Annotated in this window: 44 protein-coding genes, 1 tRNA gene and 3 pseudogenes (1 of these 48 only partly in view); 24 read left to right on the plus strand and 24 right to left on the minus strand. The window is 63.4% G+C overall.

The annotated features are described in order from the left end of the window. Positions 1-149: 149 nt before the first annotated feature. Complete coding sequence (locus AC0L2C_RS15525) at positions 150-1,259, minus strand: hypothetical protein (protein ID WP_473523753.1); 1,110 nt, start codon at positions 1,257-1,259, stop codon at positions 150-152. Positions 1,260-1,742: 483 nt separating this feature from the next. On the opposite strand from AC0L2C_RS15525, the gene AC0L2C_RS15530 reads away from it, so the two are divergent. Further along, positions 1,743-2,630 (plus strand): D-alanyl-D-alanine carboxypeptidase family protein, encoded by an 888-nt coding sequence (locus tag AC0L2C_RS15530; protein WP_473523754.1) that lies wholly within the window; start codon positions 1,743-1,745, stop codon positions 2,628-2,630. Positions 2,631-2,851: 221 nt separating this feature from the next. Next, positions 2,852-2,928 (plus strand) — tRNA-Arg (locus tag AC0L2C_RS15535). A gap of 7 nt (positions 2,929-2,935) precedes the next feature. Here the strand turns inward: AC0L2C_RS15535 and AC0L2C_RS15540 are convergent. Beyond that, the gene (locus AC0L2C_RS15540; protein WP_473523755.1) at positions 2,936-3,574 is read right to left on the minus strand and encodes a tRNA-dihydrouridine synthase; all 639 of its coding nucleotides are present in this window, start codon (positions 3,572-3,574) and stop codon (positions 2,936-2,938) included. A gap of 2 nt (positions 3,575-3,576) precedes the next feature. On the opposite strand from AC0L2C_RS15540, the pseudogene AC0L2C_RS15545 reads away from it, so the two are divergent. The 13 genes and pseudogenes from AC0L2C_RS15545 to AC0L2C_RS15605 form a co-directional block, all read left to right on the plus strand. After that, a pseudogene (locus tag AC0L2C_RS15545) lies at positions 3,577-3,762 on the plus strand (tyrosine-type recombinase/integrase); the annotation flags it as partial. Positions 3,763-3,910: 148 nt separating this feature from the next. Next, a complete protein-coding gene (gene dgt, locus AC0L2C_RS15550) occupies positions 3,911-5,344 on the plus strand; it encodes a dGTP triphosphohydrolase (RefSeq protein WP_473523756.1) in 1,434 nt (477 codons plus the stop codon). Continuing rightward, on the plus strand, positions 5,344-6,141 hold the full coding sequence (locus tag AC0L2C_RS15555; RefSeq protein ID WP_473523757.1) for a hypothetical protein: 798 nt from the start codon (positions 5,344-5,346) through the stop codon (positions 6,139-6,141). The genes dgt and AC0L2C_RS15555 overlap by 1 nt, the downstream gene beginning before the upstream one ends. Before the next feature lie 606 nt (positions 6,142-6,747). After that, on the plus strand, positions 6,748-7,227 hold the full coding sequence (locus tag AC0L2C_RS15560; protein WP_473523758.1) for a hypothetical protein: 480 nt from the start codon (positions 6,748-6,750) through the stop codon (positions 7,225-7,227). Further along, positions 7,218-8,474 carry a DGQHR domain-containing protein gene (locus tag AC0L2C_RS15565; RefSeq protein ID WP_473523759.1) on the plus strand — a complete coding sequence of 419 codons (1,257 nt, stop codon included), beginning with the start codon at positions 7,218-7,220 and terminating at the stop codon, positions 8,472-8,474. Before AC0L2C_RS15560 ends, AC0L2C_RS15565 begins: the two co-directional genes overlap by 10 nt. Positions 8,475-8,488: 14 nt before the next feature. Then, complete coding sequence (locus tag AC0L2C_RS15570; protein WP_473523760.1) at positions 8,489-9,709, plus strand: HNH endonuclease domain-containing protein; 1,221 nt, start codon at positions 8,489-8,491, stop codon at positions 9,707-9,709. Further along, a complete protein-coding gene (locus AC0L2C_RS15575) occupies positions 9,706-10,656 on the plus strand; it encodes a DUF4007 family protein (RefSeq protein WP_473523761.1) in 951 nt (316 codons plus the stop codon). The genes AC0L2C_RS15570 and AC0L2C_RS15575 overlap by 4 nt, the downstream gene beginning before the upstream one ends. Beyond that, positions 10,649-14,113 (plus strand): hypothetical protein, encoded by a 3,465-nt coding sequence (locus tag AC0L2C_RS15580; RefSeq protein WP_473523762.1) that lies wholly within the window; start codon positions 10,649-10,651, stop codon positions 14,111-14,113. The genes AC0L2C_RS15575 and AC0L2C_RS15580 overlap by 8 nt, the downstream gene beginning before the upstream one ends. Further along, complete coding sequence (locus AC0L2C_RS15585) at positions 14,110-14,928, plus strand: phosphoadenosine phosphosulfate reductase domain-containing protein (RefSeq protein ID WP_473523763.1); 819 nt, start codon at positions 14,110-14,112, stop codon at positions 14,926-14,928. The genes AC0L2C_RS15580 and AC0L2C_RS15585 overlap by 4 nt, the downstream gene beginning before the upstream one ends. Further along, on the plus strand, positions 14,925-16,784 hold the full coding sequence (locus AC0L2C_RS15590; RefSeq protein WP_473523764.1) for a hypothetical protein: 1,860 nt from the start codon (positions 14,925-14,927) through the stop codon (positions 16,782-16,784). The genes AC0L2C_RS15585 and AC0L2C_RS15590 overlap by 4 nt, the downstream gene beginning before the upstream one ends. A 71-nt stretch (positions 16,785-16,855) precedes the next feature. After that, the gene (locus AC0L2C_RS15595) at positions 16,856-18,349 is read left to right on the plus strand and encodes a hypothetical protein (RefSeq protein ID WP_473523765.1); all 1,494 of its coding nucleotides are present in this window, start codon (positions 16,856-16,858) and stop codon (positions 18,347-18,349) included. Between the two features lies 1 nt (position 18,350). Beyond that, a complete protein-coding gene (locus AC0L2C_RS15600) occupies positions 18,351-23,588 on the plus strand; it encodes an FtsK/SpoIIIE domain-containing protein (RefSeq protein WP_473523766.1) in 5,238 nt (1,745 codons plus the stop codon). Between the two features lie 5 nt (positions 23,589-23,593). Then, positions 23,594-24,766, plus strand: coding sequence for a cysteine desulfurase family protein (locus tag AC0L2C_RS15605; RefSeq protein WP_473523767.1), 1,173 nt, complete (start codon positions 23,594-23,596; stop codon positions 24,764-24,766). Positions 24,767-24,790: 24 nt separating this feature from the next. Here AC0L2C_RS15605 and AC0L2C_RS15610 read toward each other — a convergent pair whose 3' ends face one another. Together AC0L2C_RS15610 and AC0L2C_RS15615 are read right to left on the minus strand one after the other, a co-directional pair. Continuing rightward, positions 24,791-25,216, minus strand: coding sequence for a hypothetical protein (locus AC0L2C_RS15610; RefSeq protein WP_473523768.1), 426 nt, complete (start codon positions 25,214-25,216; stop codon positions 24,791-24,793). An 11-nt stretch (positions 25,217-25,227) separates the two neighbouring features. Beyond that, positions 25,228-26,262: an AAA family ATPase gene (locus AC0L2C_RS15615; protein WP_473523769.1), complete on the minus strand. Its 1,035-nt coding sequence runs from the start codon at positions 26,260-26,262 to the stop codon at positions 25,228-25,230. Positions 26,263-26,350: 88 nt separating this feature from the next. Here AC0L2C_RS15615 and ligD point away from each other — a divergent pair. Further along, a pseudogene (gene ligD / locus AC0L2C_RS15620) lies at positions 26,351-26,560 on the plus strand (non-homologous end-joining DNA ligase LigD); the annotation flags it as partial. A gap of 203 nt (positions 26,561-26,763) precedes the next feature. Here ligD and AC0L2C_RS15625 read toward each other — a convergent pair. Then, positions 26,764-27,035, minus strand: a pseudogene (locus AC0L2C_RS15625) (GIY-YIG nuclease family protein). Positions 27,036-27,141: 106 nt separating this feature from the next. On the opposite strand from AC0L2C_RS15625, the gene AC0L2C_RS15630 reads away from it, so the two are divergent. Beyond that, positions 27,142-27,375, plus strand: a complete 234-nt coding sequence (locus AC0L2C_RS15630; protein ID WP_473523770.1) for a hypothetical protein — start codon at positions 27,142-27,144, stop codon at positions 27,373-27,375. 77 nt (positions 27,376-27,452) lie between these two features. On the opposite strand, the gene AC0L2C_RS15635 is transcribed toward AC0L2C_RS15630, so the two are convergent. Both AC0L2C_RS15635 and AC0L2C_RS15640 read right to left on the minus strand, forming a co-directional pair. After that, a complete protein-coding gene (locus AC0L2C_RS15635) occupies positions 27,453-27,755 on the minus strand; it encodes a hypothetical protein (RefSeq protein WP_473523771.1) in 303 nt (100 codons plus the stop codon). Positions 27,756-27,968: 213 nt separating this feature from the next. Next, entirely contained in the window at positions 27,969-28,472 is a 504-nt protein-coding gene (locus AC0L2C_RS15640) for a MarR family winged helix-turn-helix transcriptional regulator (RefSeq protein WP_473523772.1), read from the minus strand. Positions 28,473-28,602: 130 nt separating this feature from the next. Between AC0L2C_RS15640 and AC0L2C_RS15645 the strand changes: the two genes are divergently transcribed. Next, positions 28,603-29,091: a methyltransferase family protein gene (locus AC0L2C_RS15645; protein ID WP_473523773.1), complete on the plus strand. Its 489-nt coding sequence runs from the start codon at positions 28,603-28,605 to the stop codon at positions 29,089-29,091. Between the two features lie 30 nt (positions 29,092-29,121). On the opposite strand, the gene AC0L2C_RS15650 is transcribed toward AC0L2C_RS15645, so the two are convergent. The 11 genes from AC0L2C_RS15650 to AC0L2C_RS15700 all read right to left on the minus strand — a co-directional run bounded on the left by AC0L2C_RS15650 (position 29,122) and on the right by AC0L2C_RS15700 (position 42,881). Continuing rightward, entirely contained in the window at positions 29,122-30,954 is a 1,833-nt protein-coding gene (locus AC0L2C_RS15650; RefSeq protein ID WP_473523774.1) for an ABC transporter ATP-binding protein, read from the minus strand. Continuing rightward, positions 30,951-31,895, minus strand: a complete 945-nt coding sequence (locus AC0L2C_RS15655; protein ID WP_473475883.1) for an acetamidase/formamidase family protein — start codon at positions 31,893-31,895, stop codon at positions 30,951-30,953. Before AC0L2C_RS15655 ends, AC0L2C_RS15650 begins: the two co-directional genes overlap by 4 nt. Further along, positions 31,885-33,480 (minus strand): ABC transporter substrate-binding protein, encoded by a 1,596-nt coding sequence (locus tag AC0L2C_RS15660; protein ID WP_473523836.1) that lies wholly within the window; start codon positions 33,478-33,480, stop codon positions 31,885-31,887. Before AC0L2C_RS15660 ends, AC0L2C_RS15655 begins: the two co-directional genes overlap by 11 nt. Before the next feature lie 90 nt (positions 33,481-33,570). Next, positions 33,571-34,491, minus strand: a complete 921-nt coding sequence (locus AC0L2C_RS15665; RefSeq protein ID WP_473523775.1) for an ABC transporter permease — start codon at positions 34,489-34,491, stop codon at positions 33,571-33,573. Then, positions 34,488-35,396 carry an ABC transporter permease gene (locus AC0L2C_RS15670; protein WP_473523776.1) on the minus strand — a complete coding sequence of 303 codons (909 nt, stop codon included), beginning with the start codon at positions 35,394-35,396 and terminating at the stop codon, positions 34,488-34,490. Before AC0L2C_RS15670 ends, AC0L2C_RS15665 begins: the two co-directional genes overlap by 4 nt. Continuing rightward, positions 35,374-35,973: an ANTAR domain-containing response regulator gene (locus AC0L2C_RS15675; RefSeq protein WP_473523777.1), complete on the minus strand. Its 600-nt coding sequence runs from the start codon at positions 35,971-35,973 to the stop codon at positions 35,374-35,376. Before AC0L2C_RS15675 ends, AC0L2C_RS15670 begins: the two co-directional genes overlap by 23 nt. Further along, positions 35,970-37,097: a transporter substrate-binding protein gene (locus tag AC0L2C_RS15680; RefSeq protein ID WP_473523778.1), complete on the minus strand. Its 1,128-nt coding sequence runs from the start codon at positions 37,095-37,097 to the stop codon at positions 35,970-35,972. Before AC0L2C_RS15680 ends, AC0L2C_RS15675 begins: the two co-directional genes overlap by 4 nt. A gap of 302 nt (positions 37,098-37,399) precedes the next feature. Continuing rightward, positions 37,400-37,750 (minus strand): glycine cleavage T C-terminal barrel domain-containing protein, encoded by a 351-nt coding sequence (locus AC0L2C_RS15685; RefSeq protein ID WP_473523837.1) that lies wholly within the window; start codon positions 37,748-37,750, stop codon positions 37,400-37,402. 411 nt (positions 37,751-38,161) lie between these two features. Next, positions 38,162-38,929 carry an ABC transporter substrate-binding protein gene (locus AC0L2C_RS15690; RefSeq protein WP_473523779.1) on the minus strand — a complete coding sequence of 256 codons (768 nt, stop codon included), beginning with the start codon at positions 38,927-38,929 and terminating at the stop codon, positions 38,162-38,164. 117 nt (positions 38,930-39,046) lie between these two features. Next, positions 39,047-40,792, minus strand: coding sequence for a hydantoinase B/oxoprolinase family protein (locus AC0L2C_RS15695; protein ID WP_473523780.1), 1,746 nt, complete (start codon positions 40,790-40,792; stop codon positions 39,047-39,049). Position 40,793: 1 nt separating this feature from the next. Next, a complete protein-coding gene (locus AC0L2C_RS15700) occupies positions 40,794-42,881 on the minus strand; it encodes a hydantoinase/oxoprolinase family protein (RefSeq protein WP_473523781.1) in 2,088 nt (695 codons plus the stop codon). 220 nt (positions 42,882-43,101) lie between these two features. On the opposite strand from AC0L2C_RS15700, the gene AC0L2C_RS15705 reads away from it, so the two are divergent. From AC0L2C_RS15705 to AC0L2C_RS15725, 5 genes are all read left to right on the plus strand, one after another. Then, a complete protein-coding gene (locus AC0L2C_RS15705) occupies positions 43,102-43,929 on the plus strand; it encodes a ferredoxin--NADP reductase (protein WP_023801477.1) in 828 nt (275 codons plus the stop codon). A 544-nt stretch (positions 43,930-44,473) separates the two neighbouring features. Continuing rightward, the gene (gene deoC / locus AC0L2C_RS15710) at positions 44,474-45,523 is read left to right on the plus strand and encodes a deoxyribose-phosphate aldolase (protein ID WP_287376364.1); all 1,050 of its coding nucleotides are present in this window, start codon (positions 44,474-44,476) and stop codon (positions 45,521-45,523) included. 230 nt (positions 45,524-45,753) lie between these two features. After that, the gene (locus AC0L2C_RS15715; protein ID WP_473523782.1) at positions 45,754-48,123 is read left to right on the plus strand and encodes an aldehyde dehydrogenase family protein; all 2,370 of its coding nucleotides are present in this window, start codon (positions 45,754-45,756) and stop codon (positions 48,121-48,123) included. A 196-nt stretch (positions 48,124-48,319) separates the two neighbouring features. Further along, positions 48,320-49,051, plus strand: coding sequence for an SDR family oxidoreductase (locus AC0L2C_RS15720; RefSeq protein ID WP_287065112.1), 732 nt, complete (start codon positions 48,320-48,322; stop codon positions 49,049-49,051). A gap of 31 nt (positions 49,052-49,082) precedes the next feature. Continuing rightward, the gene (locus AC0L2C_RS15725; RefSeq protein ID WP_473523783.1) at positions 49,083-49,928 is read left to right on the plus strand and encodes a fumarylacetoacetate hydrolase family protein; all 846 of its coding nucleotides are present in this window, start codon (positions 49,083-49,085) and stop codon (positions 49,926-49,928) included. A gap of 203 nt (positions 49,929-50,131) precedes the next feature. Here the strand turns inward: AC0L2C_RS15725 and AC0L2C_RS15730 are convergent, their stop codons facing one another. The 6 genes from AC0L2C_RS15730 to AC0L2C_RS15755 all read right to left on the minus strand — a co-directional run bounded on the left by AC0L2C_RS15730 (position 50,132) and on the right by AC0L2C_RS15755 (position 56,636). Beyond that, complete coding sequence (locus tag AC0L2C_RS15730; RefSeq protein ID WP_023801470.1) at positions 50,132-51,130, minus strand: ABC transporter ATP-binding protein; 999 nt, start codon at positions 51,128-51,130, stop codon at positions 50,132-50,134. A 226-nt stretch (positions 51,131-51,356) separates the two neighbouring features. Next, positions 51,357-52,418, minus strand: a complete 1,062-nt coding sequence (locus tag AC0L2C_RS15735) for a Gfo/Idh/MocA family protein (protein ID WP_473523784.1) — start codon at positions 52,416-52,418, stop codon at positions 51,357-51,359. Continuing rightward, the gene (locus tag AC0L2C_RS15740) at positions 52,415-53,254 is read right to left on the minus strand and encodes a carbohydrate ABC transporter permease (protein WP_023801468.1); all 840 of its coding nucleotides are present in this window, start codon (positions 53,252-53,254) and stop codon (positions 52,415-52,417) included. Before AC0L2C_RS15740 ends, AC0L2C_RS15735 begins: the two co-directional genes overlap by 4 nt. Before the next feature lie 8 nt (positions 53,255-53,262). Then, positions 53,263-54,186: a carbohydrate ABC transporter permease gene (locus AC0L2C_RS15745; RefSeq protein WP_023801467.1), complete on the minus strand. Its 924-nt coding sequence runs from the start codon at positions 54,184-54,186 to the stop codon at positions 53,263-53,265. Between the two features lie 231 nt (positions 54,187-54,417). Next, a complete protein-coding gene (locus AC0L2C_RS15750) occupies positions 54,418-55,677 on the minus strand; it encodes an ABC transporter substrate-binding protein (RefSeq protein ID WP_473523785.1) in 1,260 nt (419 codons plus the stop codon). A gap of 2 nt (positions 55,678-55,679) precedes the next feature. Further along, positions 55,680-56,636, minus strand: coding sequence for an N-acetylmuramic acid 6-phosphate etherase (locus tag AC0L2C_RS15755; RefSeq protein WP_473523786.1), 957 nt, complete (start codon positions 56,634-56,636; stop codon positions 55,680-55,682). A 200-nt stretch (positions 56,637-56,836) separates the two neighbouring features. Here AC0L2C_RS15755 and AC0L2C_RS15760 point away from each other — a divergent pair, with 200 nt between their 5' ends. Then, positions 56,837-57,671, plus strand: the 5' portion of a protein-coding gene (locus tag AC0L2C_RS15760) for a glucosamine kinase nucleotide-binding domain-containing protein (RefSeq protein ID WP_473523787.1). It continues 47 nt past the right edge of the window; the window shows 835 of its 882 coding nt (coding positions 1-835); it begins with the start codon at positions 56,837-56,839; its stop codon lies off the right edge, out of view.

A 57,671-nucleotide genomic window follows, 5' to 3' on the forward strand; every position in this document is an offset into this window, starting at 1 on the left:
CCCCGCACGCCCCCCCCCGGGTGTTCGTGTTCGTCCCCCCTACTAAGCCTTTTTTATTTGGGGGGGGGGGGGGGGGGGGGCCCCCCGCGCCAACGCTCGCAATAGGAGGGCTAACTCCAACCGGAAGCGCCGCCCACGACACAGCCCAATCAGGAGGGCACGGATCGGCCGATGCGCAGGAAATCGCCGTCGAAAGGCACTTGCCGCGTCGTACCGTCTGCCGCCGCAAGGCGCATGTGCCCCTGAGCGGTTATGATGTCGCGCGGCGGCTCGCCGCCGGTTTCTTGAGGCAAGGCGCCGATGACGTGGCGGAACGAGACGTTGCCGCCTTCGCCAAGGGCAAAGGCGGTTGCCACCCCTTCCCGCTTCAGCCAGTTGTCACCCAGCGACTCGGCGTGGCCGAGCGCGGTGCGGCCGTCCTCGATGCCGAGCACGCCGCGGTGGCGGCCGCTCCACGGCGCGTAGTCGCGCCCGCCATTGCTGATCCACAGCATGGTGACCGGCAGTTCGGCCGGGTTCTTCAGCACCACAACCAGATCGGCTTCCGCTTTTCGCGCCAGCGCGGTCCAGCCCGGCCCGCCATGGTCGGCCTCGACCAGCGTGACGAAATCCTCTCGGCTGTGGTCGATGCGATAGTCGGTCAGGTCGAGCCTGCCGCCATCGGCGGCGGGAAAATGCGTTAGGTCTGCAGAGCGCGCCGGATAAGCGAGCAGAAAACGGCCGCGGGCCGGATCGGGCTCGAGCGGGTCGTCCGGCGTCGCCGCAAACCGCTTCGGCGAAAAGGCCAGCCTGCCGCCGTCCGTCATCACCGTCATCGGATGATGGGCGACGGAGATGCCGCCGGAACCGCCGGAAAAGACATGCTCCTGGTAGAGAAACGGATGGCCGTCGCGCAGGGTCAGGATCTTGTCGAACGTGGCGCCCATGACCTTGTGCCGCAACCTGAAAAAGGCGCGCCAGCCATCGCCAGTCGCCGCGGAGGCGACGACATCCCAGCGGCTGTTGGCCGGCCAGCCGTGCAAGGGCGCCTCCTCGACATCGCTGCGCGAAAACGGCGCGCATAAAAAATCGCCGGACAGGCGAACAGTGCCCTCGGGCAGGTCTGGCGGCAGCATCTGTCGCGGCTCGTCGATCCACGGCGCGCGATGCAGCGGTTTTAGCCGGCGGCCGTCGCTATCGACCGTCATGTCGGCGAGATGGCCGACGGTGAGATCGACCGTTACCGAAATGCCCTTTGCCTTGATCGTCAGCGTATCCATGGAGCACCTGCTGATTCTGCCGGCGCCAGCAAACCCGCTCGGTGGCGGTTGCGCAAGCTGGGTGGAGGGCTTTGCATGTCAGAGACGCATTTGCCCGGTGATGTACCCCTAGCCTCGAGGCTTTCGCGCTACGATGTACCCCCACCCCTAACCCCTCCCCACAAGGGGGAGGGAGACTTCCGTTGGCGCTGACCTCGGCAAATTGCCTGCCTTCCGGCGCGCCCAAGGGAAAGTAAAGGCGCGCGGCAGCATTCCCTCCCCCTTGTGGGGGGTTAGGGTGGGGGTCCATCGTAAGGAAAGCCTCGGCCCCTCTCCCCGTCACTATACGGGGAGAGGATGCCGGCAGGCAGGTGAGGGGCGGCGCCAACGCCGGGGTGAATTCAAACCCGAAGCGATTGCCGTGAACACCGGCATTAACCAAATGGACGGCGCCATTGGGTTAGGCTAGTTTCCCACTCGTTTCAGCAACAGCTTACCTTCAGAATGTCCAAACCGCGCCTCTTTCCGCTCCTCCAAAGATTTGTCGCGGCGTTTGCGCTGCTGGTGCTCGTTGCCGGCTGCGCGACGACGCCGACGGAGACCATGCTGGCGGTGCCGGCGCCGGCGCAGAAATATGCGGCTGTTGTCATCGACGGCAGCAGCGGCAGGACGCTGTTCGAGGCCAACTCGACGGCGCCGCGCTATCCGGCGTCGCTGACCAAGATGATGACGCTCTACCTGCTGTTCGAGGCGCTGGATCAGGGCCGCGTCAGCAAGACGACGCTGATCCCGGTCTCGGCCAACGCCGCCAGGCAGCCGCCGACCAAGCTGCGCTTCCGGCGCGGCGAGACGATCGACGTCGATTCGGCGATCCGGGCGATCACCGTCAAATCGGCCAATGACGTGGCGGTCGCCGTCGCCGAATATCTCGGCGGCAGCGAAGACGCGTTCGCCGCGATGATGACCGCCAAAGCGCGCCAGATCGGCATGCGCAGCACCGTCTTCCGCAACGCCTCGGGCCTGCCGGACGGCGGCCAGCAGACGACGGCGCGCGACATGGCGGTGCTCGGCATGGCGCTGCGCGCCCGCTTCCCGCAGCATTTCCACTATTTTTCGGAAAGCGACTTCATGTTCCGGGGCAGGCTGGTGCGCGGCCACAACGACATGCTCGGCCGCGTCCGCGGCGTCAACGGCATCAAGACAGGCTACATCAGAGCCTCCGGCTTCAACATCGTCACCTCCTACGATGCCGACGGCCGCCGGCTCATCCTGGTGGTGATGGGCGCCGACAGCGCGCGCCAGCGCAACGACCACGTCGAAGCGCTGATCCAGCGCAACCTGTCGCCGGCGTCGAACACGACGACAAGGTTGTTGTATGCCGGGGAGCAGTGAGGGGCGGGCGAGAAAAGGCCTGGCTGTTCGAATGATGCACGCCGTGAGCCTGCGAGGCCGCGCAGCGCCCGGATACGGCACGGACCCCATATGAGATAGCCCGGAGGCGCCGGGACAACTTTACGGCGCCTTGCCCGTTGAAGCCTGCGCCTGCTTCCGCTAAGAAGCCGTGGCTGGCCGGTTCACCGGCTGCTTCGTTTTCCGGATCGTCGATCCTGAAAGCACCCGTAGCTCAGCTGGATAGAGCGCTGCCCTCCGAAGGCAGAGGTCACAGGTTCGAATCCTGTCGGGTGCGCCACTTAAACTCAAAGACATGGCTGGATCCAAACGACTCCGTAGGGTAAAAAAAACTCACCAGAACTTGGAGGGCTGCCTCGTGTTTTTGCGGGTTTTTGGCGCGGTCCACATTCTCTAGTCAAATACCTTTGAGTCAAATACCTTTGCCAGATCCGCTCACTGGCCGCTCGGTCGCAGCCTTCATCGCCCCGACGCTGGCAGCGATCAGTTCGGGCCCCGCGCATCAGGCAGACGCCAACGGTTTCCGATAGTGCTCGGTTTGTGGGACAGCCTACATTCAGGTTTACCTCGTCATAGCCGAACGCGCCCCGGCCGCGCGTCCTCTGCGAGCTTCGCAGGCTCCGACCCGCCGAGCTGCAGTCCAACGGGGTGCCGAGCGAGAATCTCATAAGCCGCCCGCGATCGCCATGGACACCGCGTCCGCTGCCACCAGTTCGGCCTAGAGCAGCGCCCGGCGCGTCAGCAGCCGATGGATAGCAGTATTGCCGATCCGTCCAGTCAATCATTGGCGCAACGGCAATTATATGTGCTTGATATTTAACGCTTTTTCTCGTATTTTCAAGACCCTTGGACGTGCACACGTTTTCGCGTTTTGTACCGCTCAGTGCACAGCGTGCACAAAAAAGCGACCACCCATTGGCATCCATAGTCAGCGGGGACAGCGTTCTGACGCGCGTGCCAAGAACTGGACATCGAGGATCTGCACTTCCATGACCTGCGTCACGAAGGCACGAGCCGCCTGTTCGAGGCCGGCTTCACCATCGAGCAGGTGGCAATGGTCCCCGGACACAAGGACTGGAAGATGCTCCGTCGCTATACGCATTTGAGACCGGAACAATACGATCGCACTCTGCTAGCGCGGAGCGCCGCCGAGCTCTGTAGGCCTTACCTTAACCAGCGCCGTGCTTTGATGTTCCGTGCTGCTCTGGTTGCCGAATCGGCATGTTTGTGCAAGAACGAAACGTAAACAGAGAGGATTGGCAGTGGTTAAACTGCAGTGGGAGAACCTGCTCAACTCCGAACGCCGGAAAGATCGTGCCAAGGGGCAGCCGCCAACGAGCTCCCAGCACGTCAAGACCGTCGAGCATCGGACCGAATTGGAACGCGACCACGACCGGATTCTGTTCTCGACGCCGGTGCGCCGTATGCAGGATAAGACCCAAGTTTTCCCGCTTGAAGCTCATGATAGCGTTCGGACGCGCCTGACCCATAGTCATGAGGTCGCCAATATGGCGCGGAGCTTCGGCACCGCACTCGTCTACGCCTACCCAGAAAAGATTCGGCTTCCAGAGGAATTGAAGGCTCCCCGAAACATCCCGGCGCTACTAGAGGCAATCGGATTGGCCCATGATCTCGGCAACCCACCTTTCGGTCACCAGGGCGAAGCAGCAATCCGGTCTTGGATGAGTAACAAGAGTGAGAAGGACCCCGAATTCTTCGCTGGCCTGAGCGCGGCACAGAAAGCGGACTTTCTTGAGTTCGAAGGCAACGCCCAGGCCTTCCGGCTGCTCACTCGCCTTCAGATTGTCAACGACGATTTCGGGCTTAACATGACCTACGCGTTTCTCGCGGCGCTAATGAAGTACCCAAGCCCGTCAGACCAAATTAACGAGAAGGTGCAGGCCCGCAAGAAATTCAACTTCTTTCAGTCCGAGGCGGAAATCGCCCGCGAAGTCTGGTCTGTCACCGGTCTCGCAGAGGGCGTTCGCCACCCGCTCACCTACATCATGGAAGCGTGCGACGATATCGCCTACTCGGTGGTCGACATCGAAGACGCCGCCAAAAAGGGCTTGGTCAATTTCGATAGCCTAATCAGCTATCTGGAGCACGCCGGTGCCGACAACAGGGTTGTCGCTGACGTGGTCGCGAAGGCAAAAGACCGGCACGAGGAGTTCCGGAAAGAGTCGCTCTCCGCGGCCGAACTCGACGACATCACCTTGCAAATGTGGCGCGTAACGACGATTGGTGTGATGGTGCCCTCTGCTACGGACGCATTCGTGGACAATTACGATGCGATCATGAGCGGGACATTCAAGGGCGAGCTGATGGGTGCGTCCAAGGCGGTGGACCTGTGGAAGTGCCTCAAAAAGTTCGCCAGGACCTACATCTACAACCATCGTAAGGTTCTGGAGGTGGAGCTGAAGGGGCACCAGACCATTCACAGCCTTATGGATATTTTCTGGAACGCGATTCAGGATCGCAGGGATGCAGATTCGATCGGCTCCAAGCGGCCGCCGCTTTCGAGCTACGTATACTCGCGGATCTCGGAGAACTATCGCCGTGTTGCCACCAACGATCGGAACAAGATGCCGCTTCGTTACCGTGAGTTGCAGCTGGCGACCGACATGATCTCCGGTATGACGGACACATTCGCCGTTTCCCTGCTCGGAGATCTTCGCAAGCGGGGAGCGGGCTGATGCACGCAGACGCCCACCTGCGGGACCTCGAACTTAGCTCAGGCATCGCCCGCTTCATCCGGGGACAGGATGGAGCCGATATCGGCCGTCTGGTTGACCTGCTGGGATCTGTGGGCGAGGTTGGGATCTTCGGCGGCATGCCACGTGATTTCGCTCGGGCCGGTGACAGCGCAGCCTTCAACTCCGATGTCGATGTTGTGGTGGACGGCCCGGCGGACGCACTCGATGACTTACTGCGGCCCATGGAGGCGGAGCTCAATCGATTTGGCGGCTATCGGCTGCGCTGCGGACGATTCGACTTCGACATCTGGGCCCTTGAGAAGACCTGGGCCGTGAGTACCGGCCATGTGGCTGTTCAGTCGCTAACCGACTTGGTCCAAACGACCTTCTTCGACTGCGATGCCGTCGTCTATCACTGCCGCACTGCTACCATCAGTCGGTCCAGCACGTTTTGGTCGAACCTCCATCGCGGCGTCGTCGACATAAACCTAGAGGCCAATCCGCATCAGGTCGGCGTGCTCGTCCGAACGCTTCGGGTGCTGTTCGAGTGGCAGCAGGATCTTTCGCCCAAGCTCGCGGAGTACCTGGTTGCTGGCTTGGCCGAGCACGGTGCTGCCGTCGTGCAACATGCCCTCGCCCAAGGTGGGCATTACCGCTTCACGCGCGAGATCGATCTAGAGGTCGCTTTGGGCGATCTACACTGCTGTGAGACTTCTCACGGGCTGCAGTTCAAGCATGTGATCAACCGGAAGCCACACAAGGTGACGCGAGACCGGTATTGTGGGCGAGAGGGGTAAACTCCCGTCGGAGGATGGCTAGTCCTCGTATCGTTCCTTCTCTTATCGCACAACAGTTCCCGTCCGCGAGTTGAGCGAGATGATGTTCATGTCTGGCTAGATCGAGAACACCTTGGATTGGTCGTCCACCGCCAACCCTCTTTGAAGCCGCCCGCTAAGCCTCCTGCTCTGCCGATCGGCGGCAACGTTGCTTCCTAAAGGACGACATGTCCGGCCGGAAAACGTCACCGACTGCACTACAAAGGATCGCTATCGAAAGTGTTTCGATCAAGTTCTTCAAACGTAAGCACTCCTTGGACAAGACCCCGAAGGAAGGCATGCCTTCGAACGCTGATTACTTTGCATTCATAAAGCCGACGGTCGAATAATATATTTGCTTTAGCAACAAGAGCGACTGGTGGACTTGCAGGTTTAAAGCGCATTGCTGTTGGCGTGGCAGAGAAACGGCGTCTTGCCGGTCGAGGACAAGGTAATGATCGTCGGACCGAAACGGTTCACCGCGCGACCTTTCATGATGCACCAGTCGCGATTCTAATCGCTCTTGCGCAAGCGTAGAACATCCTATTAACACATCACCGGCGGGCGTACGGTAGAGGGGGCGAATCGTTGGACGCATTTTTGGAGGAAATCGCGGCCGGTGAGCTGCGGATCATCCGGTGCGCGGTTTATCCCGGCCGTTGGGCGCAATTTTCGCAGGACCATGGGCTCAACTGGCAGGTGGTCCCGTTTCGCGCGGGCGGCGCAACAGGCGTGCCCGAGAGTTCAGGGCTCTACTGCTTCATCGTTGGCAACAGTCTGGGCGGCCTGCCGCAAGTCCTGTTTCCGCTATATGCCGGCGAGACCGAAAATCTGCGCAGCCGCTACATGCAATATTTGACCGAACGTACCAGCGAGCGCGGCCGCAAGCAGGTTCGAAAATTCCTGAACGTATTCTGGGGCGAAGCCGAGTTCTGCTTCGCCGAGCATGAGGCCGACAAGCCGCGATTGCGAGAGATCGAACGTGCGCTTAACGACAGTCTCCTACCTCCCTATTCGCTGCGCGATTTCAGCGCTGAAGTGAAAGCAAGCCGAAATGCATGGCAATGAGTAGCGCACTCTACCTTCCCGCCATCCAGGGCCAGTTCGGCAGCTGGTTTTATTATGCAGCGCTGATGCGGCTCGCCGATCTTCAGAAGCGGGTGCGCTATGCCCGTGAGATCCACAACAATCCCAAGCTGAGCGAGATGATCCAGCGCAGCCTCGACGACAAGACGCGCGCCCAGGACATTTCGGACTATCTGATCAAGACCCAGGACCGGTTCTTCAACTCACTCGTGGTGGGTGTCCATGGCGGCCACCCCCAATGGCACCCCTTCGACGTGGAGGTGCGCAATGACGCGCATCGCCTGTCAGATATCGACGACAAGGATCGCGAAGCGCTGGGCTATCTCGAGTTCAACGGAAAGGAAAATCTCTTCGCGCTGGACGGCCAGCACCGGCTGGCGGGCATCAGGCGCGCGCTCGAGAAGAACGCCGAGATCGGCGATGATCGCGTGTCGGTCCTGTTCGTGGCGCACCAGACCGATGCCAAGGGGCTGCGGCGAACCCGCAGTCTGTTCGTGGCGATCAACAAGAAAGCGGTCCCGGTATCGAAGCGCGACATCATAGCGCTCGACGAGGTCGATCTGGCCGCAATCCTCACCCGGCGGTTCGTAGATGAGCAGGTACTCTTCAATCGAGGTCAAATCGACATCGACCGTTTCACGCCGAGCATTCCCGCCCAGGCGCCCGCGCTGACCACGATCGGTCACTTTTACGATCTCATTAAGCTGGCGCTCGGCGACATCGGCGCAAGACGTGGCAACGACGAACTGAAGCGCGCCACGCGCGTCCGCCTGCCCGACCGCATAATCAACCGCTATGCGGACGAAGTCCTCGATTATCTCGAGCGGCTGATCGCGCTCGACCCCGAGCTCAACTCCGCGATGCGCAGCAAGACATTCGGGGAGCTGATACCGGTGGGACGCGCCGCGCCGAAGCATCGGCTGATGTTTCGCCCGGTTGGCCTCACGATCATGATGCGACTGGTCGCCTCTCTGCAGAAAGAGCATACGCTCGCCGCTGCCTTCAAGCTCGTCAAGAAGGTTCCGCTTGAGCTGACCAAAGCGCCGTTCAAGGGCGTGATCTGGGACGATCGCCGCAACCGGATGAATACCGCCAACACCTCACTCGCCCTCGCACTTCTCCAATATATGCTCGGGGAGCGAATGGCCGATACGAAGCTGCGCGAGCGCCTCGCCGTGGCGCAAGGCGTACCCGGCGGCAGCGTCCGCTTGCCTACGCGGTTCAACTGATGAGAGAGGCAACGGTGGACCTGATCGTCGCCGAAATCCCACTATCCAGCCCGCTCTCCGCTCCCAGGCTACGAGCGCGTGAGCTCGGGGCCGTGTTTAGCGACACAATCTCCTCGTACAAATTCTTCTGGCTGCTCGCGATCGTCGATCTGCTGCCGGAATTCGATCGGCCATTGCCTGCGGCCCGGCTGGTGCAGGCAATGGTCATCCGCGCGTGGGCGGCGGTGGCACTCTTCCGCCTATCGCTCGGCAAGGTCGATCGCCTGCAGGACTGCGTGCGCGCTCTCCAGGCAAGCTCGGACTTGCCGGCGCGAACCTCGGCCGCGAGGCTATCCCGGGCGCTCGACGCTTGGCCGGCGCTCCCCGACTGGGTCGATGAGCTTGCCCGCTTCGTGCCCGGCCGCTTCCTCGGCAGCTGGTTTCCCCAGGCGGCCCGCGCGACTCCATACGACCGGCGCGGCTCGCGCGAGCTCGTGGCAGTGTCGGATTGTGCCTTTGGCCAAGCCGATAGCGGTCCCTATCGGCTGATCGAAACGCGCGATGCGGTGCTGGTGGAACTCGCGCCGGGCTGGCGCGATTGGCTCGGGGCGAACCGCGCGCTCGTGCTTGGCTTCGCCGAGCAGCAACTCACCCGGTACCTTCAGGCGCGCAACCCCAATGTTCCTGGCATCGTCAACAAGCTCGAGCTGCCACGCCGTCGCTCGCTTGGCCTGGCCCGGGCGTGGTGGGCCGAGATCATCGCTCAGGCTGGCGAGCCGGCAATAGCGGACATCTTCAACGGCGAGACGCTCGATGAGCGATTCGAAGTCGATCATTTCCTGCCCTGGTCGTTCGTGGTTCATGACGAATTCTGGAATCTGGCCCCAATCGTGCCGGCCGTGAACCGCAACAAGTCCGATCATCTCCCGGCGCTTGACCTGTATCTACCGCGGCTCGCCGCGCTACATGCCGGCGTTCTCCGCCGCCCCGGCGTTCCACGCGGCCTAGCCCAGGCCTATGCCGAATTTCTCGGCGTCGATCCGTCGCAACTGATCGGGCTTACCCCGCAATGGATCGAGGATCGCTATCACCAGCTGGTCCGCCCCCTAGCACAAATCGCCGCGAATCAAGGGTTTCCGACAGACTGGCGCAGTGTTGCCGAGACCGGTGATGCACAGGAATTTGCTACCGAGGGTGGTGGTCAGGCTATAGGCCTGCTAGGGTCACCGGGGCGTGAGGTGAAGGGTAAAAGGTGAACAAGGTTCCAGCGGACTCGCAGACGTACCGGTTTGGCGGGCACCAAAGCTTCGCGCTCCGGACCGCTTGGCTGCCCAAGGCCGCGCAAGCCATCCAGGAGGGCGACGATGTCTTCAGTGATCCGTTGCGCGGCGTAGTTCGGCTTGGCCTCGGCAAGAACATGGTCGAATCGCTGCGGATCTGGGTCGAGGCTTATGGCATTGCCGCCCGAAAGGACGGCAAGTGGGCGCTCACACCGCTCGGCGAGGCGTTGCTCGGCGCCGGCGGCTATGACCGGTTCCTCGAGGACGAGCAGACGCTATGGCTGCTCCACTGGAACATCGCCACGCTACGCGAAAATCCGTTCTTCGCCTGGGAGTTACTGATCAACCGCTGGAGCGAGCGGTTCTTCACCACGTCTGAGGTCATGACCGCGTTCGCGCGCGAAGCCGAGCGAGCTGTCCGCCCGCTGTCAAGTGTCAGCGCTCGGCAGCATTTCGACGTTTGGCTGCACACCTATTTGCGCGGTCGCAACGGCCGCGGCGAGGAAGGGATTGATAGTCCCTTGTCGTCGCTCGGGCTGGTGGCGCGCGCTGGCGATCGCGAGACCGCGCAGGGTCGCCGCGAACCGGTCTTCGCCTTCGATCTCGATCCCAAGCCAATGATCAGCGACGCCCTGTTCGCCTATTGTCTGCACGCCTGGTGGAGCAATGCCTTCGAATTCGAAGAGACCGTTTCGCTTTCCTCAATCGCTTTTGGCCATGGCGCACCGGGTCGCGTTTTCCGCATGCCCGAAGATGAGGTGCTGGCGCGCGTGATGCGGCTTGCCGCTGGCCGCGGCGCCCGAATCGAGCTCATTGAGAGCTTCAACCAATTTATGTTGCGCCGCCCCGCGTGCCCGGCCGCGACGCAACTGCTTCGCGATCTGTTCCGCCAGCAGCCCGCTGCGGAGTTGATCGATGCTTGATGCCGGGAACCGCACGCCGAATCCTCGCTTCGACGCCCTGCTGCAGGTGCGCCCGCACCATCTGCGCTCGGTGCAAATCGAGCGCGATTTCGCCGACCCTCACGCCAGCCTCTATTACGTGGTAACACCGTTCATCCGCGCCACCGCGCAGCGGCTGGCTGCCGGTTTTCGCAGTGGCTCGACGGAACGCGCCTGGCGTCTGACCGGCGACTATGGCTCGGGCAAATCGAGCTTCGCGCTGGCGCTCGCGCGGCTTGGGCTCGCCGAGAAGAAGCTCCTGCCCCAAGAATTGCAGGAGTATAGCGCCAAGAGGCGGCTCGAGCCTGTGCTCGTGGTGGGCGAGCGCGAGCCGGTAGGCCAAAGCGTCCTGCGCGCTTTGCGTACCACGGCCAAGCGGTGCTTTGCGCGCATCCCGCGCGCGCTTGACACCACGCTCAATATGACACCCGAGCCGCCGCACGTGGTGGCGGCGCTGGACGCGTTGCGCGCGGCGCTTATCGCGGACGACAAGGCGGCTGGCCTGCTCGTTATCCTCGATGAACTTGGCAAGAATCTGGAATTCGCCGCGACCCAGAATGAGGCCGACGATATCTATCTCCTGCAGCATCTGGCCGAACTCGCGGCGCGCAGCGGCGATCAGCCGGTGATGGTGGTGGCGATCGTACACCAGGCGATCGCAGGCTATGCGAGTCAGCTTACCAGCGCGCATCGCCGCGAATGGGAGAAGGTGGCGGGCCGCTACGAGGAAGTCGTGTTCTCGCCGCCGCTCGAGCAGGCCGCAACGTTGATCGCCGCCGCGCTCGACGTGGATGTCAACGCCTGCTCTGCGCCGCTGGTGCGTGCCGCCGAGCGCACAATGGCGAGTGCGCTCGACCAGAATTGGTATGGCAGCGGCGTCAGCCGGGCCGCGATGGTCGACCTCGCGCCGGCATTGCTTCCGCTCGATGCGACCGTACTCCCCGTGATCAGCCGCGCAATGCGCCGCTTCGGCCAGAATGAGCGGTCTCTGTTCAGCTTTCTCTCCTCCACTGAACCCTTCGGACTGATGGCGCATGCCCAGCGGCCGGTAGACGGGTTCAGACCGTATCGGCTGCACGACTTCTTCGACTATCTCACCGCCAATTTCGCCGGCCTGCTCGGCTCGGGCGCCCATGCCACGCGCTGGAACCAGATCCGGGAGATATTCCGCTCGGCCGAGACGCGAGCAGCGGACGAGGAGGCCGTGCTCAAGACGGTGGCACTCCTCAACCTCATCGACGACCCCTCGCTCCCGCCCACGCGCGAGGCCGTGCTCCTCGCCGTGGCCGGGGTGGACAAGCGTGCGAACGACCGCGCCAAGGCGGCGATCACACGGCTCTCGCACGAAGCCCGCATCCTCTATGACCGCGGTGCCGCCGGCGCTTTGTGCCTATGGCCGCACACCAGTGTTGATCTCGACCAGGCCTTCGCTGCAGCCGAGCGGGCGATCGGTCCGATCGACAAGACGTTCGACCATTTAAAGCGACTTGTGCGCACCGACCCGATCGTCGCGCGGCGCCATTATGTCGAGCGGGGCGTGCTTCGGCATTTCGAGCTCATCTGCCTCGACAGCGGTCGCTTCGAGCAGGAGGTCCAAACCGCAATCGAACCGGACACTCATGCTCCGGACGGGCGGGTTGTGCTGCTGCTCTCCACCACCGAGCAGGCGCGCGAGGACGCCTGGAACCGGCTTGCGCATTGCACGCTTCCCGAGACGACCGTCGTAGGTCTGCCGCGCCCCACCGCAGGTCTCGACCCGCTGCTGCGCGATGTGCTCGCCTGGCGCTGGGTGCGCGATCATGTCCCGGCGCTGGCCGGCGACCGCATCGCACGCACTGAGGTCTCGCGGCAGCTGGCACTTGCCGAGGAACGTCTCACCCGCACGCTCGGCGGCCTGCTCGATGTGCGCGGCAGTGCTGCGGTCGGCATTCGCTGGCGCGATCGCGATGGTGAGCGTCAGTTCGCCTCGTCGCGTAGCTTTGTCTCGTATCTCTCCGATCTGTGCGATCGCGCCTTTTCGCTGTGCCCACGGGTCAGCAATGAGCTCATCAATCGCCGGACCTTGAGCACGGCTGCTGCGCGCGCGCGCAGCCTGCTCATCGAAGCGCTCGCCACCAACGCCGATCAGCCCGGCCTCGGCCTATCGAGTCAGAACACCCCACCCGAGCGCGCGATCTATCTGTCCGTGCTGCAGAAGGGCGGCATCCATGTGCAGCGCCAAGGCCGGTGGGAAGTCCGCATCCCGGAAGGGGGTGAGGACCGGCTGAATTTCGCGCCGGCGCTCAACGCGATCGCGCGTATTCTCAAGGCCGTGGACAAGCCGGTGGGCTATGAAGTGCTGGCAACCCGCCTGCGCGGCGCGGATTTCGGTATGCGCGACGGGCTTATCCCGCTGGTGATCGCGATCTATCTGCGCGCGAGCTGGCACGAGACCGCGGTCTATGAGGACGGCACATATCTCGAGCAGGTGGGCGGCCCCGAATTTACCCGCATCACCAAAGAGCCCGAGCATTTCGAGTTTCAGCATTGTGCTATCGAAGGGGTGCGGGCCGAGCTTTATGTCCAGCTGGGCGCAGCGCTCGAGACCCGGCTGAGCGAACGCCCAGCGTTACTCGACATCGTTCGGCCGCTGATGACCTTTGTCGGCAAACAGCTCCCTGACCATTCGCGCCGGACCCGCCGTTTGTCTCCCGCTACGCTTGCTGCGCGCGGCGCGCTGCTCAGCGGACGCGACCCCAGCGCCCTACTGTTCACTGACCTTCCCAAGGCGTTCGATATCGAGGCGATTGGCCCGGAGACGCTTCCTGGAAGCGAAGCGGTGGCCCGCTATGTGAAAGCGATGGCCGGGGCGATCCGCGAGCTGCGCGACGCCTATCCACGCCTTCTCAATCGCCTCGCCGCGGCGATCGGCGCGGCGCTTGAGACCGACGAGGACCTTCCAAAACTGCGCCCGCCGGTCCTCTTGCGCGGGCGCGCGCTCGTTCCCGCGCTGGTGGAGCCTGAATTGCGCGCATTCGTGCTGCGGCTCGCCGATGAAAAGCTCGACGACACCGCTTGGCTCGAGTCGATCGCCAGCTTTGTGGCTCGTAAGCCGGCCGAACGCTGGACCGACAGCGACGAAGAGGAGTTTCACCAGCGGCTCGCCTTCTTCACCCGGCGCTTCCGTCAGGTGGAGACGATTCACTTCCCGGGACAGGGCGATGACGACAGCGCCTATCGGATCGCGGTGACGTGCGCTGATGGCCGTCAGATCGAGCGGATCTTCCGCACCACTGCCGAGCAGGAAGCCGCCATCAAGCGCGCCGAGACTGAGCTCGCGCCGCTGCTGGAGCGCACCGGCAGGATCGGACGGATTGCGGCCGCGCGATTGCTTCTGGCCGCCGCTGACGACGAAGACGCCGACGTAGAGACTTCATCAAAGGCAGGATCGACATCGTGATCAATTGGAACGACCCCTCAGTTCGCCATATCCTGAGCCTTTCGGGCGGCAAGGACAGCACTGCGCTCGCCATCCACCTGCGCGACCGCGTGCCGAACATGGAATATATTTTCCATGATACGGGCAAGGAACTGCCCGACACGGTCGCCTATATTGAGCGGCTCGAATCCTATCTCGGGCAGCGTGTGATCCGCACCACCACGCGTCAGGGATTCGACGACATTCTGCGCACCAAGGGGGGCGTGCTTCCCTCCGGGCGGCGGCGCTGGTGCACCGACTACCTCAAGCTCAAGCCGTTCGAAGCCTATATCGGCGACGAACCCTGCATCAACTATGTCGGCATTCGCGCCGACGAGGAACGGGTAGGCTATATCAGCCACAAGCCCAATATCCGCGCGGTTTTTCCGTTCCGCGACGACGGGATCGACTATGCTGGCGTTGTGCGCATCCTGACCAATTCCGGGCTTGGCATGCCGCCCTATACCGAGTGGGGTCGGACCCGCTCGGGCTGCTTCTTCTGCTTTTATCAGCAGAAGATCGAATGGGTGCGCCTGAAGCAGCATTATCCTGAGCTGTTCGAAGAGGCCAAGGCCTATGAGAAGCCCAACCGCGTGAACGGCCAGGTCTTCTATTGGACCGACGAGCCGCTCGATCAGCTCGAGCGCCCCGAGCGCATGGCGGCGATCGAAGAGAATTGGGAACGGAGCCAGGAGCGCAAGCGCGCGCGGCGCACCCAGCGACCACTTGTCGACGTGCTCGGTGGCCTGGAAACCGAGGCCACGCCGCGTGACGGCTGCATGATTTGCCAGCTGTGAGCGGTTCACCGCAGGGGCATGCCACGCCGGGTGAGCGCTGGATCTCGTTTCTGCGCAGCTATGGTCCGATCAACAAGATCGACGGCATGTATGCCGAAACCGTAGCGCGGCAGGCGCAGGCGCATGGCGTAGCCCCGCTCGCCTTCGAGCATCCCGAGGCGGAGGCGCTCGCAAAAGCGATCGCACCGGCAGAGGGGCGGCTCACCAACATCATCCTGACCGGAACCGCGGGCGATGGAAAAACAAGCCTGTGTAGCGAGCTGTGGCACCGGCTGACCGGCGACGAGAGCCGTAAGGCCGGGCGGGATCGCAGCAATTACGGCAAGGTTGCGCTCGAGACGCCGGATGGCGAGCGTACGCTTCACTTCATCTTTGAGTTTAGCGGCTTCACGCCTGAACAGCGCCGGCCCTGGATGCCCGAGCAGATTGACTTACTCAACCGCTTCGCGCGGTCGGTGTTCGATCCTGAACCGCGCGAATACTTCGTTCTCGCCGCTAATGACGGCAAACTCGTCCAGGCGTTCGATTCGCTGCCGGATAGCGCCGACACGCGGGTCAAGCCGCTCATCGAGACGCTGCTAACACGCGACCACCGCAGCCAGGCGGGCGCGGAGTTGCTGTTTCTCAACCTGAGCCGCATGTCGACGCGCGAGCTGTTGGAGCGCGCACTCGATTGCCTACTCGGCCGCGCGGAATGGGCGTGCTTCGACGACGAGGCCAGCGATCCCGCGTTTAGCCCGGCTTCGCCCCTCACTAGGAACTTTCAGCTACTCCATGAGCCGCGCATTCGCGAACGGCTGCAGGCGCTTGGCGAGTTGTGCGACAGCAATGGCTTTCACGTCTCCATCCGCGAGGTCCTGCTGCTCCTTGTCAACGGCTTGCTTGGCTATAAAGGCGGCGACGGGGTGGCACGCCCCGATGCGCTTCGCGACATGGTGCGCGACGGCCGGCACCATGATGCGTGTCTCTACGACAACCTGCTCGGCGCCAATCTGACCGAAGCGAGGCGCGAGCGCTTCGCGGTCTTTCGCTTCCTCACCGGGTTTCGCATCGGACTTGAGACCAGTAATGCACTCGATGCGCTTCTGGTTTTCGGACAGAATGACACCGACCTCCAGCCGCATCACCAACGACTGCTTGCCGACGACGCGCAATATGGCGTGAACCCGGGGTTCGAGCGGCTGCGCGAAGCCTATCTCGAAGCCGATGAGGATCGCGGCGCGGCCGATGAGTTCCATGCCGGGCTGATCGCAGAGCGCCGGCGGCTGTTCTTCCGACTGACCGAGGAGGATCCGAGTTTCGATCCCTGGCAGTTGAGTGTCTTCCATTCGGCCGGCGCCTATCGCAGCCAGCTTCTCGCTCCCTTGCGCGCGAGCCGTGCAGTCAATCCGGCGCTGCTCGCGCGGCTCGTTCAGGGGCTGAACCGTGTCTGGACCGGCATGCTCGCCGGCTCACTCGACAAGCTCTATCTCACCACCGGCCTCGACTTCACCACCGCGCGGGTGAGCGATCTCTATCTCAACGCCGTTCCGATCGAACTCGACTTCAACGGCTCGGGACTCAGCTTGGGCTTCGATCCGGATCGCCACGTCCCGGTGCTACACGTCCATCTGCGCCAGGATCACGACGCGACGCTGCCGCTCACGCTGATGCGATTCGAATTTCTGATGCGCGTGGCACACGGCGCCCTGCCCTCGAGCTTCTCGAAAGAATGCTATGAGGACATCATCTCCTTCAAGACCCGCGTCCTTACCGACTTCTACCGGATCAACCAGGGTCGTTCGGTGCTGTTGTCGATCCTGAGTACCGGCGCAGATGGCGCGTTCGCGACGCGGCAGCTTGGGATACGGCTATGAATTTCCTGGCGCAAGGCAATCGGGCCGAAGTTGCCACTGCATCGGGCGCGCCTGGACAAAGTACCGTCTGGGTGGAGGAAGCGCTGTTCGGCCATCGCTTGTGGCCTCGCCAGACGCCCTGGCTGCTGTTTCTCGAATTTTTGAACGTGGCGGAGGCCTTTCATCGCATGGACGCGGACGCCGCCTTTTCGCCGCGCGCGCCCGACACGCTCCACCCCTACAAGATGCGTTTCCGCTTGGGCTTGCGCGCCATCCTCTTCAGCAATGACGAGATGGAGCGGATCGCAGCGGCATCGGACGACAGCGACAGCCAGTGGCGCGAATGGCTCGAAACGATGCAGGGCCTTAGCGCGGGTACCGACTTCGGCTACCTTCGCGACCGCTTCAGCAGCTTTCGCGATTTCGCCGAACTAGTGGGTCTAGTGCGTCAGACCACGCTCGAGAACGAATCGAACCGCCGCAGCTCGTCGCGCTTCATCTTCCCGTTCGGCGTGGACGCGCTCTTCAGTGACGCCACCTACAATGAGAAGACCGGCGCGATCACAGCCGACTTCAACAATTTTGGCCGCACCGGCGAAATCCTTTACATGATGGCGAGCCGCGCCGAGCGCGGTGCCGAGCTCCGCGCGCCGTTCGCCGCGCTGTTCGATCTGGAGCAGCCCAAGAACCGGCTGATCGCCCGGCTTTCCGCACCCGGCGATGGTGATCCCAACCGCGACCAGAAAGGCGAGACCTATCTCCCCTACCGGCAACATCCCGCGTTCAATCGGTTGGCGGATGACTGGCTGGCGATCTTCGCGCTCGGCCTTCCCGCGCAGGACGCGTTTGCGCATCTCGTTCCGATCGGGGCGTTCCATGTCATCCTCTACCAGCTCGAGACCGCCGCGGCGCTGGCGGGCCGTGCCGTGCGGCCGCCGCTGGTATGCGAACTCATCGCGCTGAAGCGCGAATTCGTGCGCCAGCGCTCGATCGTCTCCTACCAGGACAATGACAGCCTGACATTGCGCGCGCTCGACGGAGCGATCGACAGGTTTGAGGAGGAACCGGAATGGATGGCGCTGCTGAGCGACGAGGTCTCCGATCAGGAACGTGCCGATCGCGCCGCGGACCTGATCGAAGCACGCTTCCATTATCGCGAGAAGGCCGGCCGCGGCACCGCGCCGCACGACCTCATCGCCAATCTGCGCCGCGAAGTGGAAGAGAAACACGAGGTGGGCGCCGGCCGGGTCCACAGCAGCTATGCGCGGCAAATCGGTCTTGCCTCGTCGCGCGGTACCAATCGCACACGCTACGCGCCCAATGATGCGCTGCTCAAGACGCTCGTCATTACCCGTGTTGCTCAGCGGCTCGAATTCAAACGTTTTCTTGCCGACCTCCACGAACATTATGGCCTCGTATTCGGTGAGACCGAAGCACGCGCCGCGCTAGACCCGGTGGAATTCGACGCCGCGGCGTTCGAACGCAACCGTGCTCGGCTCGAGGCGCGGCTCGCCAGTATGGGGCTGTTGCAGCGTCTGTCGGACGGCTGCGCCTATGTCGTAAATCCCTTCTCGGTGGAGCGCTAATGTGATCGATGGTTTGACCCTCATCGGCCGCGTGGGTCGCGACATCATCCGCACAGGAATCGATCGAGCGCTGCAGGATCGCGGCACTGCGCGCTACGTTCTCTACGGCATCGAGCCCAGCGAGATGGCGGCGATCGTCCTTGCCATACAGGAGGACAAGGGCCTTTGCCAGCGGCTCGACATTTGTCTCCCGGCTTATGCCTTTGCCGATATCAAGGACATCGCGCCCGAGCATCTCACCGAGATTAACACAACCGATCTGCGCCACGCCGAATGCGACAAGGAAGCGCGGCTGCTCGCGCTGCTTGATGAATCGCAGGCACAGTCTCTTTCGCAGGTGGAGCCGATCGACGCGGGCACCCTGCTTTCGCTCGACCATCTCGACCTCTGGTTTGGGCATAGCGGCGCAGCCGCCGAGATTCTCGACGACGATCGCGCGATACAATGGCGTGCCGCAATTAAAGCGCTGGTGGAGCTCGACCGCGTATCGATGCGCCAGCTGGCTGACTATCTCGTGGCCGTGGCGGCCAATCTCCGCGCCGGCACTCCCTTGCCTGCCGCGCTCGGCAGCGCGCTCCCCAAATTGCATCTTCCACGCTTCGACCAGCTGTTCGACGATATTTCGCCGGCGCGACGCGGCCATTATTCGCAGTGGCGCGCGCGCTTCGTCGCGCATTGGAAGCGCGATTGCTACGTTTACAAGCGCGACCAAAGCCAGACCCCTTTTTCCACCACGCGGCTGCGCGAAAAACTCGACGGCATGGCCTCGATCCTGCCCGGCGACGTCTATGCTGTGCTCGCTGCCTATATCGAGGCGCCGCCGGGCACCGGTCCTGCTTCCTTCGCTCCATTCGAACTCGACTGGCCCGATGTCCGGCTGTTCTTCGAGGAAGCGCAGCGTGCCGACGCCAAGTCGATCGGCACCGAGACCCGTGCCTTCTACAAACTCGCGCGTGAAGACCGGCTAACCCAAAACGAGTGGCGTTATCTTGACGAGCTCGCAGATGAGCGCGGGCGGAACCCCAGTAAGGATGAGCGCGACGAGGAATTCTACAGCGACCACATTGTCGAGATCCGTCAGGAGGCAAGGCTCGCTGCCTTATGGGATCGCTTCATTTTCGGCCCTGAAGTCCCCTGCACTGACATTGTCGAGGGGCTGCTCCAATGCGTGCGCCGGCTCTATCGCCCGGCCGCCCCCGGCCGGCAGACGCTCGTTGTTGAAGCAGTGGAGGACGAGAAGCGAGCTTTTCTTTCGCTCAATGAGGATATCTGTGCGATGTTCGCCGCCCGCTATCGCGGGCTCGAAGCTGCGCTCGAAGGCTTGGTGAGCTTTAAGCGCGTGCTCGCGTTTCGCCATGATAGTTTCGCCGAGGAGATCGCCGGCCGACGGCGTGGCGCGCAGAGCACCGCGCGCAAGGCCCGGCAGCTGCGTTTCAAAGTGCGCGTGGAGGAAGAGGGCAGCAGCGGCGCCTCAGTCCGGCTGGTATGGGAAGGATCGCTCGACGCGGTGGGTGTCGGCCTTGCGAGCGACCTCGAGCGCTTACAGGACAACAGGGCGCGCACTACGCTCGTGCGGTGCTCGGCCGGCTATCGGCATCGCGCCCGCGCCAGCCAAGTCGGGATCAATCTGCGCGACCTCTCGGGGCTCGACCCGGCTGCCCAACGCAATCGCGGATCGTTCGTGCCGGCGAGTTCGCGTTGTGAATCGCTTGCGCTGAACTGGCGCCGGGCGCTCGGCGAGGCGCGCAAAGCCGGTGTACTCGAGATGGATGCCGCCGACCAGCTCGCCAGCGCGTTCGACGCCTTTGAAAAGGCTTATGAAGGCGCGCTTGCCGACTGGACCTCTCTCGGCGTCAGGTCGCCGTCGCTGACTGATCAGGCGCAGGCCTATGGCGCGCTCATCGAAGCCGTTTGCGTGCGCCTTGCCAATCACCCGATCGTGGTGGAAGGCCTGCTTCGACCCTTGTTCGAGATCGGTGTGGCACCGATCCAGGGGATGACCAGCGCTCGCTCGTCGGTCATTTTATGCCCGTGGCATCCGTTGCGCCTCGAAGCGCTCCACGCTCAGCTCGCAAAGTTTCGCCGTGCGCTCGAGGCGCTGTTTGCTCCGCAGGCGCCTGAATTCGCCGACGGCGGCGCGCTGTTCTTCGAGGAGCTTTCGCGCAACCTGCGCAATCCCGCGCGCCCCGATCTCACCATGACCTGGCCGAGCGCGCAGCCCGTGCTCATCAGCGAGGTGGATGCGCTCCATGGCTATTCGCTGCTCGAACGCCCGGTTACGCGCGCCGGCGCCGATGCGCCGAGTAACGAGAATGTGCTCCCCACCGCGCGGCAGATTGCCGACCTCGCGCAGGTCTATCTCCAGCTCCAACCACACGAACGCGATAATCTGTCGATCGTGTTGTTCAATTGCGACGCCGCCGCCTTGCCCCAGGCGGTGGTAGATGCCGTTCGGAAGGATGCCGAGAAGGAAGGCGAAGAGGCGATGTGCCAAGTGGTATTGAGGCACACCGACGGTAAGCAGCTTCGCGCGCTGTACCAGCAGCTCGTCCACCGCGAACTCCAACAGGACGGACTGCACGCGAGCGAAGCAGCACGCGATTTCATGTCGCGTCTGCGCATCTCGATCCTCGTCAACGAACAACGCCCATCACAGACTAGCGATGGTCCGCCGTTTGATATCGTCTTCTGCCACGACGTGATCTCGCGCCAGGCCGAGCTCGGCTGGTCGGATGTGCCACGAATCGAACGACCTGCGATCGACATCGACCCAGCGCAATGGTCGCGGCGCAAGGCAATAGGGCGTTTCGACCGCGACGCGGTGCTGCATCTCACCTGCCCTGCGCAAACGCCGGCGGGCTGGAACTATCTCGATGGTCTGGCGGTGCTCGCCGACGCAGGGCTGGCGCTAGCCGCGCGCGAACGCGGCTTTTGCCGCGTGCCCGATCGGCGCACGGTGCTCCAGTCTGACGAAACCCGGCAAGTGCTCGACGAAACGCATCGGCTCGGTACGTGGGTCGTCAATTTCGATGACCTTCTCGATCGGCGCCAGCTTCTCAACAACGGTATCTCGGTCATCCGCTACAAGCATGCCGCCGGCAGCAATCGTTCGCTGATCATCTCGTCAAAGGCGTCCGATACGCTGCTACGCGCAACCTTGTGCAGCCGGCTGCGCAGTCTCGATGCCAGCTATGATACCGAGACCGTCGGCGTGCTTGCCGGCAGGCTGATCAATGACGCCAACTCCGTATCGGGCGATATCGTCCTGCGCGCGGCGCGGCGCGGGACGAGCGCGGGCGAGCTGATCGGCGTGGTCCTCAGCAAATACCTGGTGGACCAGGAGCTTGGCGACCGGCTGCGGGCATGGCTGTTCCTCGACGATTATGCGAGCTGGCTCGGCCAAGTAGAAGGCCGCATGGCCGATCTGCTGTGCCTCTCTCCCTGGACCGATATCGACGGCAACCGCTTCCTTGACGTAATTGTCACCGAGGCCAAGTTTGTCTCCACGACAAAGCTGCGCGACAAGGCCGATCACAGTCAGATCCAGCTCAAGGCTAGCTTGCGACGGTTCGAAAAAGCACTGTCGGCCGAAGGCGAGCCAGCCGACGCCGCGATCTGGCGAGCTCGGCTAGCTGAGATGCTGTTGGACGCGCAGCGGGACGGCACCAACCTTGATCCGAGCTGGCGCACCGCTATTCGCGACGGCCAATGCACGATCCGCGTGGCGGGCTACAGCCATGTTTTCAGCCACGGCTTTGGAGACGCCGAGATCGGCTCGGCCGACCACATGATAGGCGTAGAGGGCACGCAATCGGGCTATCAGGAGCGATTTGCGCCCGCCACGGTCCGCGAGATCGTGCGGACCTATGCCGAAAATCGAGATCCCACACCGCTCCGCCAGGAACTTGGAGCAATTTTGCTCGGCGAAACTCTCGAGCATCGGCCGCCGCCGCAGGCTGCGGCGGTTTCGCATCCCATCGCTAGCGAGCCAACTGAGACCGTCCCTCCATTCGGAAGCGCGCAGGCATCAGACGCCCCCGACCTGACCCCCATTCCGGGTTCCCCTCCTGGACAGGACGAGACCCAAGGATCGCAGCCCTTGCTTGGCTTCAAGGCATTGCTCACACTCTGGGCGCAGGACCGGCCGTCGCAGGAAAGCGATATGCTATGGCTCGACGATACGGCGCAGCGCTGCCGCGCAGCACTGCTGCGCTACGGCATGTCGGGCCGGCTCGAGCAGCAAGTGCTGACCCCCAACGCAGCGCTGCTACGGTTCCGAGGTTCGGACGATCTCACCGTGGCGAAGGTCGAGAACAAGCGCGAAGAGCTTGAGTCGACCCACGGCCTCGAGCTGATTGGCGTGCGGGCCGAACCGGGGTTCGTGGTTGTCTCGATCAAGCGACCGCATCGGATGACGCTCGGCCTGCCCGAGGTCTGGGCCGACTGGGAGACGCGCAGCGAGACTGCCAATGCAAAGCTTCTGATCGCGGTCAAGGAGGATGACGGCAGCCCGTTGTTTCTCGAGCCAGAGCCGGCGCCACATACGCTCGTGGCCGGCAGCACCGGCAGCGGCAAGTCAATCCTTGTCCAGAACATCATTCTCGGCATCGCTGCCACCAACCGCCCCGATCAATCCCGCATCATCCTGATCGATCCCAAAGCGGGCGTTGATTATTTCGCTTTCGAGGCGCTCCCCCACCTCGATGGACCGATCATCGATCAGGAAGGTGACGCGCTCACCCGGCTCGATGCGCTAGTGGTTGAAATGCAGCGCCGCTACTCGCTATTCAAGGAAGCGCGGGTCTCGAACATCGCCGCCTACAACAAGGTGGCAGGCGAGCCTTTGCCGCTCACCTGGCTGATCCACGACGAGTTCGCCGACTGGATGCAGCTCGACAACTACCGCGCGGGTGTCGAAGCGGCGGTCAATCGGCTCGGTGTTAAGGCGCGCGCAGCGGGTATCTATTTGATCTTCGCAGCTCAGCGCCCTGACGCCAGCGTCTTCCCAATGCAGCTGCGCAGTAACCTAGGAAACCGGCTGATCTTGCGCGTAGACAGCGCCGGCACCTCGGACCTCTCGCTCGGCATCAAGAACGGCGGCGCCGAGCGCTTGCTCGGTAAGGGCCATCTCGCCGCGATAATCGGCGGTGGAACCACCCCGATCTATGCCCAAGTCCCCTTTCTCGACACCGACCGACTTGAGCAGCTGGTAGCAGCGCTGCTCCGTGACTTAGGGTGACGCCAATGGAGATCAGAGCCTATCTGGACAACAATGCGACCACTCGTCCTCACCCTGAAGTGATGGAGGCGATGCGCTACTACCAGGAGACATTGTTCCTCAACGCCTCCTCAACTGCCGGCGACCTTCTCGGTGCGGCGCGTCCGCTCGATGACGCACGTATTGCGATGCTCGAGCTGCTTGGCGGCGCTGCGGATGCCGATCAGATCGTCCTTACCTCAGGAGCAAGCGAGGCCAATAGCTGGGTCATGTTCGGCGCCCTCGCGCCGGCATCACACGCGGTGACCTGCGCCAGCGAACATTCGTCGCTCTTAGCTGCGGCCCGATCTGCGCAGGCGCGTGGTCAGCAAATCGATGTTCTGCCGGTCAATGAACATGGCTTGATCGACCATGCGAACCTAGCCGCTGCTCTTCGGCCAGAGACGCGTCTCGTCTCGATCCACCTTGCCAACAACGAAACTGGAGCGGTCCAGCCGCTCGCTGCCTTAGCCGCGCTGGTCCGGCAACTGTCCCCAGTGGCTTTGCTCCACACCGACGCCACCCAGGCGGTGGCCCGCATTCCGATTGATCTCTCCGGCACGCTCGCCCAGGTCGACCTCGTCTCCTTCTCCGCCCATAAATTCCACGGCCCCAAAGGGATTGGCGGGCTGTTTATACGTGACGGTGCTGCGATCCATGCGCTGATTTCTGGCGAGCAGGAGAATGGCCTTCGCGGTGGAACGTCGAACGTGCCGGGGGCAGCAGGCCTAGCGGCTGCGGCCCGTGTGGCCAAACTGCGACTTGGCGACATGACGAAAGTAGCCCAAATGCGCGACCAGCTCGAGGCGCGACTTATTGCCTTGCGACCCGACGCAATAATTCATTCCCTCTCTACGGTGCGCCTGCCCAACACCAGTTCGATCGCCTTTCCCGGCGTTGTAGCTGACGAGGTTACCGAGCAGCTTGCCCTGCGCGGCATCTGCATCGCTACCGGATCGGCATGCACGGCGGGCGCGACTGCGCCCTCGCACGTGCTGACGGCGATGGGCGTATCGCAGGAAAATGCACGCGCGACGCTGCGTTTCAGCCTCTCAGTCAACACGACCCATTCCGAGGTTGATCGAACAATAACGGCTCTGGAGCCGTTTCTGCTCTCTTATCGACAAGCGACTCCGGCTGGCTCGTACATGCATCTCTAACTGTCGCCGGCAATTCTGCGCGCACTAAGCTCGGAACGCGTCGCCCTTTTGACCGCGCTCAATTGCGGTCGCCACAATGTGTTCGATCACCCGCTCTCGGTCTTTCCACTTCATCGCAAGCTTGCTGGAATCCATGCGGTGGTCGGCAAGCACATCCCGGAGCTGCTCTAGGTCCAGTGGCTCCAATTGACTGCGCAGGTGCTGTTCTCCCACCTGAATGGCAGTCAGAGGATCTACAAGGGACGCCGCGCGGCGGTTGCCCCGCTTGGTCAATCCTTCCGTTGGACGCGGCCGTGGGTCGCGTCCGATGTTTGCTTTTGTCGATTCGCCGGTGAGATCGGTCGGCTGAGGATCGAGAGCCTTGGCGACTTTGTCGGCGAAGGCGGGATTGGCGCGCATCTCTCCCACCACCACATCTAAGAGCGCCTTGAGCCGACGTTCGCTGGTCATAGGCTTGGCCATCACAGCTTCGCCCACAGCTCGTCGGCCAGCGCCAGGTAGGTCTCGGGCTCGCCCTTGTAGCCGTACTTCTGCTTCATCGTCCGATCGCCAAGTACCGTTTCGGCTGAACCGGAGATGCTGTTGGATTCCGGTATTACTGTGTCGAAGCAAGGGGCGTCCTTCTCCTGCCGCAACATCTTGGTCGTGTTCTGGTGCACGGTGGACTGCGCACGGAACTTGGACACAACCACGCCGAGCGGGTCGATCGTCTCAGCGATCTTGTCAGAAAATTCGCCGATGCGTTTCACGATCTGAGGAATACCATAGGTCGACAAAATGTCAGGGATAGTAGGGATGATGTATCCGTTGGAGATACGTAGGCCGTTAAGTGTAATGATCCCAAGATTCGGTGGGCAGTCGACCAACACCAGATCGTAGTCATCTAGGATAGCCTTGACTGCGCGGTAGAGGATGGCGATCGGGTTGGCCTCGAAGAACCTTCCAGAGGGAATGCTTGCCAAGCGATCCTGCACGTCGATCAGATCAAGGCTAGACGGCAGGAGATCGATGGTACGCGCTTCTCGGACGTCAGAGACGTTCTTCTGAAGCGTCTTCGACAGATTGAACGTAGCGTTGTCAGGGTCGAGGGCGTCCTTGAAGAGCTGGGCAAGCGTATGTCCATCCTGGTTTAGCTTCTGCCACTTCTTCTCGCCGATCAGCATCGTTGTGGCATTGGTTTGGGGGTCAAGATCGATGACCAGGACTCGCTTGTTACGGTAGGCAGAGAGAACCTCCGCGATGGCGACGGTCGTATGCGTCTTGCCAACGCCGCCTTTCAGATTAATTGTCGACACCACTTGAGCCATCGGAATTCTCCTCTTTCGTAGCCATCCCCGTACTTGTGACTTTCGAAAGATCGGTCCGGCCTTGAGGTCAGCTACCGGTTGGGGAAAATTGCTGAATCGGGCGCGCCAATTCGCTACCGCCTGCCGCGAGACATGGGCCATATCCGCAATCTCGTTAATCCCAACCAGTTCGTCGTCCTGCTCTGCCATCCAACCTCTTTAGCCTGTGAACGGTGGTCACAGAAGTTGTTTACATCGGTCACAGCCGGAGCGCAAGGGGGTTAACTACTTCCGCTTTATGTCGCCATTCAGTCGCTGCTACCCGAACTCGATTCAAGCAGGCGCGTGGTCGCTGGGCTTCACCCAAGGCGAGGCTCAAGGCCGCGTGTTCGTCTACTGTCTGCCCAACGGACAGGGCGCCACGGCAATCTGCCCGTGGTCGACCCGGGCGCGATCCGGTGCGTCATGCGCCGTACGCGTCACTTGGGATGAACTGCCGACATTCAAAAGTGCCAGCGCATGCGCAAGGCTTGAACCCCGAACCATTCGTTCTGCGCAAGGCCGGTCAGACCTTCTACAAACTTTTGTGATTTGCCGACCACCCCTCCACTTCGTCATTCCAGGGCGAAGCAAGGAGCGAAGCGACGCGCGCAAACCCTGGGATCCATGCCGTTACCTCGCGGCAGTGCTCCGGCGGAGTAGAACCGAACGCTACCACCCCGTTCCGCGAAAAAGCTCGAACCAGTCTGGATTGATCGTCTCGATCAGCTCGATCTTCCATTGGCGCGGCCAACGCTTCAGCGACTTTCTCGCGCTGGATGGCGTCTCGAATGTCGAAATGTTCCTCGTACCAGACCACGCTGCACGCCGTAGCGGCTGGTGAGGCGCGAGCCGCCGCCGCCGGATTTGTGCTCCGGCATGCGGCGGCCAAGATCATTGGTGACACCGATGTAGATCGTGCCGCGCTTCTGGTTTGCGGTCATGGTGGCATAGCCGGGCGAGCGGTACCCGAGATCAATGAGTTCGGGATGGCGGGAACCCATCCGCCTCAAATGATTTGTTGAGGACAGATCTCGAAAGGAGACCCCATTGTCCGCACCTGACGAAATGGATGTCGTCCTCGAAAATTTGCCTTTGAGGATCGGCGCCTATGTGCCCGACGACTTGCTTGAGGACTGGTTCGCGCCGGGAACGGGCATGAACCCGGTCAGCCCGGCAGCGCTGGCGGCCGCCAAGGCTTACGGATGGCGCTTCGAATGCGAGTTCAAGCACTACCCCGAACGGATGGAGGGCGTGTTCTGGAAGTGGGTGCCGGCGATCTGATCCGCGCAATTGCCATCGGCCCCTTGGCGCTTCAGTGATCGAGGTTGCCGCTGCGGGTGATCGCTATCGTGATCGCCTCAGCCTATCGGCGTTTTTCCGGTTCCGCCGCATTCGGGGCAGGTGCGGCCGTCGATCATGCCTGTCCCGGCGCAGCGGCGACAAATAATCACGCCGGCGCCGGGAATGCCTGGCGCGTCGGGATTGGCTTCGCCAAATTGCGCGGGTTTGCCTTGCAGCTGCTTTTTCACCCGGGCGACCGCGGTTTCATCGACTTCAAGCGGCTTGCTGCTGTCGTCCGGCAGACCTTCACGGGATTGGCCTATGGTTTCGTTGCGCGGCCGGTCGTTCGTGCCTGTCGTTATCTTTGCCTTCTGAGCCATTGCAGTACTCTTTTTGCGGTGGCGCAGCTCTCAGCTTTTGCGCTTCGAACGCCTCAGCTCCGCAGAGGTTCCGGTTGGCAATTGTTCGCCGGCAGGGCGGGCGGACGTGGCAAAACTGCCAAGCGCATCCAGGCTGAAACGGCACGCGGTCGGAGCGCCGCTCAAGCAGGACGGGAATTCCTTCAATGGCGCCGCGTGGCTACTGCATCAGCGCTAGGACAGCCGCTCCGAACGCACTTTCACATCGTCGCTCAGCTGCCGCACGACCTCGGCGGTCTTGCGGATATCGGCTTCGTCGAGAGCGACGCCCATGGTCGAGGCGATCGCCAGCAGCTGGGCGTTCAGCTCGCCGTAGCGCGCGGCGCCTTCGCGCGTCAGCTGCACAAGCTTCGAGCGCCGGTGTTTTGGATTGTCGATGAATTCGACCAGCCCCTCGGCCGCGAGCTCATCCGCCAGCCGCTGCATGCGCTGGCGGCTGGTGGGCCGCATCTGGGCGATCTGCGGCACGGTGAGCGGACCAAGCAGCGCCAGGCTTCGCATGAAGCCGAACGCACCGCCGCCCCAACTGGTGATGAGCCCGGTCTTCTGGCCGAGAGCCCGTATCCTGAAGAAGCACTGGGCCACTTCGAGCATCAGCTCGGCGATCGCCTCGGCCTTGCCGTCAGCGAAGGGGTCCGTCCCGGTCGTTCGGTCAGTCCCGTGTCGTGCCGACGCCATCGCTTCAGTTCCTTTGTCCGGGCCAATCTCTGCGATTGACACCCCCGTTGTCAACCTTTAGAATGACACCTTAGTTGTCGTTTCTAGGCGGCTATGGGCTTCGTAGCCCTAGGCATCTGCGGGAGCAGACATGGCAATGGACCTGGCTGGGCAAACCGACAGCGGAACCGCAGGTGTCATCGCGAGACCGCCGCTGCTCTTTCTCGCTGCTTTCCTGATCGGCTTCGTGCTGGATCGCCTGCTGCGTTTGCCGTTCCCCGGTCCGGGGCTGGTTAGCTGGATCATCGGCGGCTCGCTGATCCTGGTCGGTTTTGTGCTTTTCGCCGCGGGCATTCGCAACTTCACCCGCGCGACGACGCCGGTGCCGACGAATGAGCCCACGCGCGTGCTGGTGACGACCGGCATCCACGGCTGGACGCGCAATCCGATCTACCTCGGCATGTTCCTCATCTATGGCGGCATCGGCGTGGCCGCGCAGAATAGTTGGATCCTTGTCCTCACGCTGCCGCTGGCGATCCTGATCCGCTACGGCGTCGTCGCCCGCGAGGAGGCCTATCTCGAGCGGCGGTTCGGCGATGCGTATCGCGGCTACAGGCAAACCGTGCGGCGGTGGCTCTGAGCGTCGCAAGAATGCCGACAGTTGCGCACGTCAGGAAACCGCAACGAGATGACCGTTGCCAAGATCCCTCAGGGCCAGTTTCGGCGGCTCTTCGCCGATTTTTCGGGTCGGGCTCGGGATCTCCTGATCGAGACGCGCGAAACGCGGCCGGCGTCTTGCCGGATCGGGCACCGGCACGGCTTCGATCAAGCGCTTGGTGTAGGGGTGGCGCGGGTTCGAAAAGACCTGGTCGCGGGTGCCCATTTCGACGATCTGGCCGAGATACATGACGGCGACACGATCGGAAATGTTCTCGACCACCGCCATGTCGTGCGAGATGAACAGATAGGCGATGCCGAATTCGCGCTGCAGTTCCTTCAGCAGGTCGAGCACGCGGGCCTGCACCGACACGTCGAGCGCCGAAACGCTCTCGTCGGCGATGATGAGTTTGGGTCTGAGCGCCAGAGCGCGCGCGATGCAGATGCGCTGGCGCTGGCCGCCCGAGAATTCGTGCGGATAGAGCTCCATCTGATCGGCCGAGAGACCGACGCGTTCAAACAACGCCGCCACAAGCTGGCTACGCTCTTCCTTCGAAGCGATGCCATGGATCAACAGCGGCTCGGCAACGAGGTCGCCGACGCGCATGCGCGGGTCAAGCGAGGCATAGGGATCCTGGAAAATCATCTGCACATCGCGGCGAACCGCCTTGCGCTGGTCACGGCCAAGGCCCGCCAGATTGCGCCCGCCGATGACGATATCGCCGTGGTAGGGCACAAGCCCGGCCAGCGCCTTGGCGGTGGTCGACTTGCCGCAGCCGGATTCGCCGACCAGCGCCAACGTCTCGTGCGGCGCGATCGAAAAGCTGATGCCTTCGACGGCGTGGACACGGCGGTTCACTTGGCCGAAGAAGCCACCGCGCAGGTCGAAGCGAACATGCAGATCGTTGACCACCGCCACGCTTCCGGGCATTTCCGCTTCGACGGATTTTTGTTCGGCGGATTTTTGGCGGCCGACGCCGGTACCAATGCGCGGCACGGCGGCGAGCAGTTCACGCGTATAGTCGGCTTGCGGGCGGGAAAAGATATCGGCGGCTGTTCCCTGCTCGACCATGCGGCCGTGCCGCATGATGACGACGCGATCGGCCATTTCGGCAACCACGCCCATGTCGTGGGTGATGAGGATGACGCTGGTGCCGTGTTCGCGCTGCAGATCGCGCAACAGTTCCAGCACCTCGCCTTGAACGGTGACGTCGAGCGCCGTCGTCGGCTCGTCGGCGATCAGCACATCCGGTTTCAGCGCCAGCGCCATTGCGATCATCACGCGCTGGCGCATACCGCCGGACAGTTCGTGCGGAAACTGTTTTAGCCGGCTTTCGGCTTCCGAGATGCGGACGGCCTTCAGCGCCTCGACGGCGCGCCGGCGGGCCTCGGCACGCGACAGGCCGGTATGGGCCTCGATGGACTCGACCAGCTGCCGGCCGATCGACAGCACCGGATTGAGCGAGGTCATCGGCTCCTGGAAGATCATCGCGATGCGGGCGCCGCGAATACGGCGCATCCGACGCTCATCGAGGACTGCCAGATCGATGTCGCCCCGATCCATGTCGCGAAGCCTGATCGTGCCGGATTCTATCCGGGCGGCGGGCTGCGGCAGCAACTGCATGATCGCCAGCGCCGTCATCGACTTGCCGGAACCGGATTCACCGGCAATGCAAAGCGTCTCGCCGCGTGCAATCGAGAACGACAGGCCTGATACCACCGGCCGCTCGCCGTCTTCGCCGCGCACGCTGACGGTCAGGCCGGAGATTTCCAGCACCGGACCAGCCGTGACCGAAACGGCCGGGGCGGGAGCCCCGGTCCGCTTGCTGGTTGCGCCTTTGCTCATTCGAAGACGCAGCGCGGGAAGTAGAACGACACCACCCAGTTCGGCATGTCGACGATCTCGCTGATCCTGAGATCGCCGCAGACCGAAACCAGCATATAGGCCTCGACCGGGTCCATTGCGTAGCGGCCGGCAAGCAGGTCGATCATCTGCGAGACCGCTTCCCTGGCGCCCGTCATCAGGTCCGGTCCGATGCCGGTCGTCACCTCATAGCCTTTGGCATCGAGATGGCGCGTCACCGGGCCAGGCGTGGTGAAGCGCGGTGTCTTCAACCGCGCATTTTTAACCAGGTCGAGCTTGAGCACGACATCCATCGGGCTTTCAATCGCCGTGCCGCACACTTCGCCGTCGCCCTGCGCGGCATGCGTATCGCCGACCGAAAACAGCGCACCGGCGACCTCCACCGGCAGATAGAGCGTGATGCCCGCCGCGAGATCGCGGATGTCGAGATTGCCACCGACGCGCCTTGGCGGCACCACCGAGTGGAGACCCATTTCAGCCGGCGCGTTGCCGATGGTGCCGGCAAAGGGTTTTAGCGGCACCCGCGCATGCTTGCCGAACAGCGCCGGCTCGAGCGAGGCGGCGTCGTATGTCCAGATGTTCAGCGCCGGCTCCGGAAAATCGTCGGCGAGCAGCCCGAACCCCGGAATGTTCGCCGTCCAGCCGAAGCCGGACGGCTTGAACATCTCAATTGTGATCTTCAGCGCGTCGCCCGGCTCAGCCCCGTCGACATAGATGGGTCCGGTGACGGGATTCACCTTGGCGAAGTCGAGCAAAGCGACGTCGTCCACAGTGCTGTCCAGCGTCAACTGGCCTCCGGACGAGTCCAGGCACTGAAACTCGATCGTCGAACCGGGCGCCACCCGCTCAGTCGGGACAAAGGAATTGTCCCAGCCGAAATGGTGATGGCGCCCGTGGATGGTGTAGTCGCAGTTATTGCACATCGGTCACATACACATTGTCGTAGTTGATCGGGATATGGACAGGGTCGACATAGAGATTGTCGGCGCCGCCCATCCGGGGCGATTTCATGGTGAAGCGCTGCTCGTTGAAGACTGGCACCCAGGGCGCGTCTTCCATGATCTTGCCGTAGATCGCGCTCCACATCCTGGCACGTTCGCCTGATTTGGCCGGATCGACGATCGAGTCAGCCTCCGCCGCCTTGGCGTCGAGATCCTTGTTGCAGTACCACGACCAGTTCCAGCCGCCCGGAACCGCGCCGGCGCAGCTGAGGATCGGCCCGTAGAAATTCGACGGATCGGGGAAATCGGCGATCCAGGCCATGCCGCCGGACCAGATCATCGGCGCGCCGGCCTTGTCGCCGCCGGCGGCGATGACATTGGCCTGCGCCAGCGACTGGATGCTGGCCTTGATGCCGACTGCCGCCAGGTCCTGCTGGATCGCCTGGGCAATGCGCGGGTTGGGATCGGTGTTCATGGCGAACAGCTGGGTGTCGAAACCATCGGGATGACCGGCCTCGGCAAGCAAAGCCTTGGCCTTGGCCACGTCATAGGGATAGCCCTTGAATTCCTTGTCGTAGCCGGGCATCGACGGCGGCAGCGGCTGGTTGGCCGGCACCGCACGGTTGTTGATCAGCTGGACGATACGGTCCTTGTTGATCGCCATGTTGACCGCTTGCCGCACCTTCACATTGTCGAAAGGCGCCATGGTGGTGTTCATGGTGATGTAGCCGGTGTGCAACTGGCCGCCCTCGACGACACGGGCCTTCTGCTCGGGATCGGCCATCACCTCCTGGAACTTGGCCGGCGGAATAACGTCGCCGAGCACGTCGATCTCGCCCTTCTGCAGCCGCAGCAGCGCGACGATCGGCTCCTGCCCGATCTCGAAGCTGACCTTGTCGAGATGCGGCAGGCCCTTGTGCCAGTAATCCGGGTTGCGCTCGAAGACGACGCGCTGGCCGAGCGTCCATTCGGCGAACTTGAAAGCCCCGGTGCCGACCGGATGCTTGCCAAAATCCGCGCCGTATTTCTCGACCTCCTCCTTCGGCACGACATGCGAGAAGTTGATGGCCATGACATGCAGGAAGGTGGCGTCGGGCCGGGTCAGTTCGAACTTGATGGTGTAGGGGTCGACGACGGTGACGCCCGCCAGGCTTTCCGCCTTGCCTGCAGCGACATCCTCATGGCCCTTGATCGAGCCAAAGAAGCCGGCGCCCGGGCTCTGCGTCTTCGGATTGGTGACGCGATCGAGCGAATATTTCACGTCGTCGGCAGTCATCTCGCGGCCATTGTGGAACTTCACCCCCTGGCGCAGCTTGAAGGTGAAGGTCTTGCCGTCGGGCGCGATCTCGTAGCTCTCGGCGAGGTCGGGCCGCAGATTGGTGGTGCCCGGCTCGTAGTCCATCAGCCCGTCGAACAGGGTCTTGATCATCGACCAGTTCTGCCAGTCATAGCCGATGGCCGGATCGAGCGTGGCGACGTCGTCCTTGTAGGTGATGGTGATCGCGCCGCCCGGCTTGGCGTTCGGATCGACGGCGTGTTCGGCGCCGGCGCTTGTCATGCCGAGCATCAGCGCGAGCGCCGATACCGCAACGGTGGAGGTCAAGAATTTCTTCATCTCATGTTCCCTTTCTCTGGTTGTTACCGTCTTTTTTTGGCTTCATCTGAGCTTGATACGCGGATCGATGAACGGTGCGACGGTGTCGGCCAGGAGATTGCCGAGCACGATGGCGCAGGCCGAAACCAGGGTGACGCCCATGATGATCGGAATGTCGACGCGCTGAATGGCCTGCCAGGCAAGCTGGCCGATGCCGGGCCAGCCGAACACGCTTTCGACCACCACGATGCCGCCCATGAAGATGCCGATGTCGATGCCGATCATGGCGATGACCGGCAGGATGGCGTTGGGGAGCGCGTGGCGGAAAATGATGGCGCCGCGCGCAAGGCCCTTGGCGCGGGCGGTCCGCATATAGTCCTGGCGCAGCACGTCGATCATCGACGAGCGCATCATGCGGGCGTACCAGCCGGCGCCGAGGATCCCCATGGTCAGGGACGGCAGCACCAGATGGCGCCAGGTGCCGTAGCCGCCGATCGGAAACCAGCCGAGCTGCACGGCGAATACATAAAGGAGCAGCAGGCCGACGACGAATTGCGGCGCCGAGACGCCGACAAAGGACGCGACCATCAGCGTCTGGTCGGTGGCGGTGCCGCGCCTGACCGCGGCAAGCAGACCCATCGTCAGGCCGATCGCCAGCTCGCACAGGATGGCGCCGACCATCAAAAGCAGGCTTGCCGGCAGCCGCGAGACGATGAGCTCCGTGACCTCGGAACGCTGGATGTAGGAGCGGCCGAGATCGCCGCTGAGCAGGCTGGCCAGATAGTGCCAGTACTGGATGAAGAAGGGCTGATCGAGGCCAAGCTGCCGGCGGATGTTCTCGACCGTCTCGGGCGTGGCGCTGCGGCCGGCGATCTGGCGGACGGGATCGGCGGGCAGCAGGTAGAGCAACGCAAAGGTGATCAGCGACACGCCGAGCAGGATGAGCAGCGATTGAATGACGCGGCGGCCGAGATAGGCGATCATGCCCGGCCCCTTTGCGTCGGATCGAGGATGTCGCGCAGCGCATCGCCGATGAGGTTGAAGGCCAGCGCCAGCGCCAGGATCGCCGCACCCGGAAAGAAGACCAGCCAGGGCGCTGCCTGAAAATATGTCTGGTTCTCGAAAATGATGTTGCCCCAGGATGCGGTCGGCGGCTGCACGCCGATGCCGAGATAGCTGAGCGTTGCTTCGAGCAGCACCGTGGTCGAGATGCCGAGCGTGCCCCAGACGATGATCGTCGGCAGCAGATGCGGCAGGATATGGCGAAACAGGATGCGTGGCGCGCTCGCCCCGATGGTGCGCTCGGCGTCGATGAACTCGCGCTCGGCGAGCGAGCTGGTCTCGGTGTAGATAACCCGCGCGGTCTGCACCCAGTTCACCAGTGCGATCACCATGGCGACGATCCACAGGCTCGGCTGGAGCACCGCCGCCAGGCAGATGGCGAGCAGCAGCGCCGGAAAGGCCATCATCAGGTCGGTGAAGCGCATAAGCGCGCCGCCGATCCAGCCGCGGAAATAACCCGCGGTGACGCCGACCAGCGTACCGATCAAAAGCGCCACGCCGTTGGCGACGATGCCGATGATCAGCGAAGTGCGCGCGCCGAAAAGGATGCGGGTCAGCAGATCGCGACCGAGCAGATCCGTGCCCAGCCAGAAGCTGGCATTCGGCGGCAAGGGCGCGCCTTCAAGCGTCAGCCCGTCGAACATCTGCTCGTTCGGATCGTAGCCGGTCAGCCACGGCGCCAGGACGGCGCCGGCCACGACGACGGCAACGATCACCAGGCCGATCAACGCCAGGGGACGCTTGACCAGGCGCCGCCAGACGCCGGCGCGTGGCTTGACCGGCATGCGCCCGGTTGCCGGAAGATCAGGCGCGATGGGATTGGTCATCGCCGCCTTCTTCCGTCATCGCCACGATCCTGCGCGCGGCCTCTTCGACACTGATCTGCCAGCTCATCGCCAGCGACCGGAGCTGCGCATAGGCGCGGCCGTCCTCAGCGCCTTTCGACAAGGCCTCCACCGCGCGCACGATGGTCTGGCGCTCTGCGACGCGCAGGCGAAGCGACGATATCTCACTTGCCAAAAGCTTGCGCGCCTCGAAACTCTGCCGTGCGATCAACAGGGCGCTGTAGACGCCGGCATTGCCGACCGGCTTCAGCAACTGGGCGTCGGCCTTGTGCGACAGCGCCCACTCGATGCGGCCCGGCGCTTCGGAGCCGATCAGCGCCACCAGCGGCATCGGCGCCTCGCCCGGCGCCCAGGGGAATTGTTCGTCGAAGCCGAGATCGGCATCGAAGAAAACGAAGTCCGCCGCCAGCGCCTCGGCCGGCAGTTCCGGCCAGCAGCCGACCGTCTCGAGCCCGATTGCCGACAGTTGCCGCGTGATCGCCTGCACCGTCGGATGCGGACGATGCAGGACAAAGGCCTTGGCGCCGCCGAGATTCGGGATGCGCGGGACCTTGCTCACGACACCACCCTCAGGCTTGGGCGGCCGAATGTCTCGGTCCGGTCATAGCGGGACAGATAGGGATCGGGCGCGACACCCTTGGTCACCATCACAGTCTTGAACGCGGTGCCCTCGATGCGCCCGATCTGCACCGGCAAGGTGGCGTGCTGGGTTTGCGGATCGATGGAGATGTCGCCGAGCGGGGTTCGAAACGAGGTTCCGGCAAAGGCCTGGGAAAGGTCCGGCCATTGTGCGCCGGGATTGCGGGCGAGGATTTCGGCAAGCGTCCGCACCGAGGCATAGGCCGCTGCCTCGAAGGACGAGGCTGGCATGATGGTGGGCGCCGAATCGCCCTGGCGATCCGCTGCCGAGATGTCGTGAAAGTACGGCCCGACGGAAAGGTGGCCATTGCCCGCCCCGTTGAGCGCCGGCAACTCGCATTCGGTGAGATTGCAGGACAGGATCGGGCAGCGCTCCGGCCTGAAATGCGGGTCGCGTTCGGCAAGTTTGGCATAGGCCGCAATGAAGGCATAGGACGAAGAACCAATCAGATTGTTCAGGACGAAATCCGGCCGGGTCGCCTGGATCTCGGCGATCAGCCTGGAGACATCGACCTCGCCGAGCGGCAGATAACGTTCGCCCAAAACCTTGCCGCCGGCGTCGGCGATCAGGTCGCGCGCGACACGATTGGTCTCCCAGCCCCAGATGTAGTTCGAGCCGAGCAGGAAACCGTTGGCGCCGAAGCGCGGCACGACATGGGCCAGCAGCGGGACCAGATGCTGGTTTGGGCAAGCATGCATGTAGACAACATGCTCGTTCGCTTCGAAGCCCTCATAGGGGCAGGCGTACCAGAGCGTACCGCCGGCGCGCTCGAGGATCGGGATGACCTCCTTGCGGCTCCATGACGTGATGCAGCCAATGATGTGGCGCGCGCCGCTGTTGGCGAGAATGTCGGCGCAGCCCGTCGCGTAGCCATCGATGTTGCCTTGCGGGTCGCGCTCCACCGGAACGAATTCGATCGGGATGGCGGGATCGGCGTTGATGTCGGCGATGGCCGTCATCGCACCGGAACGGCAGGATTCGGACAGCAGGCGGTAGTTGCCCGACCGTGAGTAAAGGATGCCGATTTCGATACGCCGTCCCAAGCAAATCCCCAAAATAACAATGCCCCGCAGCCGCCGCCGCGGAAGGCGAGGCATACGAGGCATTTTTGCCGCCCGGCGGTCGGAGCCGGTATTTTCTCCATTAGCGTATTCGGTACGGCGGGTCAGTCAAGCGGGAAAGTGAGGGCCGGGAACGTGACCGCGTTGCATCTGGTTGCGCGAGGGGTCTCGCAGAGAACTCGTCCTATCCGGAAATGGCGTGTCCGCCTGCGCGACGCACCTTCGCTAACGAGCGGGTTTTGCTTTGAATCTTACCTCGGCGGCTGGCTGGAGCCACAGCTAGACTACGCTTTCAGCCTCGCCCCGTCAGGATCGAAGAACGGCATCGCCGAGACCACCGCGCGTGTCGGCATGCCATCGATGTCAACGCTGAGCACCGTGCCGATCTGCGTGAACGGCAGCCGCAGATGCGCGGTCGCCAGCACCTTGCCGAGCGAATGGCCGCGGTCGCTGTAGGTGACGACGCCGGCATCCTCGCCGGGTTCACGGTGACACTGGTGACGCTGATCGGCGCCTCTGCGACGGCAGGTTACATGTGCGCGCGTTGTATACCTTGGCGATTGGCGGAAACGCCTATCGCTTCGGCGTCCTGGGGCGGAGCAAGGAGCGAAGCGACGCGGGCGCAGACCCGGGATTTATCCCGGACATCAGCCCAAGAATGCAGCGGACCAGGATAAATGCAGATCTGTAGTGATCCTTCGCGCCCCCCTCTGTCCTGCCGGACATCTCCCCCACTTGGGGGGAGATCGGCAGTTTTGGCGCACCGCTCGCTCTTGCAACGGTGGCGGTTCGCGAAGGCGGTGGTGGCGGCCAATCTCCCCCCTTGTGGGGGAGATGTCCGGCAGGACAGAGGGGGCGCCTCGCTCCGCCATCAAAGGTTCTGTACCGCCGTGACGCTCTGAGGGCACGGCATGGATCCTGGGGTCTGCGCCGCGTCGCTTCGCTCCTTGCTTCGCCCCAGGATGACGAAAGCGATGTAGCGATGAGGGGCAGCCTACAGCGATTGCCCTGGCGTTTGAACAAGCCCCCCGCTCGGAGCGCCCCGCCTACTCGCCGTAGACGTCGAAGGCAAAATACTTGTCGTTGATTTCCTTGTATTTGCCGTTGGCGCGCAGGGCGTCGATCGCCGCGTCGAGTTTTTGGGCCAACTCCTTGTTGCCCTTCTGCAGCGCGATGCCGACACCCGGGCCATGGATGGCCGGGTCTGGCGCCAGGGTGCCGAGCAGTTTGCAGCAGGCGCCCTCGGGCTTTTCCAGCCATTCGGTCAGCAGGATCGAGCCGTCCATCACCGCGTCGAGACGGCCATTGACCATGTCGGTGCGGGCGTCGTCGCCGGTCGGATACGGTCTGATGGTCAAGCCTGCGTATTTCTGCTCGGCGAAATTCTGGTGGATCGTGGCGCTCTGCACGCCAAGCGCCTTGCCTGTCAGGTCCTCGGGCGAGGTGCCGGTGACGGTCGAATCCTTCGGCACGGCGATGGCCGGCGGCGTCTGGTAGTATTTGTGGGTGAAGTCGACCTTCTCGGCGCGTTCCGGCGTGATGGTGATGTTGATGATGGCATCGAACTTGCCGGCCTGCAGGGCCGGGATCGAGCCGTCGAAATCCTGCACGACGAACTCGCACTCGGTCTTCATCTCGGCGCACAGCGCCTTGCCGAGATCGATGTCGAAGCCGCCCAGCGTGCCATCGGCATTGGCATAGTTGAAGGGCGGGTAGGCGCCCTCGGTGCCGAGCCTGAGTTTCTTGTCCTGGGCGGAGGCAGCGCCGGTGGCGAGCGCCGTGGCGACGGACACGGCAAGCACGAAAAGGCGCATAATCCAGATCTCCGTTGATGGGCCTGAGTCTACGGGGTTTTGTGGGCGCGGCGAAGACGGAAACGACATGCGCGGCGGCGATCACGGCGCGGCAAGGCCGATTGCAGGCTTCGTCGGTCAGCCGGCTGCTCGTGCCCGCCCGGTGGCGGCCTGGTCGACCACCGACCCATCCGCGGAAAGGGCAACGCCAAATTTCTCGCTGGCCTGTTCGGGCGTATAGTACCCCAGCCTGACATCCCGCAGCACCAATTGCGGATCGCGCTGCAGGGGATCGCCATAGCCGCCGCCGCCGGGCGTGCCGACGCGCACGCGGTCGCCGGCCCTCAGCGCGATGTCCTGCTCCTTGGAGAGGTGCGGCGGCACATGCTGCTTGCCGTCGCGAAAAACGGTCACCGTGTTGACCGCGCCGTCCTTGCCGCCGAGCGCGCCCTGCGGGCCGAAACGGCCATGGTCCATGACGAAGGAGGCGCGGGCGTCGCCCCGCAGGATCTCGACTTCGTAGGCGAGACCGAAACCGCCGCGATGCATGCCGGCGCCGCCCGAGCCTTCGCGCAGGGCATAATGGCGGTAGAGCACCGGAAACGCCTGCTCCATGATCTCGACCGGCGGCGATTTGGAAATGCCGATGGTCGAGCAGCCATTGGTCAGGCCGTCATGACCGGCATTGCCGCCATAGCCGCCGCCGGAGATCTGGTACATGACGTAATCGCGGCCGCGCGCCGGATCGTTGCCGCCGAGCGCGAAATTGCCGCTGGAGCCGGCCGGAGCCGCCGTCACCTTGTCGGGCAGTGCCTGCACCATCGCCGCGAATACCGCCTCGGCGATGCGCTGCGAAACCTCGGCCGCACAGCCCGACACCGGGCGCGGGTATCTGGCGTCGAGGAAAGTGCCTTCCGGCCGCTTGACGATCAGCGGCTCGAAGGCGCCGGCGCTGATCGGCACATCGGGGAAAATGTGGCGCATGGCGAGATAGACCGAGGACAAGGTCGTCGCCAGGACGCTGTTCATCGGCCCGGCACAGGGCTTTGACGAGCCTGAAAAATCGAAGCTGAGCGTGTCGCCGTGTTTTTCGACCGCCAGCGCGATGGTCAGCGGCTCGTTGACCACCCCGTCGGAATCGACGAAGGCTTTTGAGCGATAAATGCCGTCGGGAATGGCCGCTATGTTGGCGCGCATCTGTTCGGCGGCGCGTCGGCGCAGCTCGGCGATCGCCTCGACGACTGTTTCGTTGCCGTAACGATCCATGATTCCGTTGAGCCGGTCTTGGCCGATCAGCAGTGCCGCCGCTTGCGCGCGGATGTCGCCGATGCGCTGGTCGGCAACCCTGATGTTCGAGCAGATGATGGCGTAGATCTCGCGATCGAGCACGCCCTGCTTGAACAGTTTCACCGGCGGCAGCCGCAGGCCTTCCTGCTCGACCGCCGTTGCCGAGGCGGAAAAGCCGCCCGGCACCGAGCCGCCGATATCGGGCCAGTGGCCGGTGTTCGACAGCCAGCAGAAAATTTTTCCGTCTCTGTAGACCGGCATGGCGAAGCGCACATCCATCAGATGGGTGCCGCCGAGATAGGGGTCGTTGACGATGTAGATGTCACCGGGCTCGGGCGGCAGGCAGCGGCCGTCGGCGATCATCTCGATCACCGTTTTGGTCGAATACTGCATGACGCCGACGAACACCGGCAGGCCCTGGCTGCCTTGCGCGATCAGCGATCCGTCAACGGCCGAATAGATTCCGTCGGAGCGGTCATTGGCCTCGGCGATGACAGGCGAGAAGGCGGCGCGCGAAAACGTCAGGTCCATCTCGTCGCAGACCTGCTGCAGCGCCGCCTGGATGACCGAAAGCGTGATAGCGTCGAGCTTTTCCATCTCAGGCCTCAATGCCGATGTCGATGATGATGTTGCCGTCGGCGTCCGAGCGCGCCTGGTCGCCGGGCTCGAGCACGGTGGTGGCGTCCATCTGTTCGAGGATCGCCGGCCCTTGTATGGCGGCGTCGAGCGGCAGATTTTCCCTGCTATAGACCGGCGTGTCGTGCCAGCGCCCGCCATACCAGACCGGCCGGATTTCGCGACGCGCCTCATCAAGCGTTTTGGCGCGGCCAGCCGGGTCGATCAGCCGTGACAGATCGATCGCCGGCCGCACGCCCGTCACCGACGTATTGAGATTGACCAGATTGGCGCGGATCTCCGGCAGCTCAACCTTGAAGCGGGCAAAATAGGCCTTTTCGAACAGCTGCTGCAGTACCGCGCGCGTCACCGCGGACGAAGGTAGCGGCACATTGATGATATGGGTCTGGCCGACGAATTGCATGTCGGCGGAATGCGTGACGCGGATCGTCTCCGGCTTCACCGCCTCCTTGCCGATCAGCTCTTCGCCTTCGTTTCGGTGCCGTTCCAATATCGCGTGAAGCTGGGTTTCATTGAGACTGGCTACCGGCTGGTTGACGGTGTTGACGAAATCGTGCCTGAGATCGGCGACGACGCAGCCGAGCGCATTGGTGATGCCCGGCCGCGCCGGCACCAGCACCTTGGGCAGGCCGAGCTCGCGCGCCAATGCCGTCGCATGCAGCGGCCCGGCGCCGCCGAAGGCGAACAGCGCGAAATCGCGCGGGTCGTGGCCGCGCGACACCGAGACCATGCGGATGGCGCCGGCCATCTTGATGTTGCCGAGCCGCAGCACCGCACCCGCCGCCTCGACGCCGGACAGGCCGGTGGGGCGGCCGATCCTGTCTTCGAAGATGCCGGTGACGTGCTCTGATGTGACCGGGTTCTCGACGGCGAGCAGCTTTTTCGGCGCCAGCCGGCCGAGCACCAGATTGGCATCGGTGATGGTCGGCTCGCTGCCGCCGCGCCCGTAGCAGATCGGGCCGGGATTGGCGCCGGCGCTTTCCGGGCCGATCTGGATCAGGCCGGCCGCGTCGACGCGGGCGATCGAGCCGCCGCCGGCGCCGACCGTGTGCACCGCCACCATCGGCACATGGATCGGCATCGCATATTCGATCTCGATCTCGTTCGACACCGCCGGTTCGGCATTGCGGATCAGCGCCACGTCGGTCGAGGTGCCGCCCATGTCGTAGGTGACCAGGTTTTCGAAGCCGGCGCGTTTTCCGGTATAGGCGGCGGCGATGACGCCGGAGGCCGGGCCGGACATCACGGTCTTGGCCGATTCACGGGTGACAAAGCGGGCCGAGATCATGCCGCCATTGCCGTTCATGATCAGGAAGTCGCGGGCATAGCCTTTTGATGCCAATTCCTTGCGCAGCCGCTCGACATAGCGCTCGAGGATCGGCTGCACCGAGGCGTTGACCGCAGCGGTGACGCCGCGCTCGAATTCGCGCGCTTCCGACAGCAGCGCATGGCCTGTCGTGATGTAGCTGTTCGGCCAAAGCGCGGCGGCGATCTCGGCGGCGCGCCGCTCATGCGCCGGATTGGCGTAGGAATGCAGGAAATGGATGACGAGCGATTCGCAGCCCGCCTCGATCAATTGTGAAACCGCCGCGCGCATCTCGGCCTCGTCGAGCGGAACGCGCACCGCGCCCGAGGCTTCGACGCGCTCCGACACTTCAAGCCGCAGATTGCGCGGAATGATCGGGACGAAGCTGCCGGTCATGCCATAGGGCTGCGGCCGTGTCCGCCGGCCAAGCTCGATGACATCGCGAAAACCGCGCGTGGTGATCATGCCGGTTTTGGCCAGCCGGCGTTCGAGCACTGCGTTGGTGGTGGTGGTCGTGCCGTGCACGATGAGGTCGATGCCGCGGATGGGAAAACCGGTGGCGTCGAGCGCCGAAACGACCCCAAAAGCCTGGTTGTCGACAGTGGTCGGGGTCTTGGCGATATGCACCTTGCCGCCATGACGGCCGTCGATCAGAAGCAGGTCGGTAAAGGTTCCGCCGACATCGATGCCGGCGACGACGCTGCCCGAGGAATCCAGCGTCTGCGCCGAAAAATTCTCTTCCATTGTCGAAACCCGAAATGTCAGGACTACAGATATGTCTCAGTTTGGAAAGGTGTTTCAGCCTGGCGTCTTGACGCAAATATCATTTGTATACTAATAAATTCCGGACACAAGAGCTTACCGCTTGGCAGTGTGCGAACGGCACGCCGGAACCTGATCGGTTCGGGCGCGCAGGAGAAAGTTTGGCGTCAGCGTCCTCGGGTTGGCCAGAAGGTTAGGTTTGATGAACACCACATCCGCGCTCAACACCGCCGGCGCCCGGCCGCTGCAGTTCCCGATTCCGGCCAATGTCTATGCCGAAACTGTCGTCTCGGTGAAGCATTATACCGACCGGCTGTTTTCGTTCCGCATCACCCGGCCGCAGTCGCTGCGCTTCCGCTCCGGCGAGTTCGTCATGATCGGCCTGCCCAACGCCGAAAAGCCGGTGTTCCGCGCCTATTCGATCGCCAGCCCCGCCTGGGACGACGAGCTGGAATTTTTTTCGATCAAGGTGCCGGACGGCCCGCTGACCTCTGAGCTGCAGAAGATCGAGATCGGCGACACCGTCATCATGCGGCAAAAATCGACCGGCACGCTGGTGGTCGACGCGTTGACCCCGGCCAAGCGCCTGTTCATGATCTCGACCGGCACCGGCATCGCGCCCTTCGCCAGCCTGCTGCGCGATCCCGACACTTTTGAGAAATTCGAGCAGGTCGTGCTGACCCACACCTGCCGCGACAATGCCGAACTGACCTACGGCCAGGAGCTGGTTGCAGAGCTGGAGAACGACCCGCTGATCGGCGAACTGACCGGCGGCCGCGTCACGCTCTACAATTCGACGACGCGCGAAACCTCCGAGCGCATGGGCCGCATCACCGCGCTGATCGGCTCGGGAAAATTCTACGCCGATCTCGGCATCGACAAGCTCAACCCGGAGACCGACCGCATCATGATCTGCGGCTCGATGCACATGCTCAGGGACGTCAAGGAACTGGCCGAAAGCCTCGGCTTCGAGGAAGGCTCGCTGCACCATCCGGCGAGTTTCGTCGTCGAGCGCGCGTTTGTCGGGTAGAGCCTTGACACAGTTCGGTCGAGCGCCACGACGGTGCTGAACCTTTGACGCCGGCGGGACAGCGCCCCCCTCTGTCCTGCCGGACATCTCCCCCACTTGGGGGGAGATCGGCTGTGATCCCGGCTTTCGCCAATTGTCTAAGTTGCAGGATTGAGCGGAGCGGCCAAGCTGCCAATCTCCCCCCTTGTGGGGGAGATGTCCGGCAGGACAGAGGGGGGCGCCAAGGATCGCTACAGATCAGCATTTATCCTGAGCCGCTGCATTCTCCGGCTGGCGTAACGGCATGGATCCTAGGGTCTGCGCCGCGTCGCTTCGCTCCTTGCTTCGCCCTAGGATGACGAAGGCATGGGGGCTTACGGCTAATCGCAAATGTTGCAGGCCTTTTTGATGCGGTGGGAAGGATGCTACTGCTTTCATTCTACGCCGCCGCGCTGTTCGGCTGATGTCACAGCAGGCTTTTTCCGTTATGACCGCCTGAAGGACTCGTGAAGCGCTGCTTCACGGTCTATCTTCGACCGCAAGTCGTCGAACAAAGGGGCAGGAGATGAGCAGCACCAGCCGCGAAGCAGAGCGCGGACCTTCGAAGATCACGCCGCTGCCGGCGCGCACCGCTGCCAATGCGCCGGCGCCGCAAGCGCACGGCATTGCCCGCAACCCCGGCATGAAGCTCGATCTCGGCTTCATGGAATCGATGCGCAGCGTCAACCGCTCGGCGCTGGAACGGCGTGTCGCCAGCCTGACCAAGCGGCGCTCGATCAAGGCCGACAACCAGGCCGCCTGGCTGCTGCGCGCCGTCGCCTGCATGGACCTGACGACGCTGAACTCGAACGATACCGACGAGCGCGTGCGCCGGCTGTGCGCCAAGGCGGTCAATCCGTTCCGCCGCGACATCGTCGAAGCCCTCGGCATATCTGGTGAAAAGATCCGCCCGGCGGCGGTCTGCGTCTACCATCCCTTCGTCGCCACCGCCGTCGATGCGCTGCGCGGCAGCGGCATCCATGTCGCCGCCGTATCCACCGCCTTCCCGCACGGCCTCACGCCGCTGTCGACGCGGCTGCAGGAGATCGAAGCGTCGGTCAGCGACGGCGCCGACGAGATCGACGTCGTCATTCCGCGCGGCCTGGTCTTTGCCGCGAAATGGCAGGAACTGTATAGCGAAATCGTCTCGATGCGCGCCGCCTGCGGCGAGGCGCATTTGAAAGTCATCCTCGGCACCGGCGACCTCGCCACGCTGCGCAACGTCATGCTCGCCTCGATGGTGGCGATGATGGCCGGCGCCGATTTCATAAAGACGTCGACCGGCAAGGAAAGCGTCAACGCGACGCTGCCGGTCGGCCTTGCCATGGTGCGCGCCATCCGCGCCTATTTCGAGGAGACCGGCTACCTCATCGGCTTCAAGCCGGCCGGCGGCATTTCGACGGCAAAAGCCTCGCTAGACTGGCTGGTGCTGATGAAGGAAGAACTCGGCCGGCGGTGGCTGGAGCCGGACCTGTTCCGCTTCGGCGCGTCGAGCCTTCTGACCGACATCGAGCGCCAGCTCGAGCATCATTTGACCGGTCATTATTCGGCCAATCATCGCCACGCGATGGCGTAGCGGGTGCAGGTCGTGAACGTGGAGTTCCGTGGCGCCCCCCTCTGTCCTGCCGGACATCTCCCCCACTTGGGGGGAGATTGGCTGTTTCGCCGGCGGCGCCTCTTTTTTCGAGGTTGGCCGTTGGCGAAATCAAAGTTGAAGGCCGATCTCCCCCCTTGTGGGGGAGATGTCCGGCAGGACAGAGGGGGGCGCCAAGGAACGCCCACCAAGACAATTATCGGGAGCGCCCCATGAACATTCTCGAACGCTATCACGCCATGGACTACGGCCCGGCGCCGGAGGCCCGCAATGAGGCCGATGCCTGGCTTGCCGCTCGCGATTTTTCCAAAGCGCTGTTCATCGGCGGCGACTGGAAAGCCGGCGACGGCAAGACCTTCGACACCAGCGATCCCGCCTCCGGCAAACTGCTGGCCAAGGTCTCGGATGCCGGAGCTGCCGATATCCATGCTGCGGTTTCGGCCGCGACAAAGGCGCTGCCGAAATGGAGCGCCAGCTCCGGCTACAGCCGTGCAAAGGTGCTCTATGCCATCGGCCGCGCCATGCAGCGCCACCAGCGGCTGTTCGCGGTGCTGGAATCGATCGACAACGGCAAGCCGATCCGCGAAAGCCGCGACATCGACGTGCCGCTGGCCATCCGCCATTTCATCCATCATGCCGGCTGGGCGCAGGCGCTGGACAGGGATTTTCCGGATCAGAAGGGCGTCGGCGTCGTCGGCCAGATCATCCCCTGGAACTTTCCGCTGTTGATGCTGGCCTGGAAGATCGCGCCGGCGCTCGCCGCCGGCTGCACGGTGGTGCTCAAGCCGGCCGAGTTCACGCCGCTCACCGCCATCCTGTTCGCCGAGATTTGTCAGCGCGCCGGCGTGCCGAAGGGTGTCGTCAACATCGTCCAGGGCGGACCCGAAGCGGGCGCGGCAATCGTCAACCATCCCGGCGTCCAAAAAATCGCCTTCACCGGCTCGTCCGAGGTCGGCAAGATCATCCGCAAGGCCACTGCCGGGTCGGGAAAAAAAATATCGCTGGAGCTTGGCGGCAAGTCGGCCTTCGTCGTCTTCGAGGATGCCGACCTCGACAGCGCCGTCGAGGGACTGGTCGACGGCATCTGGTTCAACCAGGGCCAGGTCTGCTGTGCCGGCTCGCGGCTTCTGGTGCAGGAGGGCATCACTGAAGCCTTCATCGCCAAGGTCAAGGCGCGGATGAGCCGGCTGCGTGTCGGCAGCCCGCTCGACAAGAACACCGATATCGGGCCGCTGGTCGACCTGACCCAGCTCGATCGCGTCAAGGGCCTGGTCGCCGAAGGCGCCAAGCAGGGCGCCGTCTGCTGGCAGCCGGACGTGGCGCTGCCGTCAACCGGTTATTATCACCTGCCGACACTCGCCACCGGTGTTTCTCCGGCCAACATCCTGGCCCAAGAAGAAGTATTCGGGCCGGTGCTGGCGACCATGACCTTCCGCAACACCGAGGAAGCGATCGAACTCGCCAACAACACGCGCTACGGCCTGGCCGCCTCGGTGTGGAGCGAGAACGTCAACCTTGCGCTGCACGTCGCGCCGCAATTGAAGGCCGGCGTCGTCTGGGTCAACGGCGCCAACATGTTCGATGCCGCCTGCGGCTTTGGCGGTTATCGCGAGAGCGGTTTTGGCCGCGAAGGCGGGCGCGAGGGCATGTTCGAATACCTCTCGGCAAACCTGCCGCTCGGCCCGGTGATCAAGCCGGCAGCGGCTACGGCCCAACCCGTCGAGCGGTCGGAAAGCGATGTCATCGACCGCACGGCAAAGCTGTTCATCGGCGGCAAGCAGGTGCGGCCGGATGGCAATTATTCGCTTGATATAGCCACTGCCAAGGGCAAGCTTGCCGGCGAGGTCGGCCTCGGCAGCCGCAAGGATATTCGCGATGCCGTCGCGGCTGCACGCGCCTGCAGGGCCTGGCCGGAGGCGACTGCCTATAACCGCAGCCAGGTGCTGTATTATCTGGCCGAAAATCTTTCGGGCCGTGCCGGAGAATTCGCGGCGCGTTTAACGGAGCTGACCGGCGCCACCGCCAAGGCGGCGCGCGACGAGGTCGAGCAATCGATCGAGCGGCTGTTCCTCTATGCCGGCCTGGCCGACAAGTTCGAGGGCCGTGTCCACCAGCCGCCGGCCCGCGCCGTCACTTTGGCGCTGCACGAGCCGGTCGGCGTCGTCGGCATCGTGGCGTCCGACAATGCGCCGCTGCTCGGCCTGATCTCGCTGGTGGCGCCGGCGCTGGCCATGGGCAACACCGTGGTCGCGGTGCCGTCGGAAAAATATCCGCTGCTTGCCACCGATCTCTACCAGGTCATCGAATATTCCGACGTTCCGGCCGGGGCCATCAACATCGTCACCGGCCGCAGCGCCGAGCTCGCCGGCGTGCTGGCCAGGCATGACGATGTCGACGGGCTCTGGCTGTTCGCCGATGCCGAGACCTGCGCCAGGGCCGAAGCCGACTCCGTCGGCAATCTCAAGCGCGTCTGGACCGGCAACGGCCGCAGCCTCGACTGGACGTCGGCCGAGGCCGCCGGCGATGCGTTGCTGTGCCGTGCCGTCGAGGTCAAGAACGTCTGGGTGCCCTACGGCGATTGAGCCCTCTTCGCCCTGCGCGCCGTCGGACGAGAAGCGTCCGGGCTTGACGGGCCAAAAGATGTTCTTTACCGAGAAAAAACATTTGGCCTGCAGGTGAACATCGGAATAGGCGGCATGGTAGCGTCCGTCTGGCACATTGCGCCTTGGCCTTGAGCCGGTAAAACCGGGCGATCGCAGACAGGCGAGGAGAAAGAGCATGGCGGATCTGGCGGGCAAGATCGTTGTCGTCACAGCGGCGGCACAAGGCATCGGCCGGGCGAGCGCGCTGGCTTTCGCCAGGGCGGGCGCTGTCGTGCATGCCACCGACATCAACGAGGTGCTGCTCGCCGAACTCGGCAAGACGGCTGGCATCAAGACCCGCAAGCTCGACGTGCTGAACGATGAGGCCGTGACGTCGGCCTTCGCCGAGATCGGGGCCGTCGATGTGCTGTTCAACTGCGTCGGCTTCGTCCATTCGGGCTCGATCCTCGAGATGAAGGACGCCGATCTCGATTTTGCCTATGATCTCAATGTCCGCTCGATGATCCGCACCATCCGCGCCGTGCTGCCCGGCATGCTGGAGCGCGGCGACGGCTCGATCATCAACATGGCGTCGCTGGCCGGCTCGACCAAGGGCGTGCCCAACCGCTTCGTCTACGGGCTGACCAAGGCGGCCGTCATCGGCCTGACCAAATCGGTCGCCGCCGACTATGTCGGCAAGGGCATACGCTGCAACGCCATTTGCCCGGGCACGGTCGAAAGCCCGTCGCTGGAGGACCGCATGCATGCGCAGGGCGACTACGAGGCGGCCCGCGCCGCCTTCATCGCCCGCCAGCCGATGGGCCGCCTCGGCACTCCAGAGGAAATCGCCGATCTCGCCGTCTATCTGGCCGGCGCCACCTATACGTCGGGGCAGGCTTATAATATCGACGGTGGCTGGTCGATCTAAGAGGCCTCCGGCCGCAATTAGGAGAAAAAGAATGAAACTGCTGCGCTATGGCGAGGCGGGGAGCGAACGCCCCGGCCTGCTCGATGCGGATGGGACGATCCGCGACCTCTCCGCCCATGTCACCGACATTGCCGGCGAGGCGCTCGACCCGGCATCGCTCGAAACGCTGTCGAAGCTCGATCCGAAATCGCTGCCGGCGGTTTCCGGCAATCCGCGCATCGGCGCCTGCGTTGCCGGCACCGGCAAATTCATCTGCATCGGCCTCAACTATTCCGACCATGCCGCCGAGACCGGCGCCACCGTGCCGCCGGAGCCGATCATCTTCATGAAGGCAAGCTCGGCCATCGTCGGGCCTGACGACGACGTGCTGATCCCGCGCGGCTCGGTCAAGACCGACTGGGAAGTCGAGCTTGGCGTGGTCATCGGCAAAACCGCGAAATACGTCACCGAGGCCGAGGCGCTGGATTATGTCGCCGGCTACTGCGTCGCGCACGACGTGTCCGAGCGCGCCTTCCAGGCCGAGCGCCAGGGCCAGTGGACCAAGGGCAAGTCCTGCGACACGTTCGGGCCGATCGGCCCGTGGCTGGTGACCAAGGACGAGGTGAAGGACCCGCAGAACATCCCGATGTGGCTGAAGGTCAACGGCAAGACGATGCAGAACGGCTCGACCAAGACCATGGTCTATGGCGTTGCCTATCTGGTTTCCTATCTCAGCCAGTTCATGTCGCTGCATCCGGGCGACATCATCTCGACCGGCACGCCGCCAGGCGTCGGGCTGGGCATGAAGCCGCCGGTGTTCCTGAAGCCCGGCGACGTCGTCGAGCTCGGCATCGAAGGGCTGGGCATGCAGAAGCAGACGTTCAAGGCGGACGAGTAGCGGCGCTCTGCCTTCTCCCCTTGTGGGAGAAGGTGGCCTCGCCCACGGGTCTTGCCTCCGGCAAGCCCGAGGACAGGCTCCGCGAGGTCGGATGAGGGGTGCTCCAGCTTGGCACGGACGGCATTCCTTCCAACACCCCTCATCCGGCTCGGCGCTGCGCGCCGATCCACCTTCTCCCACAGGGGGAGAAGGAAAAAGGGGCGCTACTTCAGCACCTTACCATCCGCTCCGAACCGATAGGTCTTCGCCGGATCCGGCGTCGCATAAAGCGTCGCTCCCGGCTCGGCGTTGTAGACGCCAAAAATGCGCACGGTGATCAGCCCGGCCTTTTCGCAGTCGAGATAGAGGTTGGTGTCGGCGCCGAGGTGCTCGGCATGGACGACCGTGCCTTTCCAGGCGCCGGATTTCGCATCGACGGTCAAATGCTCGGGACGGACGCCGATGGTCTTGGCCGTCTCGCCAAGCCTGGCGCCGTCGACGAAATTCATCTTGGGCGAGCCGATGAAGCCGGCGACGAACTCATTCGCCGGCGCATTGTAGAGCTCCATCGGTCCGCCGATCTGCTCGATCCTGCCCGCATTGAGGACGACGATCTTGTCGGCCAGCGTCATCGCCTCGACCTGGTCATGGGTGACATAGATCATCGTCGCCTTCAGCCGGCGATGCAGCTGCGCGATCTCCAGCCTGGTGTTGACGCGCAGTGCGGCATCGAGGTTGGACAAAGGCTCGTCGAATAGGAAAAGCTTGGGTTCACGCACCACGGCGCGGCCGATGGCGACGCGCTGGCGCTGGCCGCCGGACAGCTCGGCCGGCCGCCTGGCGAGATAGGGTTCCAGCGACAGCATCGACGATGCGATGCCGATGCGGCGGTCGATCTCGGCCGCTGGCGTGCCCGCCTGCTTGAGGCCAAGGCCCATATTGTTCTTCACCGTCAGATGCGGGTAGAGCGCATAGGTCTGGAACACCATGGCGATGCCGCGCTTGGCCGGCGGGGTGGCGGAGACGTCCGCACCGTCGATGACCACACGCCCCGAGGTCGAATCCTCCAGCCCGGCGATGACCCTGAGCAGCGTCGATTTCCCGCAGCCGGAAGGACCGACGAAGACGACGAATTCGCCATCGGTCACTTCGAGGTTAATGCCTTTCAGCACTTCGACCGGCCCAAACGCCTTCTTCACATTCTCGATATTCAGCGAGCCCACGGCGTTCCTCCGGATTGGAATCTGGGCGCCAAGGCACCCCCCTCTGGCCTGCCGGCCATCTCCCCCTCAAGGGGGGAGATTGGCAGCTTCGAGGCCTCGCGCCGCTTTGGGGCGCTGAAAATTTGCGAAAGCGACACCGACAGCTGATCTCTCCCCTTGAGGGGGAGATGGCCGGCAGGCCAGAGAGGGGTAGCGCCAAGCGCGATCCCTGACAGCGATCCGTATATCAAAGTCGCACCGCCTTTCCGCTGCGGACGCTTTCGTCGGCGGCAAGGCAGACGGCGAGCGACTTCACCGCGTCGTCCATGTGGCGGGAGAGATCAATATCCTCACGAATCGCCTTCAGCAAAAAAGCCTGTTCGAGATCGCAGAGTTCCTGATGGCCGGGTTCGCCCTCCATCGACAGCATCTCATCCGGCTTGGCGAATTTTCCTTCCGCGCCGGTCGCCGCGCTGTGCAGGCGGATGGTCGATGTCATGGTGTGGGTGTCGATGTCGTCGGATCTGACGCCTTCCTTCATGACGATCGACACGCAGCCATTCGGAGAGATCACGTCCTTCACAAAAAAGGCGGTTTCCGAGATCATCGGCCCCCAGCCGGCCTCGTACCAGCCGACCGAACCATCGTCGAACAGCACCTGCAGATGCCCGTAATTGTACATCGTGGGCGCAATCTCGTCGCTCAGCCGCAGCCCCATGCCGCGCACCTCGACCGGCCTGGCGTCGGTGATCTGCAGCATCACGTCGAGATAGTGCACGCCGCAATCGACGATCGGCGACGTCGTCTGCATCAACTGCTTGTGCGTCTGCCAGCTATGGCCGGAGGATTGCTGGTTGAGGTTCATGCGGAACACGTAAGGACCGCCGAGCTTGCGCGCCTCGGCGATCAGCCTGATCCACGACGGGTGATGGCGCAGGATATAGCCGATTACCAGTTTTTTGCCGTTGGCCTTAGCTGCGGCAACGACACGTTTGGCATCCGCCACCGTCGTCGCCAGCGGCTTTTCGACAAAGACATGGCAGCCGGCCTCGAATGCCTTGATGGCATAGTCGGCATGGCTGTCGGAATAAGTAGCGATACAGGCGATATCTGGTTTTTCGTCGCGCAGCGCCTCGTCGAAGGAGCGCCTGATGCCATAGCCGGAAAGCCCGGCCGGCAGCGGCACGTCCGAACGGTTGACCAGCGCGGCGATCTCAAAACCCGGATTGGTGTGATAGGCCAGCGCATGGCTGCGGCCCATATTGCCGAGCCCGGCTACGACGACGCGAAGAGGTTTTTCCGAACTCACTTGACCGCTCCCGAAGTAATGCCGCGGATCAGCTGCCGCGAGAAGATGACGTAGAGGATCAGCACCGGCATGATCGCCAGCGACAGCGCGGCCAGGATGGCGTTCCAGTTGGTGACGAACTGGCCGAGGAACAGCTGGGCGCCGAGCGTCACCGTCTTGGTCTCCTCCGACGGCGCCAGGATCAGCGGAAACCACAGATCGTTCCAGATCGGGATCATGGTGAAGACGGCGACCGTCGCCATCGATGGCCGCACCAGCGGCAGCACCAGCCGGAAGAAGATGGTGTATTCGGACAGACCGTCGATGCGTCCGGCATTCTTCAGATCGTCGGACACCTGCTTCATGAATTCCGACAGGATGAAGACGGCGAGCGGCAGGCCTTGCGCTGTATAAACCAGGATCAGCGCCGTCAGCGTGTTGACCAGCCCGCTCGCCACCATCAATTGCAGGATGGCGACGGTGCCGAGGCGGATCGGGATCATGATGCCGAGGGCGAGATAAAGCCCCATCAGCGAATTGCCGCGAAAACGGTATTCCGACAGCGCAAAGGCGGCCATCGCGCCGAACAGCAGCACGAAGAACAGCGAGGCGACGGTGACGACAAGGCTGTTCTGGAAGTAATGGATGAAATCGCCCTGGCCGATGACGGTGGTGTAGCCGATCAGGTCGAAGGTTTTCGGGGTCGGCGGCGTCAGCGGCGCGCCGAAGATGCCGGCGCGGGATTTAAACGAATTCATGATGACGATGATCACCGGAAACAGCGCGATCACCGTGTAGGTCAACAGCACCGCATGGGCGCCGATGGTGCGGGGCAGGGAGTGGGTTGCCGTGCTCATATCGCCCCCTAAAACTGATAGCGACGCAGGCGCGTCTGGACGAGGAACAGGTAGACGCAGACGCCGCCAAGGATGATCAGGAACATCATCGTGGCGATCGCCGCGCCCATGTTGGGATCGCCGACCTGCAGCTGGAAACCGAAGAAGGCGCGGTAGAGGAAGGTGCCGAGGATATCGGTCGAGTAATTCGGTCCGGCCAGCGCGCCTTGCGCGGTGTAGATCAGGTCGAAGGCGTTGAAATTGCCGACGAAGGTCAGGATCGAGATGATGCCGATCGACGGCAGGATCAGCGGCAGCTTGATCTTCCAGAACTGCGACATGCCGGTGATGCCGTCGCATTCGGCGGCTTCGATCACCTCCTCTGGGATCGACAGCAATGCCGCATAGATCAGCATCATCGGGATGCCGACGAACTGCCACACCGAGATCAGGCTGAGCGTGGTCAGCGCATATTGTTCTTTGCCGAGCCACGGCGTGAACAGGCTTTTGAGGCCGACGAGATCCATCAGGTTTGGCGCCACGCCCCACAGCGGCGACAGGATCAGCTTCCAGGCGAAGCCGACGATGACGAAGGACAGGATCGTCGGCACGAAGATCGCCGTGCGGTAGAAGGCGGAGAATCTCAGCCGCGGGCTGGACAGCAGTGCGGCCAAAAGCACGCCGATCGGATTCTGCACGATCATGTGGATTATGAAGAACCAGACGTTGTTGCGCAGCGCGTTCCAGAAATTGACCGACCAGTTGGGATCGCCGAACAGCCTGCGGAAGTTTTCGAACCCGACGAAGACCTGGGCCTGGTCGATGTTGCGGAACAGCGAGAGCTGCAGCGTGCCGGCCAGCGGCAGGATCATGATCGCCGTATAGACCAGCACCGCCGGCGCCAGGAAGACGACGATATGCCAGCGGAACGGTCGTTTCGGTGCTGCGGCCATGCGTTCGGTCCCCGCCGATCAGGTTCTTGCAATTGCCACCAAGGGTGCGGCGCCTCCCTCCCCCTCGAGGGGAGGGTGCCTCGCGAAGCGAGGCGGGTGGGGTCGGCTAAGGCCGCGCCATCGTGACTTCGACCGCGCCTCCCGGCAACGATCAAGTCGCAGCCTGCCTTTACCGACCCCCTCTGTCGCCTCCGGCGACATCTCCCCCTCGAGGGGGGATAGCGCTCGCTCTTACTTCGCCGGCTTGTACCAGCTGTCGAGGCCGTCCTGCAGCTTCTTGGCGGCAGCTTCCGGCGTGACGGTGCCGTTGATGACGTTGGCCGATTCAACCCACGTCTCGTTCTCGAGATTCGGCGTGCCGCGCGACAGGATCTGATAGGTCGAGCGGATCGTCGACTTGCACTTGTCGCGCCAGGAGACGAATTCCTGGGCCAGCGGGTCTTCCATCTTCACCGGGGTGTTGTTCAGGCTGAAGAAGCCCGGCAGCGCGTTGGCGTAGATGGTGGCGAAATCCGGCGAGGCGACCCAGGTCAGGAAGGTCTTGGCCGCATCCGCATTCTTCGACGCCGCATTGAGGCCCATGCCGATGTCGGTGTGGTCGGAGATGTAGCAGGTGTCGCCGGCCTTCTGCACCGGCGGCGGGAACGCGCCCATCTTGAACTGCGCCTGGGTGTTGAACAGGCCGATCTCCCACGAGCCGGCCGGGTAGATGGCGGCGCGGCCGAGGGTGAACAGGTTCTGGCTGTCCGGGTAGGTCTGCGCCTCGAAGCCGTCGCCGAGATAGGGCTTCCACTTGGCCAATTCCTTGAAAGGCTCGACCCACTGCGGATCGGTCAGCGTCTGCTCGCCCTTGATCAGCGCCAGACGGCCTTCTTCGCCCTTCCAGTAGTTCGGGCCGATGTTCTGGTAGCCCATGGTCGCGGCTTCCCAGAGATCCTTGGTGCCCATCGCCATCGGGATGTAGGTGCCGTCGGCCTTGATCTTGTCGAGCGCTGCGTAGAACTCTTCACTGGTCGTCGGCACCTTGAGGCCGAGCTGGTCGAAGGCGTCCTTGTTGTAGATGAAGCCGTGGATGACGGAAGCCATCGGCACGCAGAAGCTCGCCTTGCCGTCGTCGGTCTGCCAGGCGGCCTTCGCGACGTCGGAAAAATTCTCCATGCCGGGCAGCGTCGAGATATCAGCGAGATTGCCCTTCTTGAAAAGTTCCAGCGACTTGTCGAACGGGCGGCAGGTGATCAGGTCGCCGGCCGAGCCGGCGGCGAGCTTGGCGCCGAGTGCTGCATCATATTCGGTCGGCGCCGACGGCGCGAACACCACCTTGATGCCGGGGTTCTTGGCCTCAAAAGCCGGGATCAGCTTGTCTTTCCAGATGGCAAGGTCGTCGCCGCGCCAGCTTTCGATGTTGAGCGTTACGTCCTGGGCACAGGCCATTCCGGCCGAGCCGAGAATGCTGGTGCCGAGAAGCAGTGCCGTCAGTAGTTTGGTTGTCATGCTCAGTCTCCCTGTTGACCTTTTTCAGGTTCGGTTTTGAGAACAGAGGCTTTCCGCCCCATGCTCCCCTCGATCGCGGAAAGCGCCGGGCGCAGCTTCTGGCCGGTGCCTTCCAGTATCTTCTGCGCCGCATCGGCGCTGGCGGCGCCGGCGGCGAGCAGAATGGCGGTCTTGACGGCGCCGCCGCTGATCTCGAGCAGGCGCGCCGCATCGTCCCTGTCGCGTCCGCTGATGGCGGCGACGATGCGGGCGGCGCGGTCGCGCAGCTTGATGTTGTCGGCCATGAGGTTGACCATATAACCGTCATGGACATGGCCAAGATGGATGGCGGCCAGCGTCGACAGCATGTTGAGCGCAATCTTCTGGGCGGTGCCGGCGCCCATGCGCGTCGAGCCGGCGATCAGCTCCGGCGGCGTTTCGAGCAGGATGGCGATGTCGGCCAGCCGAAGCAGCGGCGCATTCTTGTTGTTGGCGATGGCGATGGTCGCCGCCCCCCGGGCCCGGGCTTCCTCGATCGCCCTGACCGCATAGGGCGTCGAGCCGCTGGCCGAGACCGCGATCAGGCAGTCGCCCTCGCCGATGCCGGCAGCGACAACCGCCGCTGAGGCTTCGTCGGTGTCGTCCTCCGGCCCGCCGGCCAGTGCCTTGAAGGCATCGTCGCCACCGGCGATCAGGATGGCGATACGGTCGCGCTGAATGCCGAAGGTGCCCGGCAGCTCCAGCGCATCGGCGAGCGCCATCAGGCCCGAGCTGCCGGCTGCCGCGTAAGCGAGCTTGCCGCCGCTGTTCAGCCGGCTGGCGATGATCTCGGCGGCTTTGGCGATGGCCGGAACGGCGCCGCGCACCGCCTTGGCGGCCTCGATCTGCGCGTTGGCCAAAGAGGAAAGGATGGCGTCCGGAGCCTGGATGTCCAGCCCCTCGGCATTCTGGTGAAGCGCTTCGGTGCGCGTTTCGGCCATCCGCTTTCCCTCCAATCCGCAAAACAATACCAAAAAAATACCACTTGTCCACACGCATTAGCGATTTCCCTGCCATGAAATCGCCATTCAAGCAAAATGCGGTGGTTTTTCAATCAAATACGCCTTAATCTTTTTGAAACGGAAATTAATCCTTGGCTATTGGTATTTTATTGGTATTATCCGCCAGGAGGAGAAATCGTGTGAAATTTGTGCTTGGCATCGATGGCGGCGGCACCAGCTGCAGGGCGGCTCTTGCAACGGCGGACGGCACTGTCGTCGGCCGCGCCAAGAGCGGTGCCGCCAACATCCGCACCGATCTCACCGGCGCCAGGGCCAACATCGTCGAGGCGGCAAGGCAGGCCTTTGTCGCCGCCGGGCAGGACCCCGAACTGATTCCGCAGACCCCGGCCGTCCTCGGCCTCGCCGGCGCCAATGTCGGCACCTACAGGCAGCAGCTCGAAGCGATCCTGCCGTTCAGCCAAAACCGTGTCGAGACCGACGCCGAGATCGCCCTGGAAGGCGCGGTCGGCTCCGGTGACGGCGCCATGGCCATCCTCGGCACCGGCACCGCCTATATGGCGCGCAAAAACGGCAAGTCGCGCGCCATCGGCGGCTGGGGATTCCAGGTCGGCGACCAGGGCAGCGGCGCCCGCATCGGCCGCGACCTGCTCGAGCAGACGCTGCTCGCCTATGACGGCATCCGCCAGGGATCGCCGCTGACGCAGGCCATGCTCGCCGTCTTCCGCGACAATCCCGAGGATTTGGTCGAGTTCACCACCAACGCAAAACCCGGCGATTTCGGCGGCTTCGCGCCAAAGGTCTTCGAGCATGCCGAAAAGGGCGACATCGTCGCCAACTGGATCCTCGACAAGGCAATCGCCGATGTCGAGGCAGCACTTGGCGTGCTCGATCTCGGCGACGACGATCCGCTCTGCCTGCTTGGCGGGCTGGCGCCGCTCTATGCACGACGCCTGTCGGCGCGCTACCGGGCGCTGCTGAAGCCGCCGCTCGACGATGCGCTGGGCGGCGCAGTGC

Source organism: Mesorhizobium sp. WSM4845 (genome assembly GCF_055811455.1).

Excerpts from the sequence above, each read along its gene's own strand:
- AC0L2C_RS15525 (WP_473523753.1), bottom strand. The coding sequence starts at position 1,259 with ATGGATACGCTGACGATCAAGGCAAAGGGCATTTCGGTAACGGTCGAT.
- AC0L2C_RS15530 (WP_473523754.1), top strand. The coding sequence starts at position 1,743 with ATGTCCAAACCGCGCCTCTTTCCGCTCCTCCAAAGATTTGTCGCGGCG.
- AC0L2C_RS15540 (WP_473523755.1), bottom strand. The coding sequence starts at position 3,574 with ATGGATGCCAATGGGTGGTCGCTTTTTTGTGCACGCTGTGCACTGAGC.
- AC0L2C_RS15555 (WP_473523757.1), top strand. The coding sequence starts at position 5,344 with ATGCACGCAGACGCCCACCTGCGGGACCTCGAACTTAGCTCAGGCATC.
- AC0L2C_RS15565 (WP_473523759.1), top strand. The coding sequence starts at position 7,218 with ATGGCAATGAGTAGCGCACTCTACCTTCCCGCCATCCAGGGCCAGTTC.
- AC0L2C_RS15580 (WP_473523762.1), top strand. The coding sequence starts at position 10,649 with ATGCTTGATGCCGGGAACCGCACGCCGAATCCTCGCTTCGACGCCCTG.
- AC0L2C_RS15605 (WP_473523767.1), top strand. The coding sequence starts at position 23,594 with ATGGAGATCAGAGCCTATCTGGACAACAATGCGACCACTCGTCCTCAC.
- AC0L2C_RS15610 (WP_473523768.1), bottom strand. The coding sequence starts at position 25,216 with ATGACCAGCGAACGTCGGCTCAAGGCGCTCTTAGATGTGGTGGTGGGA.
- AC0L2C_RS15615 (WP_473523769.1), bottom strand. The coding sequence starts at position 26,262 with ATGGCAGAGCAGGACGACGAACTGGTTGGGATTAACGAGATTGCGGAT.
- AC0L2C_RS15635 (WP_473523771.1), bottom strand. The coding sequence starts at position 27,755 with ATGGCTCAGAAGGCAAAGATAACGACAGGCACGAACGACCGGCCGCGC.
- AC0L2C_RS15640 (WP_473523772.1), bottom strand. The coding sequence starts at position 28,472 with ATGGCGTCGGCACGACACGGGACTGACCGAACGACCGGGACGGACCCC.
- AC0L2C_RS15645 (WP_473523773.1), top strand. The coding sequence starts at position 28,603 with ATGGCAATGGACCTGGCTGGGCAAACCGACAGCGGAACCGCAGGTGTC.
- AC0L2C_RS15650 (WP_473523774.1), bottom strand. The coding sequence starts at position 30,954 with ATGAGCAAAGGCGCAACCAGCAAGCGGACCGGGGCTCCCGCCCCGGCC.
- AC0L2C_RS15655 (WP_473475883.1), bottom strand. The coding sequence starts at position 31,895 with ATGTGCAATAACTGCGACTACACCATCCACGGGCGCCATCACCATTTC.
- AC0L2C_RS15660 (WP_473523836.1), bottom strand. The coding sequence starts at position 33,480 with ATGCTCGGCATGACAAGCGCCGGCGCCGAACACGCCGTCGATCCGAAC.
- AC0L2C_RS15665 (WP_473523775.1), bottom strand. The coding sequence starts at position 34,491 with ATGATCGCCTATCTCGGCCGCCGCGTCATTCAATCGCTGCTCATCCTG.
- AC0L2C_RS15670 (WP_473523776.1), bottom strand. The coding sequence starts at position 35,396 with ATGACCAATCCCATCGCGCCTGATCTTCCGGCAACCGGGCGCATGCCG.
- AC0L2C_RS15690 (WP_473523779.1), bottom strand. The coding sequence starts at position 38,929 with ATGCGCCTTTTCGTGCTTGCCGTGTCCGTCGCCACGGCGCTCGCCACC.
- AC0L2C_RS15695 (WP_473523780.1), bottom strand. The coding sequence starts at position 40,792 with ATGGAAAAGCTCGACGCTATCACGCTTTCGGTCATCCAGGCGGCGCTG.
- AC0L2C_RS15700 (WP_473523781.1), bottom strand. The coding sequence starts at position 42,881 with ATGGAAGAGAATTTTTCGGCGCAGACGCTGGATTCCTCGGGCAGCGTC.
- AC0L2C_RS15705 (WP_023801477.1), top strand. The coding sequence starts at position 43,102 with ATGAACACCACATCCGCGCTCAACACCGCCGGCGCCCGGCCGCTGCAG.
- deoC (WP_287376364.1), top strand. The coding sequence starts at position 44,474 with ATGAGCAGCACCAGCCGCGAAGCAGAGCGCGGACCTTCGAAGATCACG.
- AC0L2C_RS15715 (WP_473523782.1), top strand. The coding sequence starts at position 45,754 with ATGAACATTCTCGAACGCTATCACGCCATGGACTACGGCCCGGCGCCG.
- AC0L2C_RS15720 (WP_287065112.1), top strand. The coding sequence starts at position 48,320 with ATGGCGGATCTGGCGGGCAAGATCGTTGTCGTCACAGCGGCGGCACAA.
- AC0L2C_RS15725 (WP_473523783.1), top strand. The coding sequence starts at position 49,083 with ATGAAACTGCTGCGCTATGGCGAGGCGGGGAGCGAACGCCCCGGCCTG.
- AC0L2C_RS15740 (WP_023801468.1), bottom strand. The coding sequence starts at position 53,254 with ATGAGCACGGCAACCCACTCCCTGCCCCGCACCATCGGCGCCCATGCG.
- AC0L2C_RS15745 (WP_023801467.1), bottom strand. The coding sequence starts at position 54,186 with ATGGCCGCAGCACCGAAACGACCGTTCCGCTGGCATATCGTCGTCTTC.
- AC0L2C_RS15750 (WP_473523785.1), bottom strand. The coding sequence starts at position 55,677 with ATGACAACCAAACTACTGACGGCACTGCTTCTCGGCACCAGCATTCTC.
- AC0L2C_RS15755 (WP_473523786.1), bottom strand. The coding sequence starts at position 56,636 with ATGGCCGAAACGCGCACCGAAGCGCTTCACCAGAATGCCGAGGGGCTG.